We start from the raw sequence: 51101 nt of genomic DNA, 5'->3' as shown, positions 1-51101 counted from the left end.
CGGGACGGTCGGAGAGGACGACGGCCATCGACTCGGTCAGGACGTCGACGGATAGGGCGGCGCGGGAGCGGACACCTCGGGACCGAGGAGACGTTCCGCCTCACCGGGTGTGTGGACGAGTAGTGGGGCCTCCACGGCGACCAGGGGGCGGCCGACGGGCGTGCACAGCCGAACGACGGCACCGTCCTGGTCGGCGGCCAGACCCAGCTCGGGTCCGCCCGCGAAGAAGCCGGCCAGCAGGGAACGGGTGTCCGGCATCTTCGAGGTGAGGGCAATGACGTCCTTGGTCACGTGGACGGTCTCCGATGGTCGTACGGGGCGGAACGCTGCTTCCTGCGTCCTGTCACCGAGTCACGCCTCGCGGAGCGATGACGTGCAGGTCTCCGCCCCTGTCGCGGAGCCATCTCTCCAGCGCCGCTCCGGACAGCTCACAGGATGTTTGTCCTTCGACGATGACCGCCGGACCGAAAATCGTTCCCGCTGCACCTTCCAATCTGGTTTCATCGTTCAGCGTGACTTTGAACGAGTTTTCTTCGAAAACGGCGTCGCGCAGGTCGGCGCCACAGAAGTTGGTATAAATCAGCACAGATCCCATGAACTCGGTGCCGCGGCAGCTCGCCCCGGAGGCGTCGACGCCATACAGGGATGCCTTTACTAGGTCGGCCCTGTCCAGCACGGTATTCCTCAAGATGGCATCGTCCAAAGTGGCGCGCACCAGGGAGCAATCCGTCAGATCAGCTCCGTCGAGGTTTGCTCTCTGCAGATCCGAGCGGTAGAAATCCGTCCCGACGAGCTTTGCACCTACCAGCTTCGCGTCGGTGAACCACGACTCGGAGAAGTCTCCGTGAGAAAGGTCAGCTCCACTCAGGCCGAGCCCCATGACGTCGAGGCCGCCCTCTTCCCCAAGCCACTCTCGAAGCCGCTGCGCGGCAGTCTCGTCTGGCGGGAACCGTGCGGGAAGCCATTTCCTGCGGTCTGCCATCAGGTCACGCTCCGCGCGGGCTTGAGGACGCGCAGGTTTCCTCCCCTGCTGCGAATCCATTGTTCCAACGTGTCTCCGGACAGCTCACGAGGCGTTTGTCCTTCAATGATGACCGCCGGACCGAACACTGTTCCGCTCGCGCCTTCCAGTCTGGTCTCCTCGTCCAGCGTCACCTTGAACGAGTTTTCCTCGAAAACGGCGTTTCGCAGATCGGCGCTGCGGAAATTTGTGTTGATGAGGAATGTGTCCACAAATTCGGTTCCGCGGCAGCTCGCCCCGGAGGCGTCAACGTCGCACGATGACGCCTTCACGAGTTCGGCTCCGTCCAGTACCGCGTTTACCAGTATTGCGTTGTCCATGTTGACGCGTATCAGAGAGCAGCGTGTGAGGTCGGCTCCGGTGAAATCGGCGCCCTGCGTGTCGGAGCGGTAGAGGTCTGCGCCGACAAGCTTTGTATTCACCAGCTTCGCGCCGGTGAACCATGACTCCCAGAATGCGCCGTGAGAAAGGTCGGCGCCACTCAGATCGATCCCGACTGCATCGAGGCCGCCCTCTTCTTCGAGCCATTCCCGAAGCCGCTGCGCGGCAGTCTCGTCTGGTGGAAACCTGGAGGGAAGCCAACCGTTACGGGTACCAGATGACATCATCTGTCCAGCCATTCTTTTCAACGATTGATTTGATGTCGTCGATCGCCGCCTGGTTCGATTTCCTGGCGCCCGGGATGACAGCCCAGTTCTTCACTGTCTCAGTCCTCATCGGCGCGCTGATACGAAGGCGCTGTCAACGGTGTGTTCAGAGCATGTCGGTCAGGTCGGGGCCGCGACCGTCGATCAGGTCGGGCTCAGCGAGTCCGTACCCTTCTGCCTTGCCGAAGTACGTGGCATCACCTGGAACGGCGGGCGCGTCAAGAAGCTTCTCAAGAGCCTGGAGCGCCGCACTCAATCGCGGAGCGTTCCGTCTCTGCACCTCCGGGTGCGGGTTCCCGTGAAAGTCGCAGTAGTCCCAGATGTCATGGAAAACGGCGACTTCGGCAGCCAGGTGCAGTTGGTCGGGGTAGACACTCAGGACGACGAGGTCGCTCTCCTGATGCTCCTTGCCTTCGGCGTCGAACCACGTACCGGTACCCAAGACTTGGATGACACCGGGCTCGGCATCCGGAAGTCCTACAGGCTTGCTCTCCCGGACCCTTCGGGAGAGTTGCCCTTCATGCAGAGGACCCGACGTGACAAGCCTGGTGATCACGCCGGTGCCGCCGTGCCCGTGCACCGTCCACATCCACTCCAGGAACTGGGGATAAAGCAGGCGGTGGTCCCGCAGCACGGCAGACATACGGGCTGCCGTCATCAACGCGGAGTCGAGACCAGGGGGCGCGAAGTCGTCCAGTTCCCACTCCCAGCATGCCGCTTCCTGGGGAGCGCGCAGCAAGAGGGACATGCGATTCCTCACGGTAGATCCGGCCGTCGGCAGCGAGGGCGGGGGAGGGTGATGGAGCCGTCCTGGAAGCGTAGTTCAAGGTAGTTCGAACGTGGCGCCAATTTTGCGCGCGGGGTTGGGAAATGCGCGGTGTGCCGAGGTGGTCGATCCGGGTCTGCCGTGAGGTGTGTGGTCGGCGGAGGATCGGCGGTGCCGCTGCCCGGTGTTCGGCGGGACGGAGGTGTTCGGCGTGACGGACGGTGTGCAGGTGCTCGTGATCGCCGAGTCGTTCTTCGTCGGGCTGAAAGCCGAGGTGGGGATCACCCCGGTGATGCGCCTGGAGGCTGGAGGGGCTGCGGAAGGGGCGTCCCGGAGGCCCGGATGCACCGCAGGCGCACCGTAGGTGCACCACTGACGGCCGTGCCGTCGGCCGTCAGCTGAAGACGATCATTGAGCCCTGGGCCAGGCTCCGGGTCGCGGCCGCGTGCAGGCCCAGCCAGACGTGGCGTTCGCGGGCGAAGGGGCTGGGGTCGTAGGGGGCGGGGACGGCGGGTTCCTCCAGTTCCGTGGGGCCCAGGGGCGGGGCGGGGGGAGCCGGCGGGTTGGCCGGGTCGATGCCGATGACGGGGGCGACGTACTCCAGTTCGCGCAGCAGGCCCTGGGAGGAGCCCAGCGGGCCGCCGCCGGCGAGGAGTTCGTCGTCGGCCAGGGGCCGGGGGAAGTCGAGGGGGACGTAGGCGCCGGCGTGGTCGTAGTGCCACACCAGGTGGGACTGCTGTGCCGTGGACTCGAACATCTCCAGCAACTGCTCGTAGTCCCCGCCGAGTTCGTCGACCGGCGTCACCGGCAGTCCGCAGACCTGCAGCAGGTAGGCGCGGCGCAGGAAGTGCAGCGCGTCGTAGTCGAAGCCGGCCACCGGGGCGACGTCGCCGGACAGGCCCGGCATGTACTGGTACACCGGCACCGGCGGCAGGCCGTTCTCGGCGAGCACCTTGTTGTATTGCGCGAGTTCCTCGGCGAACGGGTTGTCGGGGGTGTGGCACAACACGTCGACGAGGGGTACCAGCCACAGGTCACAGGCCAAAGGAGGACTCCCGGAGCAGACGTAGGGCAAGAGGTGTCAGGAGGTGAGATGAAGGGTATCGGTGCGGTCGCCGGTCAGGTTCCCCCGTGCAGGTCCCATACCCATACTCCGCCGGTCCACTTACCGGGACGGCCCACCAGCTTCCGCACCGCCCGCCGCAGCGCGTCCTCGTGCTCCTGCGGGGGCAGGACGAGGGCGCCCGCCCGCCAGCGGGCGAGGTCGTGGCGGGCCCGGGCGCGCCAGGCCGGGCCCAGGGCCGGTACGACACCGGTGGTGCCGATCTCGCGGAAGAGGTAGCCGGTGGCGGTGGGCGTGGCGCCGTAGATGCCGATGCGGTCCTTGCCGTAGGGGCCGTTGAAGTAGCCGCCGGGCAGCGGGAAGCCGAGGTGGGCGGCGATCTGCCAGTGCAGGGCCTCCGCGTCGCCGCCGTCGGGCAGCGGGACGGTGACCAGGCTCTCGCCGGGGCGGACGTACCGCTTCCAGGTGCCGTCGGTGAAGAACGCCGGCACCTGGGCCCGGTCCTGGGCCTTCAGCGGGGCCGGCACGATCGGCAGCAGGGCGAGGCACACGGCGAGCAGGCCGCCGTAGAGCGTGCCGGCGGAGGGGGCGGCGGCGAGCCGGTCCACGGCGAGCGCGAGCAGGATGCCGAGGGCTGGGGCGCACACCATCGCGACCCGGCCCTCGATGACCGACTCGAAGAGCGGCAGGCGGCGCAGGAGCGCCCAGGGGCCGGGGAAGACGGTGTTGGTCAGCGGGAGGCGGAAGCGCGGGCCGAAGGAGAGCAGGGCCGCGCCCACCGTGGTGAAGGCCAGCGCCTTGACCAGCGGGCGTTCCCAGAGCCGTACGGTGACGCCGAAGGCCAGCAGGAGCAGGGGCCAGCCGTAGAAGGCGTTCTGCTCGGTGGGGTTGGGGGACAGGGAGTCGGCGCGGGCCGCGTCGCCGACCAGCAGGGAGCGCTCGGCGAAGGAGATCAGCGCGAGCGGGCTGTTGCCGACATCGTCGCCGTGCCGGATGCCGTGGTAGCTCTGCGGGCCCGCGAACTGCCACCACAGCGGGAACGCCACCAGCGGCAGGCACACCGCGGCGGCGACGAGCAGCCCGCGCAGCAGCGGGCGCCAGGCCGCCCGCGCCACGTCCCGCCGTACGGCCGCGTAGCCCGCGGCGAACAGCAGCATCCCCAGGGCGGCCAGCAGCAGCGGCTCCTCGCCGAGGAAGACCTGGTAGGCCGCCATCAGGCCGAGGACGGTCCCGTCGCGCACCACCCGGGTGCCGGCGGCCAGGCGCAGGGCGCGGTCGACCAGCAGCGGGATCATGAACAGGACGACGAAGTTGGGGTGCGCGTTGGCGTGGCTGACCATGGGCGGTGCGAACGCGGCCAGCGCCGCGCCGAGGAAGGCCGCCGCGCGCTGCCGCACCACCCGTTTCACGATCAGCCAGTACCAGGCCGCCGCGGTCGCCGTCAGCCCGAACGTCATGCACAGGCTGAGCGCGACGGCGGGCCCGGCCAGCAGCGTGACCGGGGCGAGGGGCGCCGACAGGCCCAGCATGACCGTGTTGGCCATGAGGTTGACGCCGTCGGGGAAGCCCTGCAGGTCGGTGAAGAGCGGGTTGCGCAGGTGGGCGACGTTGTCGGCGGTGACCGCGAAGAACCACTCCCACTGGTTCTGGTCCTGCAGGGAGTCGGTCAGGTAGCGGTGACCGGGGTCGAAGAAACGGCCGGAGTACAGGGCGAGCGCCAGCAGCAGGAAGAGGGCGGCGGCCAGCAGGTCGGCGGGCCGGGGCAGCAGGCGGGCAAGCCGGGGCAGCAAGCGGGAGGGCCGGGGCAGCAGGCGGGTGGGCCGGGGCGGCCGGGGGGTGCGGCGGGTGCGGAGCCGCAGCCGGGCCAGGTCGGCCAGCACCCGCGCGTAGTCCAGCGGGCCGATCTTGGAGCCGGGCTGGTGCGACCAGTGCACCGGCACCTCGGTGACCGGCCAGCCGGAGCGCCGGAAGTACTGCAGCACCTCCACGTCGATGCCCCAGCCGTCCAGCCGGGAGGCGGCGAACGCCGCGCGGGCCCGGTCGCCGTCGAACAGCTTGAAGCCGCACTGGGTGTCGCGGACGCCGGGCACCGCGAGCCGGCGTATCAGTAAGTTCCCGGCGCGGCCCAGCAGTTCGCGCAGCCGGTGCTGGCGGCTGCCGAACGTCGCGCCCGGCACCGAGCGGGAGCCGATCGCCGCGAGGCCGCCGTCGGCGAGGGCCTTGTCGAGCCGCTCCAGCTCCTCGATCGGCGCCGCCAGGTCGGCGTCGGTCACCAGCACCCGGCGCCCGCGCGAGACGGCGACCCCGGCGCGCAGGGCGTGCCCCTTGCCGCGGTTGCGGTCGCCGCCGACCAGCCGGACGCGGGGGTGGGCCAGGGCGGCGACCACCTCACGGGTGGCGTCGGTGGAGCCGTCGTCGGCGACGACGACCTCCCAGCTCCCCCAGTGGTCCTCGGTGGCCGCGAGGTAGCCGGTGATCGCCTCCAGGGTGGGGCCGAGCCGCTGCTCCTCGTTGTAGGCGGGGATGACGACGGTGAGGTCCACGGGGTCCTCACGGTCCGTGAGGTTTTCATGGTCCTCGCGGTCCACGGGGTCCATGGGGTCCACGAGGTTCTTGCGGTCCACGGGGTCCACGCGATCCACGGGGTCCACGGGCTCTATGAGGTCCTCGCGGTCCACGGGGTCCACGGGCTCTATGAGGTCCTCGCGGTCCACGGGGTCCATGGGGTCCACGAGGTCCTCGCGGTCCTCGGCGCGGTCGGCGCTCACCGCGCGGCCAGCCGTTCGACGAGGGACAGGAAGTGGGCGTCGTGCTCGGCGTGCAGGGCACGGGCGGTGTCGAGGTCGCCGGCCGACAGCGCGTCGACGAACCGGGTGTGGCCCGACCACAGCAGGCCGCGCAGGTCGGGCAGGCGGCGCAGGTGCTGCACGGCGCACACCCAGGACTGCAGGCGCAGCCGGTGCAGGAAGTCGGCCAGGTAGGGGTTGCCGAACAGCAGGCTCAGCTCGCGCCAGAACCGCAGGTCGTAGCCGACCAGTACGGTCAGGTCGCCGGCCGCGGCCGCGCGCTGCGCCTCCTCGCCGCGCCGCCGCACCCCGGCGAGCGCGGCCGCCGCCTGCGCTTCCCGCGGGTCCCGGTACTTCCCGCGGCCGTCGGCCATGGCCCGGAACATGCCCTCGGCCATCAGGCTCCGGGCCTCCACCATGCTCCGGAAGTCCGCCGCCGAGTACTCGCGCACCCGGAACCCGCGGTGCTGGTCCGCCTCCAGCAGGCCCTGCGCCGACAGCTCGACCAGCGCCTCGCGCACCGGCGTCGCCGAGACCCCGTACTGCTCGGCGATCTCCTTCACGGTGAACTCCTGTCCCGGCTGCAGCCGTCCGGCCAGCACCTCGTCGCGAAGCGCGTCGGCGATCTGCTGCCGCAGGGTGCTGCGCGTCACGGTGCCGGTGCCTCTGCTGCCGGGCATGCTCGGGCGTCTCCCTCTCCGTCGGGTGGCGTGCTCGCATCATCCACGTCCACGGACGTGCTCCACGGGGGTGCTCCCGTGGAGGTCCGCAGGGACGCATGGATATCTACGAGCACGCCACCTTACGCGTTCGGAAGCTGGACACCAGTTCGCTTCCGGTCGGAGAGGGACGCCGGTGAGCGGCGGCAACGGCGCAGGTGAGCGAGGGTGTGCGCCGGTGAGCGCCGGTGAGTGGTGACGGCGGTGCGCGGTGACGGAGGTGACGGCGGCGGGGGAACGGCGGTGGCGGGGGAACGGCGGTGGCGGGCGGGCGGCGGCCCTGCGCCGGGCCCTGCGCCGGGTTCTACGCCGGGCCCTGCGCCGGGTTCTACGCCGCCACGTACTCGTCCGCCACCGACAGCGCCGCGTCCAGCGCCGCCAGCCCCTCCTTCAGCTCCTCCTCGGTCACGGTGCACGGCGGCACGACGTGGGTGCGGTTCATGTTGAGGAAGGGCCACAGGCCGTAGGACTTGGCGGCGGAGGCGAAGGCGGCCATGGGGGCGTTGGCCTCGCCGGCCGCGTTGTACGGCACCAGCGGCTCCCGGGTCTCGCGGTCCTTGACCAGTTCCAGCGCCCAGAACATGCCGACGCCGCGCACGTCGCCCACCGACGGGTGCCGCTCGGCCAGCGCGCGCAGGCCGGGGCCGACGACCTGCTCGCCGAGCCGCCGGGCGTTCTCCACGACGCCCTCCTCCTCCATGGCGCGGATCGTCGCGACGGCGGCCGCGCAGGCCAGCGGGTGGCCGGAGTAGGTCAGGCCGCCGGGGTAGGGGCGCCGGGCGAAGGTCTCGGCGATCTCGGCCGAGATGGCGACGCCGCCGAGCGGCACGTACCCGGAGTTGACGCCCTTGGCGAAGGTCATCAGGTCCGGCACGACGTCGAAGTGGTCCGCCGCGAACCACCGGCCGGTCCGCCCGAACCCGGCCATCACCTCGTCCAGGATGAAGACGATGCCGTACTTGTCGCACAGCTCGCGGACCCCGGCGAGGTAGCCGGGCGGCGGCACCATGATCCCCGCGGTGCCCGGGATCGTCTCCAGGACGACCGCGGCGATCGTCGACGGCCCCTCGAAGGCGATCGTCGTCTCCAGGTGCTCCAGCGCCCGCGCGCACTCCTGCTCCTCGGTCTCGGCGTAGAAGCGGGAGCGGTACAGGAACGGCGCCCAGAAGTGGACCACGCCGGCCGCGCCGCTGTCGGAGGGCCAGCGGCGCGGGTCGCCGGTGATGTTGACGGCCTGCTGCGTGCCGCCGTGGTACGAGCGGTACGCCGAGAGCACCTTCGGGCGCCCGGTGTGCAGCCGCGCCATGCGCACCGCGTGCTCCACCGCGTCCGCGCCGCCGTTGGTGAAGAAGATCTTGTCCAGGTCACCGGGCGTCCGCTCGGCGATCAGCCGGGCCGCCTCCGAGCGCGCCTCGACGGCGAACGCGGGCGCGAACGTCGTCATCCGCGCCGCCTGCTCCTGGATCGCGGCGACGACCTTGGGGTGCTGGTAGCCGATGTTGGTGAAGACCAGCCCGCTGGTGAAGTCCAGGTAGCGCTTGCCGTCGTAGTCCCAGAAGTACGAGCCCTCGGCACCGGCGACGGCGAGCGGGTCGATGAGCTCCTGCGCGGACCAGGAGTGGAACACGTGGGCGCGGTCGGCGGCCTTGACGGCGGCCCCGGCCTCGGGGTTCGGCTGAGGGTGAGCGGTCATGCCAGGAGCGTAGGCGGGGCCCGTACGGCGGCGACATCGGCGCCCTGTCTGCGGTCGGGGGCTTTCCGCGACACGTTGTCGAGCGGGCGGCGGGCTTCTGGCCGGCGAATCGCTTCCCGGCGGGCGGCCTTCTTCCCAGCGAGTCCCTTCCCGGCGGGCGGCCTTCTTCCCAGCGAGTCCCTTCCCGGCGGGCGGCCCTCTTCCCGGCGTACAGCTTCCCGGCGTACAGCTTCCCGGCGTGCAGCTCCCTCCATTGACAGCAACCTGTCGATTTGACAGTCTGCTGTCGTAAGGGTTCGCTGCCGCGAGAACCCGCGGTCCCGGTCCGCAGGAGGAGCCATGACCAGCAGCACCGGACGCACCCCCGTGCACCTCGCCGTCTACGACACCTTCGCCGACTGGGAGACCGGCCACGCCACCGCCCACCTCGCGCGCGCCGGCTTCCCGGTGCGCACGGTCGGCCCCGGCCGGGAGCCGGTCACCAGCATCGGCGGCCTGCGCGTCCAGCCCGACCTCGCGCTGTCCGCCCTGCGCCCCGAGGACAGCTCCCTGCTGATCCTGCCCGGCGCCGACCTGTGGGACCGCGGTGACGACCTGGCCCCGTTCGCCCGCGCGGCCCGGAGGTTCCTCGACGCCGGCGTGCCCGTCGCCGCGATCTGCGGGGCCACCGCCGGGCTCGCCCGCGAGGGCCTGCTCGACGACCGCCGGCACACCAGCGGCGCCGCCGCCTACCTCGCCGCCACCGGCTACCGGGGCGCCGCCCGCTACGTGGAGACCGACGCCGTCACCGACGGCCTGCTCGTCACCGCGGGCCCCACCGAGCCCGTCGCCTTCGCCCGGGAGGTCTTCCGGCTGCTGGGCGCCTACGGCGAGGAGGTCGTCGACGCCTGGTACCGCCTCTTCCACGACTCCGACCCCGAGGCGTTCGCCGTGCTGCGGAAGGCGTTCGCCGCGTGAGCCGCGCCCGCCAGGAGCTGTTCAGCCGCAGCGCGCTGGCCGTCTTCCGGCTCAACGGGCAGTACCTGGCCGTCGCCGAGGAGCTGGCCCGCCCGGCCGGGCTGACCGCCGCCCGGTGGCAGGTGCTCGGCGCCGTCCTCGCCGAGCCGCTGCCCGTCTCCGGCATCGCCCGCGCCATGGGCATCACCCGGCAGAGCGTGCAGCGCATCGCCGACCTGCTGGTGGAGCGGGGCCTGGCCGAGTACCGGCCCAACCCGGCCCACCGCCGCGCCAAGCTCCTCGCCCCCACCGAGGAGGGCCGCGCGGCCGTGGCCCGCATCGGCCCCGGGCACGCCGCCCGCGCCGACCGGCTCGCGGACGTCCTCGGGGAACGGGAACTGGCCGAGACGGTACGGGTATTGGAGCGGCTGTCGCGGGCGCTGGAGGAGATCGGCCGGCCGGCGGACGAGGCCGACGGTGCCGGTGAGGGGCCGTGAGCGGCCGCCGCGGACGCCCGGCGCGGCCGTTGCCGAACCGGCACCGACCGTTACGGATCCGTGGACCCCGCCCCCGCTTCCTGGCCGTATCCTGTCGCTCACGCGCGTACCGGGGGTGAGTGGGGGAGGGGGCGCGGCATGGAGGAACTGAGGCCCGAGGATCCGCAGCACATCGGGGGTTACCGGCTGCTGGCGCGGCTCGGCGCCGGCGGCATGGGGCAGGTGTACCTGGCCCGGTCGGAGCGGGGCCGGACCGTCGCGGTGAAGCTGGTGCGGCGGGAGCTGGCCGAGCAGGAGGAGTTCCGCGCCCGCTTCCGGCAGGAGGTCGAGGCCGCCCGGCGGGTCGGCGGGCACTGGACGGCACCCGTCCTCGACGCCGACACCGAGGCCGCCGTGCCGTGGGTGGCCACCGGGTACGTCGCCGGGCCGAGCCTGCAGCAGGTCGTCGGGCACGACCACGGCGCGCTGCCCGAGCGGTCGGTGCGCATCCTCGCCGCCGGCCTGGCGCACGCGCTGCGGGACATCCACGCCGCCGGACTCGTGCACCGCGACCTCAAGCCGTCCAACGTGCTGGTCACCATCGACGGACCGCGCGTCATCGACTTCGGCATCGCGCGGGCCCTGGAGACCGTCGCCGACGCCGGGCTGACCCGGACGGGCGCCCTCGTCGGCTCGCCCGGCTTCATGGCCCCGGAGCAGGTGCGGGGCCTGCGCATCACCCCGGCCTGCGACGTGTTCTGCCTCGGCTCCGTGCTGGCCTACGCCGCCACCGGCCGGCTCCCGTTCGGCGGCGCGGACAGCGGGGCGCACGCCCTGATGTTCCGCATCGCCGAGGAGGAACCCGACCTGTCGGGCGTGCCCGAGGGCATCGCCGACCTGGTCCGCGCCTGCCTGCGCAAGGACCCCGCCGCCCGGCCCACGCTCGCCGAGGTGCTGCGCCGCACCGGCGCCGACGACACCGTGGCCGACGGCCGCTCCCGCGACCCGTGGCTGCCGGGCGCGCTGGTGGCCCAGCTCGGGCGGCACGCGGTGCGGCTGCTGGACGCGGAGGACCCGCAGGGGCCACAGGACCCTCAGGACTCGCAGAGTTCGCAGGAACCACAAGACTCGCAGGGCTCGCAGAGTTCGCAGGAGCCACAAGGCTCGCAGGAGCCGCCGGCGGTGACCCGGGACCGCGGGGACACTCCGGCCCCGGCCCCGGCGAAGACCTCGGCCCCGGGTGACACGCCCGCCCCGCAGGAGGCCCCGCCCCCGGGAGGCACCCCGGCGGCCTCCACCCCGCCCCCGCCCGGCCGGCCCGGCGCCGCCCCGGCCCCGGTGAACCACCTCCCCACCGTCATCGTGTCCTCCGCTCCGCCGCCGGCCCCGCAGCCGCCGTACGGCGCCCCGCAGGGGCCCGCCGCCCACGGCCACCCGCAGCCGGGCCCGTACGGCGAGTCCGGCACCACCCCGCCCCACGGCCCGACTCCTCCCTACGGGCCCCACGGCCCGACTCCGCCTCCCCACGGCTTCTACGGCGCGGCCCCCCATCCCTACGGCTCCACCCCGCCCCACGGCTCCACCCCGCCGTACGGCTCCGGCCGCCCGCCCGCGCCCCTCGCGCCGGAGCCGCCCCACCGCACCGGCCGCGCCACCGCGCTGCTGGTCCTGCTGGCCCTGGTCGTCGCGCTCACGGCGGGCGGCACGGTGTACGCGCTGCTCCGGCACGGCAGCGGCGGCACCGACGACAAGGCCGCGCCCGGCCCCACCCGCACGTCCCCCACGTCCCCCACCTCTCCCGCCCCGACCCCGGCGACCGAGCGGTCCGCCGCACCGGCGCCCGCGTCCCCGTCCGCCGGCGGCGGCGCCGTCCCGGACGCCTACCTCGGCACCTGGGCCACCACGATCGACAACGCGAGCGGCGTCCACACCCGCCAACTCACCCTCAGCCAGGGCGAGGTGGGCGACACGGTGCTCACGCTCGTCGCGGACGGCCCGCTCGGCGGCGGCACCTACCACTGCGTGTTCACCGCGCGGCTCGCCGAACAGCCCACCGCGGGCGGCCCGTTGGAGCTCGGACCGTCGACGGTGACCGGCGGGCAGCCCCGTTCGGCCTGCACCCCGGGCGCCGCCAGCGAGCTCACTCTGCTGCCGGACGGCAGCCTGCAGCGGGAGAACACCGACAGCGGCGAGCGGCTGACCTACACGAGGCAGTGACGGAGCCCCGGACTCCCTCGCGCGCCGATCGCCCGGACGCACACCGATCGCCCGAGCGAGCGCCGATCACCCGAGCGCACACCGATCACCCGGGCGAGCGCCGATCCCCCGAGCGCGCGCCGATCGCCCGGACACCTCGGGCGCCTTCGCGCGTCAGCCGACGCCTTGCGTCTCAGCCGGCGCCTTCGCGTCTCAGCCGGCGCCGGCCTCGCATGGCACGCCCTGCTTCTCGTACCGGTAGGCGGGCCCGCTGTTGTAGGCGCCGCACGCCACCACGGCCTTCGGGGTGTCCGCCACCTGCCGCAGCAGCACCAGCGTCTTGTCGGCGGGCGGGGCGTTGAAGTTCCGGTAGGCGATGTGCCCCGTGGCGCCGTCGAAGGTGATGCCCTGCTGCAACTGCTGCCGGACGGAGGACAGGGGGACGGACGCGTCGGCCCGGAAAGCCCCGGCGACCGCCTCGGACAGGGCGTGGAAGGCGTCGTAGGAGACGGCCGCGTGGCCGTCCTGGCGCCAGGGGTCGGTGCCCTTCGTGGTCTTCTTGACGAAGTCGTCGTACACGGCGGCGAATCGCTTGGTCGGGGCGCTGGCCCGCTTGTCGCCGGAGGGCATCCGGTGGTCGGTGTAGTACAGGCGCAGCCAGTCCTTGTTGGCGAAGATGCCGGTCTGCGCGACGTTGGTGAGCTCGTTGCCGCCGAGGACCGTGACGGTGCGGTCGGTGCACGCGCCGTCGCGTTCCATGGCGTTGACGAACGCGACGAAGTTCTGCGCGCGCGCCGACCAGTACACGACCGAGTCGGGCTGTGCCTTGAGCGCCGCGCAGATCTGCTGCGCCAGCAGGCCCGCGCTGGTGATCCGCTGGCCGGGCGAGTCCGCCGCGAACTTCCCCTCCTGGCTGAAGTCGAACTGCAGCTCCGTGCCGGGGAAGGCGGCGGCGAACTTGGCGGACAGGCTCCTGCTGTACAGGTCGGTGGAGGTGCGCACCACGACGGCGTGCCCGGCGGGGACGCACTGCGTGGCGGAGCCGTCGCGGGCCACGATGTTCTCCTTGCGGGCGAACTCCGCCTCGATCCGGGCCTCCGTGGAGTTGTTCGGGGTGAACGGCCAGTAGTTGGTGCCCGCGCCGTTCTGCATCTCGTCGGCGGTGGCGGTGGTGCCGACGACGGGGATGCCGGCCCGGTCGAGCACCGCGAGCGCGTCCCGCGTCTGCGGGCGGCTCTGCGCGTAGCCGAGGACGCCGACGACACGGTCCACGGGGTCCTGGTCCTTGGCGCCGGACTGGGCACGGACCTGGTCGGCGAGCTTGGTGGCTTCCGGCACCGCGTCGCGGAACGTCTCGCCGGTCTCCCGGACCTCGACGACGAGCGGCACCAGGGTGGTGTTGGCGGTCGCGTCGTCGTTGAGCTGCCGCTGCCACAGGGCGATGCCGCGCAGTTCCGGGATGATCCCGTCGAAGCGGGTCTGGTCCTCGTCGGCGGGCGGGGCGGAGACGAAGACGACGACGGTGCGCACGACGCGCTTGCCGCGAGCGGCGTACTGGCGGGCGCGCTTGTTCTGCTTCTCGATCTCGTTCCGGGCCGCGTCGTACCAGGCCCTGGCCGACACGGGGATCTTCTCCTCGCGGGCGTCCTCGGCCACGGACTGGGCGCCGCCGACGCAGGCGTACGACGGCGGCGTGGCGACGCGCAGCTCGTACGCCCCGACGCCGAGCAGGACCGCGCCCAGAGTGGCGCCGGTCGTCACCGTGGTGGCGACGGTGCGCCCGCCGAGCCGGTACCGGCGCGGGGAGCAGGACCGCACGACCAGCCCGTCCCGTGCGAAGGACCCCTCCCGCAGCCGCACCAGGACCGGGCCGGACGAGACCTGCTGCAGCCGGCGGCTCGCCTGCCGCAGATCGCACGGCTCCGGCCGGTGCAGGTCGGCCCGCAGCCGCTCGGAGGGGTGGCCGACGGCGACGACCAGCGGGCCGGGCCGGTGCGCGGTGTGCGGCTGCTCCTCGTGGAAGGCCCGCAGGAACCGTTCGGCGGCCCGGGCCTCCGGCCGGTCCGGGCGGGGCAGCGGGACCAGGAGCAGGGGCCGGGCGGTCCGGCGGCGCCGCAGCGGCAGCAGGCGGCCGACCGGCGGCCGGGTGAGGTCCTCCAGCAGGGCCCGGGTGAGCAGCCTCTCGAAGGCCAGCAGGGACTCCCGGTGGAGTTCGTAGTCCTCGTGGTCCGGGGGCAGGACGAGCCGGTTCAGGTGGCGGTCGGCCGCCTCGTCCAGCACCTCGAACACGCTCTCGGAGCCCTTGGACAGGCCGAGCTCCCTGCCGAGCCAGCCGCGGTACCGGCGGTGCGCGAGGCGGCCGGACCGCACCAGCAGCGCGGTCTTGCGCCGCTCCCAGCACCAGCGGGGAAAGGTCCGGGTCAGCCCGTGCCAGACCGAGCCGAGCAGCCAGCCGCGCAGTCCGCCGGCCGGTGGCGCGGCGCCGCCGCCCAGCGCCCACAGGAACACCTGCCGGTGTCCCTCGCGCCGCTGTCTGCGGTGCAGGCGCAGCTGCTCGTGGGCGTGGTCGCGCAGCACGTTCGCCCCGGGGGCGTGGCGCTCGTCGGCGTGCCGGCGGATGTAGTCCACCGAGTCCCACAGCGGCCAGAAGCCGGGCAGCCGGTCCGGCGTCATGTTCTTCGGCAGGCCGAACAGGAGCGACCGGGCGGCGGTGCCGCTGAGCAGTTCGTCGTCGCGCCCCGCGGTGACCCGCGCGTACGGCGCCGCCTTCGCGTCCCCCGTGCCCCGCGGGTCCCACACGGACTGCTCCAGCGCCTCGACCACCCGGCGCACCCGGGCCTCGTACCCCGCCTCCTCCGCCCCGACGTCGAGGACGATCAGCGGCGGGGTGTGCGCCAGCGACTCCCGCTCGACGGGCGCCACGGCCTGCCGGAACTCCCGTACGAAGTCGTCGGCGCCCTCGTCGTCCGGAAAGCCGCCGGGCACGGGCCGTGGTGAAGCCATGGAAGCCATGGAAGATCCCCCCTTGTTCTTCCCGGGCGCCTCCGGCACCCGTCGTGCCCCGCGCGCACGGGGACAGCATCCCCGCACCGGAGCCTGTTGATGTGTGTACGGCTGTCAGCCGACTGTCAGCCGACTTCAGCCGACTGTCAGCGGCGGGTCACCGCGGCTCCGGCGGCCGTTGCCGGGGCATGTTCGGCCGGGCCGCGCTCCCCGGCGGCAGCGGGAAGCGCCCCATGGCACTCCCCGTCTCCGGCCGTCCCCCGAGGGGCGTCGCGGACTGGATGCCGAGCGGCGCGGGTCCGGTGCGGAACTCCACCATCCAGTCGGTGGTCTCCGCCCGCACCAGCTCGGTCACGTCCTCCGCGAAGCGCCGCAGCACCCCCAGGCACCGCTCGGCGGCCTCGGCGGCCGTCCCCTCCGCCGGGCCCAGCACCTCGCGCACGCTCTCCGCCGCCCAGTCGAACTGCAGCGCCTGCAGCCGTCGTTGCACGGCCTGCGCGGTCGCCACGTCCCGCATCCAGCCCGAGGTCACCCCGAAGAACCGGTCCCCGGCGACGCACGCGGCCCCCAGCAGCAGCGCGAGATACCCCCAGGCGGCCAGCCCGTCGGCCACGCCGGTCAGGTCCAGCAGCGGCAGCGCCGCCCCGGCCAGCGCACCCGCCGCGGCCCCGCCGCGCAGCGCCCGTGCGGCCCGCCGCTTCCACACCCGGTCGGCGAGGTACCAGGCCGCGGTCTGCAGCGCGCCGCGCTCCGCCCACCGGTACAGCTCGTGCAGCCGCTGCGCGGGCTCGCCCCAGTCGCCGAGCGGGAACGCCCGTCCGGCCAGGTCGCCCGGCCGCAGCCCGGCCGCGCCCTCGCCCCGCCCGTCCTGCGGCGGACCCTCGGGCCGCATCTCCGGCTGACCCACCCGGCACCCCCTACTGATCCCTGCCGACCCACCGACCCACCGACCCACCGACCCGCCGACCTGCTGGTCCTTGCCGACCCGCCGACCCGCCGGTCCGCCGGTCCACCGAATCCACCGGTCCGCCGGCCCCTGCCGACCCGCTGATCGCGCTGCCGGACCCTTCTGATCGCGCTGCCGGACCCTTCCTACCGCCCAATGGGTGGCGGAGAGGCGGGTTTCGGGGCTTTTCCCCCCGGAAGGGGGCCTTGATCAGGTATAGAGCCGGGCCGGACTCACTCGAAAGAGTGGTGCGCCGGTGGTGGCGTGGACGACGTAGGCTCATGCCAGGAGACAACGAGCCCACGAGACGAACAACGAGCCCACGAGTCCACGAGCCCAGAGCAGTCGGAGAGCAGGAGCTGATCGTGATTCCCGGTGGTGGCCAGCCCAACATGCAGCAGCTGCTCCAGCAGGCCCAGAAGATGCAGCAGGACCTGCAGCGGGCCCAGGAGGAGCTGGCGGCGACCGAGGTCGACGGCCAGGCGGGCGGCGGCCTGGTGAAGGCGACCGTGACCGGCGCCGGCGAGCTGCGGGCGCTGAAGATCGACCCGAAGGCGGTGGACCCGGAGGACACCGAGACCCTCGCCGACCTGATCGTCGCCGCCGTGCAGGCGGCCAACCAGAACGCGCAGCAGCTGCAGGCGCAGAAGCTCGGCCCGCTCGCCCAGGGCCTGGGCGGCGGCGGCATCCCGGGCCTGCCGCTGTGAGACCGCGGCCGCGGCGCACGCGGTTCGTGTGTTCGTGACCCGCACGACCCGCACACCGCCTTCCTCCCGGCGGCGGCGGTCACCTACCGTACGTACTGAAGTCGGGTGCGTACCGACCGAGTGAAGCGAAGGGCAGTCCGTTGTACGAAGGCGTGGTCCAGGACCTCATCGACGAGCTGGGGCGGCTGCCCGGCGTCGGTCCCAAGAGCGCGCAGCGGATCGCCTTCCACATCCTGCAGGCGGAACCGACGGACGTGCGGCGTCTGGCGAACGCGCTGATGGAGGTCAAGGCGAAGGTCCGGTTCTGCGCGGTCTGCGGCAACGTCGCACAGGAGGAGAACTGCGCGATCTGCCGCGACACCCGCCGCGACCCGTCGGTCATCTGCGTGGTCGAGGAGCCCAAGGACGTCGTGGCCATCGAGCGCACGCGCGAGTTCCGCGGCCGCTACCACGTCCTCGGCGGCGCGATCAGCCCCATCGAGGGCGTGGGCCCCGACGACCTGCGCATACGGGAACTCCTCGCCCGCCTGGCGGACGGAACGGTCACCGAGCTGATCCTGGCCACCGACCCGAACCTCGAGGGCGAGGCGACCGCCACCTACCTCGCCCGGATGATCAAGCCCATGGGCCTCAAGGTCACCCGCCTGGCCAGCGGCCTCCCGGTGGGTGGCGACCTGGAGTACGCGGACGAGGTCACCCTCGGCCGCGCCTTCGAGGGGAGACGACTGCTCGATGTCTGACGCCACGCTGCCCGCCACGACCCCGGCCCCGGACGACTTCGCCGTCCAGATCGCGGACCAGGTCGAGAGCTTCCTGGTGGCCGTCACGGAGGTCGCCAAGGGCGACGAACCGGAGTCGGCGATCCCGTTCCTGCTGCTGGAGGTCTCCCAGCTCATGCTGGCCGGCGGCCGGCTCGGCGCGCACGAGGACTTCGTCCCCGAGGAGCGCTACGAGCCCGACGTCGGCCCCGACGACGACGTCGACGGACTCCGCGAGAACCTCGCCCGCCTGCTGGAGCCGGTCGACGTCTACTCGGAGGTCTTCGACCCCTACGAGCCCCGCAAGGCCCCGGTCCCGGCCCGGCTCTCCGACGACCTCGCCGACGTCGTCGCCGACCTGCGCCACGGCATGGCCCACTACCGCGCCGGCCGTGTCACCGAGGCACTGTGGTGGTGGCAGTTCTCCTACTTCTCCAACTGGGGCGCCACGGCCTCCGCCGTGCTGCGGGCCCTGCAGTCCGTGGTCACCCACATCCGCCTCGACCAGCCCCTCCAGGAACTCGACGGCCTCGACACCGACCAGGCCCTCACCGACGAGACCCTGGAGGCGGAGGCCGGCCGCGTCATGGTGGAGGAGATCGGCGAGACGCTGGGACTGAAACAGCGCTGACCCGCACAGCGGAGCAGACGAAAACAGGCAGAAGCAGACGGAAGGGGCGGAGCGGCGGCCCGGCGTTCCCGTACGGCGCGTCCGGCGCCGGCCCGCGGTGCCGGCGCGGCGACGCTCTGCCCTGCACTCCCGCCCGGGGCTTGAGCCCCGGGCTTCGAGCTCTTTCCCCTGGTTTCTGGGCTGGTGAGAACCAACCAACCCACCAAGCTTTGGCCTGAGTTGAGGCTCCTACCTCGAAAGAGTGACGTTCCGTGATCGGCTTGCGCCGGAACGTGAAGCGCCTCTAGGTTCGCGGCAAATGAATCGGCCCCGGTCGGTGCACGAACACCGGCTCCGGGGCCTGACCTACGGATCGAATCGAGGTTTCGATCGTGGCTTGCGCCCACCCTAGTCCTGTCCTGCCGTCCCCGTCCCACCCCATGGCCAAAACGGGGTACGGGAAGCGTTCCGCGGGTGACGAAGACCCGCACGCCGACCCGGACTTCGCACACCTGAACCTCCGCGACCGCGAGATCGCCGTCTTCGTGGACCACCTGCGGGAGGGCCACGCGATGGGCTACAAGGCGATCGCCGCCGTGCACCCCCGCTACGGGCAGCAGGCCGTGCGCGTCTCGCTGGGCCGCATCGTGCTCGCCGGCCACCTGCGCTGGATCCGGGAGCACATCACCGTCGAGGACGACTCGATGCGCTGGGTGACGCGGACGTACTGGTCGCGCACCCCCAGGTCGGAGGAGTGGTGGGCCGGCTTCGTACGGGACCGCGAGGGCAAGGACGTGACCGACCGGTACATGTCGGGCCTGGTCCGGGTCGAGACGGCCGACGCACCCGAAGCGGCCGACGCACCCGGAGCGGCCGATGCGCTCGAAGCGCCTGAAGCAGCCGCCGAGCCCGGACCGGCCGCCGAGCCGGAGGAGCAGCCCGGCACCGCGTACGAAACCCTCGCCGAGGTGCGGGCCGCCGACCCCCGCATGTCCCTCTCGGACGGCGACTGCCGCGCCCTCGTTCCCCTCGCCGCGGAGTGGCTGTCCCGCGGCGCCACGCGCCACGACATCACCAGGGCCCTGACCGACGGTCTCCCGGCCGTCGTCACCAACCCGGGCGGCTTCGCCCGCAAACGACTGGAGAGCAAGATGCCCCCGAAGACACCGAGGACGCCGAAGAAGGCGAAGATCCGGCAGCAGGCGGCCGCACGCCGTGCCCGGGTGTCCCGCGTGCTGATGGTCTGCGGCCTGTGCGACGCGGATGAGCGGACGACCCGGATCGAGGGCGGTCTGTGCCGCGAGTGCCGGGAGGCGATCGAGGCGGAGGGGCCGGTGTACGGGTACGTCCCGGACACCTTCCTCCCCGGCCCGCGCGCCGCCGACGGCCCCCCGCCCGGCGCGGACGAGGTCGTCGACGTCACCGAGAGGGTCAACGCCCTGCGCCGCGCGGCGGGTCTGCTGTGAGCGTGCGGGAGGTGCCGGTCCGGGCACCATGGAGTCGAGGAGGCGACGCCATGACCCCCAGGACCGAGCAGTACCGGCCGCAGATGTCCGTCGAGGAGTTCGAGGAGCTGGCACGCCACGCCCCGGAGACCGTGCGGCTGGAGTTCATCAACGGAAGGGTCCAGGTCAAGGCCGTGACCGAGGGCAACCACGACCAGATCATCGCCTGGTTGCAGCGCCTGTGCATGCAGCACCGTCCGGAGCGCTGGCTGTACGGGGACCGTGGAATGAAGGTCGAGAGCTACCGCAAGGGGCGGGCGCGCCCGGACGGCGTCCTCGCACCGTTCGGCTTCACGAAGGGGCACGGCGACTGGTCGGAGGCCACGGGAGTGCTCATGGCGGTCGAGGTCACGTCGTACGACTCCGACACCCACCGGCGGGACCGCGTCGAGAAGCCCGACGCCTACGCGGCCGCCGGCATCCCCGTGTACCTCCTCATCGACCGGGACGACCGCTCGGTCGGCGTGTTCAACCAGCCGGAGGACGGCCGCTACCGCCACGCGGAGAAGCTCCCCTTCGGCGCGGCCGTCGAGCTCCCCGACCCCGTGGGGATCACCCTGGGCACCGAGCCGCTGAAGGACCTCGCCGACTGAGCCGCACATCACACCATCACCGCGGGTGAGCTGGGCAGGATCCCGTCCGGCGGGTGCCCGGTGTCTCACCATGCGATATCGCGGGGGTGGATTTCGGACGCTCGTTAGACTGAACCGACCGCACCGCCCTGCGTCGCGCAGGCGCGGAGAAACGGACCGAGCGAGGAGCGCACGTGGGCCTTGTCGTGCAGAAGTACGGAGGCTCCTCCGTAGCCGATGCCGAGGGCATCAAGCGCGTCGCCAAGCGGATCGTGGAAGCGAAGAAGAACGGCAACCAGGTGGTGGCCGTGGTTTCCGCGATGGGCGACACGACGGACGAGCTGATCGATCTCGCCGAGCAGGTATCCCCCATGCCTGCCGGGCGCGAGCTCGACATGCTGCTGACCGCCGGAGAGCGGATCTCCATGGCCCTGCTGGCGATGGCGATCAAAAACCTGGGCCACGAGGCCCAGTCGTTCACCGGCAGCCAGGCAGGTGTCATCACCGACTCGGTCCACAACAAAGCCCGGATCATCGACGTCACGCCGGGCCGCATCCGGACGGCTCTCGACGAGGGCAACATCGCCATCGTCGCCGGGTTCCAGGGCGTCAGCCAGGACACGAAGGACATCACCACGCTGGGCCGCGGCGGCTCCGACACCACCGCCGTCGCGCTGGCGGCCGCGCTCGACGCCGAGGTGTGCGAGATCTACACCGACGTCGACGGCGTGTTCACCGCCGACCCGCGCGTGGTGAAGAAGGCCCGGAAGATCGACTGGATCTCCTTCGAGGACATGCTGGAGCTGGCCTCGTCCGGGTCCAAGGTGCTGCTCCACCGGTGCGTGGAGTACGCCCGCCGCTACAACATCCCGATCCACGTCCGCTCGTCCTTCAGCAGTCTTCCGGGCACGTGGGTCAGCAGCGAGCCGATCGAGCAAGGGGACAAGCAGGTGGAGCAGGCCATCATCTCCGGTGTCGCGCACGACACCTCCGAGGCCAAGATCACGGTCGTCGGCGTGCCGGACAAGCCGGGCGAGGCCGCCTCGATCTTCCGCACGATCGCCGACGCCGAGATCAACATCGACATGGTCGTGCAGAACGTGTCCGCCGCCTCCACCGGTCTGACGGACATCTCCTTCACGCTGCCGAAGACCGACGGCCGCAAGGCCATCGACGCGCTGGAGAAGAATAAGGACCGCATCGGCTTCGACTCCCTGCGCTACGACGACCAGATCGGCAAGATCTCCCTGGTCGGCGCGGGCATGAAGACCAACCCGGGCGTCACTGCCGACTTCTTCACCGCGCTGTCCGAGGCCGGGGTGAACATCGAGCTGATCTCGACCTCCGAGATCCGCATCTCCGTCGTCACCCGCGCCGACGACGTCCCCGAGGCCGTCCGCGCCGTGCACACCGCCTTCGGCCTCGACTCCGAGACCGACGAGGCCGTCGTCTACGGCGGCACGGGCCGCTGACGGCGCCCGGGCGCCGGTACCGACGTGAGGGTTCGTACGACAATGAGGCGGCGATGAGGCGGCGATGAGGTCGCTACGGCTCCGTACCACGGCGAAGGCCGGACGACGATGACACCGCCGCGGGCCGCGCGCCCGACGCTCGCGGTCGTCGGCGCGACCGGCGCCGTCGGCACGGTGGTGCTCCAGATCGTGTCCCACCACGCGGACATCTGGGGCGAGATCCGCCTGCTCGCCTCCCCGCGCTCGGCCGGCCGCAAGCTGGCCGTGCGCGGCGAGGAGGTCGAGGTGGTGGCCCTGGACGAGACGGCGCTGGCCGGCGTCGACGTCGCCCTGTTCGCCGTGCCCGACCGGGTCGCGGCGCAGTGGGCGCCGCTCGCCGCGGCCGCCGGCGCGGTGGTCGTGGACACCTCGGGCGTGTTCCGGACCGACCCGGAGGTGCCCCTCGTCGTTCCGGAGGTCAACCCGCACGCCGTGCGGATGCGGCCGCACGGCATCGTCGCCAGCCCGCACTGCACGACGCTCTCCATGATCGTCGCCCTCGGCCCGCTGCACGCCGAGTTCGGCCTGCGCGAGCTGGTCCTCTCCTCCTACCAGGCCGTCAGCTCCGCCGGCCGTGAGGGCGTGCGGACCCTGCGCCGGCAGCTCTCCCTCGTCGCCGGCACCGAACTGGGCACCAGCCCCGGCGACCTGCGCCGGGCGGTCGGCGACGACACCGGCCCGTTCCCGGAGCCGGTCGCGCTGAACGTCGTGCCCTGGGCCGGGACGGCCGACCGGGACGGCTGGTCCTCGGAGGAGACCGCGCTGCGCCGCGAGACCCGCAGGATCCTCGGCCTGCCCGCCCTGCCGGTCGCGGTGACCTGCGTCCGCGTCCCGGTCGTCACCGGGCACGCCCTCACCGTCCACGCCCGCTTCGAGAACGACGTCACCGTCGACAGGGCCCGCGAGATCCTCGCCACCGCCCCGGGCGTCGTCCTCTGCGACGACCCCGAAGCGGGCGAGTTCCCCACCCCCGCCGACGTCGTGGGCACCGACCCCGCCTGGGTCGGCCGCGTCCGCCGCGCCCTGGACGACCCGACCGCCCTGGACTTCTTCGTCTGCGCCGACAACCTGCGCAAGGGCGCCGCCCTGAACGCGACCCAGATCGCGGAGCTGGTGGTGGGCGACCGGGGCGGGGGCGGGGGAGCGCGGGGCGCGTGACCGGGGCTCCGGTGGTGCCCCGGTGGTGCCCCGGCGGTGTCCCGAGGGTGTTCCGGTGGTGCTCCGGTGGCGTCCCAGTGGTGAGGAGGTGGGGGATGTCACGTGGGATAGATGCCATGGGCACGTGTTACTTCCGGAAACACCATGGCCGAAAGACAGGGGATTTGTAAGATCGGCGTATGACAGGGGCCGGGTAGTGGTCCGGACCACTTGATGCGCGTCACTTCGGCGTCCGATGATTTCCCTCCCCGTCCTCCGCAACCGCGCGGAGGGCGGGGAGCGTCTTTGCGGACGTTTTTCCGGGGCGCGACGCCGACCGGGCGTGGGGACGCCGGGACGGCAGGCCGGGGCGTGGGGACGCCCCGTGGTTTCTGACATAGGGGATGAGCGGGACGCATGAGGGCATTTCTGGCACTTTCCTTCGTGCCGCCTGACGCGGGAACGTCGTCGGCGGCACCATCCGGCGTGAGACCCTCCCGCGGAGGGCGCCGCAACAGCCTCCCCGAGGCGTACAACCCTCACGGGGGGACGTGCGTCCAACAGGCGTGGCAGAGGTACTCGACTTTTCCGTGGCGACCCGCGGCACGGCCCTGCGGCCGCCCCGACCGGCGCTCCGCTCCCGCACGCCCGTCGCGCTCGGCGGCATGCCGGTGATCGCGCCCATGCCCGCAGCGCGGCCCGCCCGCATCCCGCAACAGCGCGACGGCGCCGACGAGACCGCGGCCGTGGGCACCACCGTCGACCACCTCACCGAGACCTACCGGGCGCACTACCGCTCCCTGCTGGGACTGGCCGCCCTCCTCCTCGACGACACCGCCTCCTGCGAGGACGTCGTCCAGGAGGCCTTCATCCGCGTCCACTCGGCGCGCAAACGGGTCCGCGATCCGGAGAAGACGCTCGCCTACCTCCGCCAGACCGTCGTCAACCTCTCCCGCTCCACGCTGCGCCGCCGCATCCTCGGCCTGAAGCTGCTGTCCAAGCCGATGCCGGACATGGCCAGCGCCGAGGAGGGCGCCTACGACCAGATGGAGCGCGACTCCCTCATCCAGGCGATGAAGGGCCTGCAGCGCCGCCAGCGCGAGGTCCTCGTGCTGCGCTACTTCGCCGACATGACCGAGGCCCAGGTCGCCGAGACGCTCGGCATATCGCTGGGCTCGGTCAAGGCGTACGGCTCCCGCGGCATCGCCGCCCTCCGGGTCGCCATGGGGACGCCGGCATGAGCGAGAACGGCAGGCCGGCCGGCGGACCGGCCGAGGAAGCGGGCGCCGAGCGCCACGAACGCCACGAGCCGTACGAGTGGCGCGAGCCGGGGAAGCTGGGGAAGCCGGAGAAACCGGGGGAGCCGGGGGAGCCGGGGCCCGCACGGCCGGCGACGGAGGAGCCGGAGGCCGAGCAGCCGGCGGCCGAGCAGCCGGCGTCGGAGGATCCGGCGGCCGAGCAGCCGGCGTCGGAGGACCCGGCGGCCGAGCGACCGGCGCCGGGGGAGCCCGCCGACGGGCCGGGGGTAGGGGAACCCACCGGCCGACGGCAGGCGCACGGGGAGTCGTACACCGGGCAAGAGCACACGCAATCGCACGCTGGGAACGGAACTGTGAACCACGGCCCCGACGACCAGGGCCCCGCCGACGGGCTCGAATCGGACGAGCTGGCACTGCGCAGGCTGCTGCACCAGGCGGTCGACGACCTCGAACCGCGCGACGGCACGCTGGATTACCTGCGGCGCGCGGTCCCGGCCCGCCGGGCGCGCAAGCGGCAGGCCGCCGTCGGCATGGCGGCCGCCGCCCTCTTCATCGGCACCGCCGTCCCGGCCCTCGTCCACGTCTCCCACTCCACCGGCTCCGACGCCAACCCCTCCATCGCCGGGCAGGCATCCCAGGCCAAGGGCGGCGACGACCGGGGCAAGAACCCCGGCGGAGGCGAGTCGGCCACCGGCGGCGCCCCCGGAAAGACCCCCGGCAAGGGCAAGGGCGGCACCAAGAACGGCGGCAAGGGCAAGGGCTCCACCGCCGCCGGCGGCGCGAGCAGCGGCCAGTCCTCCGGCACCGGCGCCTCCACCAGCGCCTGCACCGCCGCCCAGCTCGGCTCCGCCACCGCCGCCGTCGGCGGCCCCGACTCCTCCGGCGTCGTCTACGGCACCTTCCGGGTGACGAACACCTCCTCCGCCGGCTGCACCGTCGGCGGCCCCGGCGCGGTGGGCGCGATCGCCCAGGGAGCCGCCGACCAGGCGAAGATCACCGTCGTCACCCACACCTCCGGTGACGCGGCCGCCTCCCTGCCCGACCCCTCCCTCTACGTCCCACAGCTCGTCCTGGCGCCCGGCGCGGCCTACGAGGTGAAGTTCGCCTTCGTGCCCTCCGAGACCTGCCCCACCACGGGCGGCGGCTCCGGCACGGGAGGCGGTTCCGGCACGGGCGGCGACTCCGGGGACGGCGGCTCCGGGACGGGCGGCTCCACCCCCGAGCCGACGCCCAGCACCGGCGCCACCGAGGGCGCCACGGCCACCACCGGCGAGACCGGCGCCACAACCCAGCTCCTCACCGAGGGCGGCACCGCCGACGGCAGCGTCCTCGTCACCTACGCGGCCGAGGGCGGCTCCCCGAGCACCTCGGCCACCGTGCCGAACGCGTGCGCCGGAACGGTGTACTGGACGGGGGTGCTGGCGGGGTCGTAGGCAGCCGGGTCGTAGGGCAGCCGGGGCGTGGGCAGCGGGGTCGTAGGCCGTAGGCGGGCGCAGGCCCGGGGCCCCTCCCCGGGCCCTGGAGTCCGGAGCGCTCGCTACTTGCCGACGCCCTGCACCTCGGTGCCGACGGACCGCGCGCTCCCGGAGGAGTCCGGGCTCTCGGAGGATTCCGCGCTTCCGGAGGATTCCGCGCTTCCGACGGGCCGGGTGCTTTCGGCGGGCCGCGCGCTCCCGGCGGGCGTCTGCGCGGCCGTGGCCTCCCCGGCCACCAGCCCCAGCTCCGCGTCCCGCCGGAACTCGGCCTCCCGTCGCACCAGGCGGAACCACATGAACACCACGAACCCGGCGAAGACGAACCACTCGCCGGTGTAGCCGAGGTTCTGGAACGCCTTCAGGTCCAGCCCGGTGTTCCCGGGGGCCGTCGGCGGCACGGTCCTCATGCCGGCGTCGGCCTTCTCGAGCGTGACCCACGCGTCGTACAGGCGGTAGGGCACGAGGTTGACGAGGGAGGCCGCGCTGATGGCGGCCACCTGCCCGGACGGCAGGCCCCCGCGGGCGCTGACGCCGTTGTCCCCGGGCGTCTCGGACGCCTGCAGCGCCCCGGTGACGGTGACCCGCCCGTGCGGCGGCGCCGGCGCCTTCGCGGCGCCCCCGTCCCCGGGGTTCCCCGGCAGCCAGCCCCGCACGACCGGCAGCGCCCTGCCGGAGTCGGTGCGCAGCAGCGTCAGCACGTAGAAGCCGCGCCTGCCGTCCAGCTCCCGGTCGGGCACGAGGAGCTGCCGGCCGTACTGCCCGGTCGCGGTGACCCGCTTGCCGGCGGTCCGCTGCGTCACCGGCAGCAGCTCGGCGAGCGGCCGCGGGGCCTGGCGCCGGTCCGCGGCGGCCCGCGCGTGCGCGCTCCGGTGCTCGTGCACCCGGTCCTCGAACCGGCCCAGCTGCCAGGAGCCCATGTACACGCAGAAGGGGAGGGCGAGCAGCGCGAGCAGGTTGATCGCCCACCAGCGGGGGGTCAGCAGAAACCGGTACACGCCTTCCACGGTACGGGGAGACGGGGGCGGCCGGGCCGCGGGGTCCGCCGGCCGGCGGGGCGGGTGCCGGCGGGGGCGGGGTGAGGACATGGTGGGAAGTTATCCACAGGCCGGGAACCTCCCCGGCGAATTGTCGGCGGGTGCGGGCAGTATGGGGCCATGACTGAGAGCAACGGGTCGAGTGCGCGGGACCAGCGGGTCGGACAGCAGCGTGACGGGGAGATGCCGGACTGGGAGAAGCGCTTCCGGGCGCCCCGGGTGTCCCTGCCGGAGTGGGCGGAGGACGCACCGGACAGGGCCCTGTTCGTGTCCAACGCGACGGGGACGTACGAGCTGTACGCCTGGGACCGCGCCACGGGCGAGCAACGCCAGGTGACCAGCCGGCCGAACGGCACGACGGACGGCGTGCTGTCCCCGGACGGCGAGTGGATCTGGTGGTTCGACGACAAGGACGGCGACGAGTTCGGCGTCTGGCGCCGCCAGCACTTCCACGGCGGCGAGGACGAGATCGCCGTGCCCGGCCTGGACCCCTCCTACCCGGCGGGCCTCGCCCTCGGCCGCGACGGCCGCACCGCCGTCGTGGGCCGCTCCACCGACGAGGACGGTACGACCATCCACCTCGCCCGCACCGGCGAGGCCCCCGTGGAGATCTACCGCCACCGCGAGTCGGCCGGCGTCGGCGACCTTTCCCACGACGGCACGCTCATCGCCATCGAGCACACCGAGCACGGCGACGCCATGCACTCGGCCGTGCGCGTCCTGCGCCCCGACGGCACACCGGTCGCCGAACTGGACGACACCAAGGGCGGCACGCGGGAACTCGGCCTGGAGGTACTGGGCTTCGCCCCGGTCGCCGGGGACACGCGGCTGCTGGTGGGCCACCAGCGGCGCGGCCGGTGGGAGCCCATGGTGTGGGACGTGGCGACCGGCGAGGAGATCGACCTGGCCCTCGAACTGCCCGGCGACGTCAGCGCCGAGTGGTACCCGGACGGCTCCGCCCTGCTCGTCGTCCACGGCTTCGAGGCCCGCAGCGAACTGTTCCGCTACGACCTGGCCCGCCGCAAGCTGGTGGAGATCCCCACCCCGCGCGGCACGGTGTCCGCGGCCACGGCCCGCCCCGACGGCACCGTCGAGTACCTGTGGTCGTCGGCCGCCGTCCCCCCGGCGGTCCGCTCCACCTCCGGCCGGGTCGTCCTGGACCCGCCGGGCCTGAAGTGCCCCGGCTCCGTCCCCGTGGAGGACGTGTGGGTGGACGGCCCCGGCGGCCGCATCCACGCCCTGGTCCAGAAGCCCGCCGGCGCCACGGGCCCGTTCCCGACGGTCTTCGACATCCACGGCGGCCCCACCTGGCACGACAGCGACGCCTTCGCCGCCGCCCCGGCCGCCTGGGTCGACCACGGCTACGCGGTGATCCGCGTCAACTACCGCGGCTCCACCGGCTACGGCCGCGCCTGGACGGACGCCCTGAAGCACCGCGTGGGCCTGATCGAGCTGGAGGACATCGCGGCGGTGCGGGAGTGGGCGATCGCCTCCGGCCTCGCCGACCCCGACCGTCTGATCCTCACCGGCGGCTCCTGGGGCGGCTACCTCACCCTCCTCGGCCTCGGCACCCAGCCCGACGCCTGGACCCTCGGCATCGCCGCCGTCCCCGTCGCCGACTACGTCACGGCCTACCACGACGAGATGGAGGCCCTGAAGGCCATGGACCGCACGCTGCTGGGCGGCACCCCGGAGGAGGTCCCCGAACGCTTCGAGGCATCCTCCCCGCTGACCTACGTCGACCAGGTCAAGGCCCCCGTCTTCATCTCCGCCGGCGTCAACGACCCCCGCTGCCCCATCCGCCAGATCGAGAACTACGTCAAGCGCCTCGAATCCCGCGGCGCCGTCCACGAGGTCTACCGCTATGACGCCGGCCACGGCTCCCTGGTCGTCGACGAACGGATCAAACAGGTCCGCCTGGAACTGGACTTCGCCGCACGGCACTTGGAAGCCGCCGCAAATCCGTCGCACCGCCAGCACGCGTAACGCGGGGGCTGCGGGCGGCACGTGACGCGGGGTGGGGTGCGGGCGGGACGCGGGCGCGGAGAGCGCGAGTAATCCGCGGGCATTCGTGCCTCCCCCAGTGCCTGAACGGCCTGGGGGCACCCCCAGGGCGGCACGGGTGGGCGCTGGGGGTGCCCCCTGCTCGAAGAGCTTGGGGGAGGCACCCCGTCAGCGCCGGGCTGCGCGCCCCACCCCCCGGGCCGCAGCCCACGCCCACTTGCCAGTCGCCTTGCCAGGCGCGGCAAGGAAACCCACCCCGCCGGGCAGACGGCCGGCAGGCCTACGCCCGCGTCCGCCGCCCCAGCAACTCCGCCAGCCCCCGCCGCGTGGCCGCCAGCACCACCCGGTCCTCCGCCCGCAGCACATACGTGTCCGGTAGATCCCACAGCAGCCCGGACGGCAACCGCGAGTCCGCCCCGACGCCCCCCTCCACCTGCTCCCGACGCGCCCCCGCAGCCCCGGTCCCGGCGCCGGCACCGACCCTGCTCCCGGTCCCGCCCCCGGCCCTCGCCGCCCCCGACGCCGTTCCCGAACTCGCCCCCGTCCCGGCCGTGTCCAACGCCAGCACCCGCCAGGCCCCCGCCCGGAAGGCCTCACCGACCGTCTTCCCCTCGAGCTGCGGCAGCCCGCCCACCCGCACGGCCGCGAACAGCAGCACCCGCCGCTCCACGGGAATCGCCCCGAGGATCTGCCGTCCGAACATCGCCCCGGCGAACGCGGGAGCCGCGAGATGGGACACGCTCCGGCTCCGGGTCAGCGCCTGCGGATGCGCCGCCCGCAGCGTCCGGTACACCGCGGTCGCGAAGTCGTCGTCGTACAGCCGCAGCACCACCCGCAGGTCGGGCCGCACGCTCCGCGCGTACAGCACGGCCTCCAGGTTCGTCGTGTCCGAGCTGGTCACGGCGAGCAGCGCGTGCGCGCGGTGGATCTTGGCCGCCTCGAGCACGCCCTCCTGCGTCACGTCCCCCAGCACCACCGGCACTCGCAGCCGCCGCGCCGTGGCCAGCCCCCGCGCCTCGGGGCCGGCCTCGACGCACACCACCGGGATCCCCAGCTCCCGCAGCCGCGTCAGCACCCGCGTACCGATCTTGCCCAGCCCCAGCAGCACCACGTGCCCGCTCAGCCCGCGCGGCGGCTTGCGCAGCGCCGACACCGACCGGAACGTGCCGAGCGCCTCCAGCACCGCCGCCAGCAGCACCGGCAGGAGCAGCAACCCGACCAGCCCGGACAGCAGTTGGAGCACCTGCCGTCCGGTGGAGGCGCCCAGGGCGGGATCGTCGATGGCGAACAGGTCCAGCAGCGTCAGGTACAGCGCCCGCAGCGGATGCATCCCTGTCACCAGACACAGCGCGACCGCGAGCGCGAGCACGCACCCCACCAGCCCGGCCAGCGACCACCGCAGCCGCGGCGAGAACAGCGACGCGAACGGCAGCGCACCCGCGACGGTCCCGCGCCCGGTCCCGCCCGACACCCCGGCGCTGTACGACACCTGCTCCAGCACGACCGTGCCGCGCCCGGTGGCGGAACGGATCGCCGCCTCGTCGGGCAGCAGCCGCGGCCCGTGCTCCCCGCTGCCCTCCGACCCGTCCGCGCCGGCCGGGTCGGAGCTGGTCGCCGACAGCAGCGCCAGTGTGCACAGCCCGGGGTCGGCGACCTCGCCGGGCGCGGGCGGCGGCCGTTCCACCGCGCGCAGCAGCAGCCCGTCGGTCTGCACGACCTTGCTGGTGCCGGCGACGGCGGTGGCGGCCAGCGCGGGCGCGGCGGTGTCGGCGTCGGACAGCACGGTGACCGAGTTGTCCACGGCGTCGGCGGCCGCGTCGGTGTCACCGGTGGCCAGCGCGGCGGCCTGGTCGAGGAGGGCCTCGATGTGCTGGCCGAGCCGGCGGTTGTACAGCCGCAGCACCAGCCGCAGCCGCGGGTTGAGGCGGCGGGCGGTGAGGGCGGCGCGGATGTTGGTCTCGTCGTCCTCGTACACCAGCGCCAGCGCGGCGGCCCGCTGCACCCCCGCCTCGGCGAGCACGGCCTCGGTGGCCTCGGCGGCCTCCACCACCCGGTCGGCGCCGGAGAGCGAGGCGCCGTTGCCGCCGCCCCCGTTCCCGGCGCTGCCGCCGCCGCGGTTCACGGCGACGCCGACCATCCGGTCCAGCAGCGCCGCGGACGCCGCCCGGGCGCGTCCGACGACCGGCGGTCGCACCGAGCGCTGCGCCGGCGGCACGACGAGCGTCACCTGCTCCCCGTACACGCCGCGCAGTTCGGCCGCCAGCCGGTGCGCGAGCCCGTCGTCGCCGCACACGATCATGTGCGACACGCCGCCGCCCGGCCCGCCCGGCCCGCTCTGATACGGAACGCTCCCCACGTGCTGAAGGACATCACACCGCCGACGACCGGTTCCCGCCGCCCGCGCCCCGGACGGCACCCCGGCTGAACACCGGGACCCGGCCGCCCGTAGGGGAGGGGAGGGAAGCCAGCGCCCTGCCGCACCGGAGGTACCGCACCGTGTCCACCGCCCACACAGCCCCGCCGGAGCGGGCCGACGGCACCGCGCCGCCCGCCTCCGCACCTCCGACGTCCGCACCGCCCGCGCCCGTACCCCAGTCGTCCGTACCTCCGGCGTCCGTACCTCAGTCGCCCGTACCTCCGGCGCCCGTACCTCCGGCGCCCGCGCCGCCTTCCTCCGCGTCCGAGCCACCCGACCCGGAGCAGCGGGCCCCGCTCACCTCCTCTCTCCTCCTCACGGTGGTGCTCCTGCTGGCCGTCGTCGCCCAGGGCCCGCTCCGCCGGGCACTGGGCGCGCCGGTGATGCAGACCTGGATGACGGTGTTCACGGCGGTGGTGGTGCAGGCGCTGCCGTTCCTGGTGCTGGGCGTGCTGCTGTCGGCGGCGATCGCCGTGTTCGTGCCGCCGTCGTTCTTCGCGCGCGCCCTGCCCCGCCACCCCGCGCTGGCGGTCCCGGTCGCCGGCGCGGCGGGGGCTGTCCTGCCCGGCTGCGAGTGCGCGTCGGTCCCGGTGGCCGGCGCCCTGGTCCGCCGGGGCGTGACGCCCGCCGCGGCCCTGGCCTTCCTCCTCTCGGCGCCCGCCATCAACCCGATCGTGCTCACGGCCACGGCGGTCGCCTTCCCCCGCGACCCGCGGATGGTCGTGGCCCGGCTGGTGGCGAGCCTGCTGGTGGCGTGCGCGATGGGCTGGCTGTGGCAGCGGCTGGGCCGCCCCGACTGGCTGCGCCCCGCGGACCGCGCCGTCCACCACGGCGAGGGAAAGGGGGCCGCCTTCTGGGGCTCGGTACGGCACGACGTGATGCACGCCGGCGGTTTCCTGGTACTGGGCGCCATGGCGGCGGCGACGCTGAAGGCGGTCGCGCCGGCGAGCTGGCTGGAGCGGGCGGCCGCCCATCCGTTCCTCGCCGTCCTCGCCCTGGCCGTCCTCGCCGTGGTGCTGTCGATCTGCTCGGAGGCGGACGCGTTCGTGGCGGCGTCGCTGTCCCAGTTCTCGCTCACGGCGCGGCTGGCGTTCCTCGTCGTGGGCCCGATGATCGACCTCAAGCTGTTCGCGATGCAGGCCGGCACCTTCGGCCGCGGCTTCGCCCTGCGCTTCGCGCCCGCCACGTTCGTCCTGGCGGTTCTGGTGTCCCTGCTGACCGGGGCGGTGCTGCTGTGACCCTCAACCGCCACGCCCAGGCCGCGCTCCTCTTCCTCACCGGCGCCGCCCTGCTGCACGCCGGCACCACCGACCTCTACCTCCGCTACGTCAAACCCGGCCTGCAACCCCTCCTGCTGGCCTCCGGCGCGGTCCTGATCGCCACGGCCGCGGCGACCCTCTGGTACGAACGCAAGCAGACCCGCGGAAAAACCCCCGACCCACACCCGCACCCGCACCCACAACCGTCCCCACACCCACACCCGCAGCCGTCCCCGCACCCACACCCGCACCACGAGCCCGGCATCTCCTGGCTCCTCGTCCTCCCCCTCCTCGCCCTGATCCTCGTCGCCCCGCCCGCCCTCGGCTCCTACTCGGCGATGCGCACGGGCACGGCCCTGCAGCAGCCGTACGGCACCACGCCCCTGCCGCCCGGCCGCACCCCCCTGCACCTCACGGTCGTCGACTACGCCACCCGCGCCGTCTACGACCACGGCCGTTCCCTCACCGGCCGCCCCCTCACCGTCACCGGCTTCGTCGCCCTGGACGCCCGGGGCCGCCCCTACCTGGTCCGCATGGCCCTGACCTGCTGCGCCGCCGACGCCCAGCCCGTCAAGATCGCCCTGACCGGCCACGTGCCGCCGATCCTGCAGCCGGACACCTGGCTCGCGGTCACCGGCACCTACACCTCGCGGCGCACCACCGACCCCGTCAACCACCGCCCGATCCCCTACCTGCGGGTGACCGGCGCCCACCCGGTCCCGACGCCGCACGACCCGTACGACGAGACCTGGAACACCTGAACACACCGCGGGCGGACGGAGCCGGCATGCGGAGCCGGCATGCCGTGACAGCCGACCACCGGCGAGATCCGGGAGGAGGACCTCGCCGCCACCGCCTCCACGGAACCCCACTCGACGCGGGGGATCGCAACATCGCGCACCGGACGGCCAATTACCGCACCCGCCCCCGGGCCTGACACGATGGGCCCATGCGTGCGCGATACGGAGTACCCCTGGGCATCACGGCGGTGGCGGCCGCCGGTCTCCTCTACTCGGCGGGCTTCGAGGTCCGCTCCTTCCGGCTGCGGCGGGTCACCGTCCCCGTCCTGCCCGCCGGCATGCGCCCGCTGCGCATCCTCCAGGTCTCCGACATCCACATGGTCAGCGGCCAGCGCAAGAAGCAGCGCTGGCTGCGCTCGCTCGCGGGCCTGCGCCCCGACTTCGTCATCAACACCGGTGACAACCTGTCCGACCCCGAGGGCGTGCCGGAGACGCTGGACGCCCTGGGCCCGCTGATGGAGTTCCCGGGCGCGTACGTCTTCGGCTCCAACGACTACTACGGCCCCAAACTGCGCAACCCCGCCCGCTACCTCGTCGAGAAGGTCCAGGGCCGCCACGGCCTCAACGGCAACCCGCCCGTCGTCGGCGCCGTCCACAACCCGTGGGAGGAACTGCGCGACGGCTTCGACTCCGCCGGCTGGCTCAACCTCACCAACACCCGCGGCACACTGAAGGTCGACGGCGTGTCGGTCGAGCTGACCGGCCTGGACGACCCGCACATCAAGCGCGACCGCTACGACCGGGTGGCCGGCGGCCCGTCCGGGTCCGCCGACTTCTCGATGGGCGTCGTCCACGCCCCGTACCTGCGCGCCCTGGACGCCTTCACCGCGGACGGCTACCCCCTGATCCTGGCCGGCCACACCCACGGCGGCCAGCTCTGCATCCCCTTCTACGGCGCCCTCGTCACCAACTGCGACCTCGACACCGACCGCGTGAAGGGCCTCTCCACCCACACGGCGGACGGCCGCACCGCCTACCTCCACGTCTCCGCGGGCTGCGGCACCAACCGCTACACCCCCGTCCGCTTCGCCTGCCCACCGGAGGCGACGCTGCTGACGCTGGTGGAACGGGACTGAACAGCCGGCCGCAGGCCCGGCCCCGACACCCGGGCCTGCCCCTGCCCCTGTCCCTGCCCCTGCCTCTGCTCAGACCACCCACCCCACTCGCCCCCTCCACCCCACCGGCCCCACTCAACCCCCACCAGGGCACACCCGGATTCACCGATCCCCACCCGGGCCCCTCCGAACCCACCGATCCCCACCCACCCTCATCCGCCCTCACCCGCCCCCATCCGCCCTCACCCACACAGCCCACCCGCATCGCCCGTTTCCTCCCGCTTTCCTAGCGTGAGGACATGACTGCCCCGATACCCAGGGACATCCCGGACCTCCCCGCCCTCCCGGGCATGCCCTCCCTGCCGCATGCCCCCGTCCCCGCCGCGGCCGTGGTCCCCGTGACCCGCCGCCCCCTGGCCGCCGCCGTTCGCCTGCTGATCGCCCTCATGGCGGCCGGGGCGGTCGCGGTCGAAGTGCTCTCCGGCCCGTCGGTCCTCCGCGTGCTGAGCCACTTCGCCGTCCAGAGCACCCTCCTGCTGGCCGCGGTCCAGGTCCTCTCGGCCCGCCGCGCCAGAACGGCCCGCCGCCCCCTGCCGTCCGGAGTGACCGGCGCCGCGCTCCTCTACGTCACGATCACGGCGCTGGTCCACCACCTGCTCCTGACCCGCACCACCCCTCCGTTCGCGATCACCCCCACCCCCGCCACCCCGCCCCTCCTCCACCACGCGGCGAACGTCACCCTCTACACACTCGTCCCCGCGGCCGCCCTCCTGGAGTGGCTCCTCCTGACCACCCCCGGCCGCCTCCACCTGCGCCAGGCCACGCCGTGGCTCCTCTACCCCCTGGCCTACCTGGCCTTCACCCTCACCCGCGGCGAACTCATCCCCCCGGGCAAGCCCGGCCGCTACCTCTACCCCTTCCTCGACGTCGCCCGGCACGGCTACCGCCACGTCCTGGGCAACGCCCTCCTCCTCGGCCTCTCCTTCTACGCCCTCGCCCTCCTCCTCATCGCCCTCGATCACGCCCGCCCCAACCCCGTCCGCCGCCGCCGCAAAACCGGATTTCGTCTCCAGCCGCCGGTGGGCTAAAGTAAACGTCGTCGCCGCGACGAGCAGCGACACCGGGGTGTAGCGCAGCTTGGCAGCGCGCTTCGTTCGGGACGAAGAGGTCGTGGGTTCAAATCCCGCCACCCCGACAGAGAAACACCAGGTGAGGCACCTACTGAATTCAGTAGGTGCCTCACCTGTTTCGTCTGCGTGTCTATCTGCGTGACTACCGCTCCGGACCCCGCTTGAAGATGCCGTCCATGACCACGGCACCAGTCTGGATCACGGGGCGGATCTGCTTGCGGTAGACCTCCTCGGTCACAGCCGTTCCGGAGTGGCCGACGAGCCGGGAGATCTCCTCCAGCGGGACGCCACGGTCAGAGAGCAGGGACACGAAGCTGTGCCGGAGCTCCCGAGGTGTCCACTCGTCGGCATTGATCCCTTCGGCGTTCTTGAGCGCCTGGCGGAAGGCGCGCCGCACGTTGGTCGCGTCGAGCGGCTTGCCCACGGCGGACGAGAAGACGAGACCGTGTTCCTCCCACTTGTCACCAGCGGCGAGCCGGTCCCAGCCCTGTTCCTCGAAGTGCTGCCAAAGGACCTCCACGCACCGCGCCGGCAAAGCGAGCGTGCGCCGGGACTTCCGGGTCTTTGTGTCCCCGTCGCGCCGGACCGAGCGCCACACGGCGATGTGCGGAGGCTGCGGCGGATCGGCGTCAGGCTTGCCCTTGAGGAAGACGTGATCCCAAGTGAGCGCCCGCAGCTCCTCGGTACGCGCTCCGGTCAGCAGAGCGACAACGATGTACGCGTGCATCGACGTCCCTTCGGCCGCTTTGAGTACCGCCTCGGCCTGGGCGAGGGTAAGGGCCTTGGACGGACGTCCCGGCTGGCCTTGGGGTACCGAACACAGTTCGACCACATTGCGCTTCACCTTGTCCCGCGCCATAGCGCGCTTGACTGAGCGGTTCAGGCAGGAGTGGATCGCCTGGAGGGTGCGCGTGCTAAGGGTCTTGGCCTTGGTGGCCAGCCAGCGGTCGACGTCTTCGGCACTCAGGTCCCGCAGCTTGCGAGCACCGAGAGCCGGGATGACATGCGTTCGGCACAGGTTCGTGCAGTTCTCTACCGTGCTCGGATCACGACCCGCCAGGCCGTACGCCAGCCAGTCGTTCACGGCATCAGCGACGGTGTAGCCGGTCGGCGCGATGGCGAGTCCGTCCTCGTAATCCCGCAGAACCTCCTTCAACTTCTCCTTGGCGGCCGTCTTGGTCTTGCCGCTGGCCCGCTTCACGATCCTCTTGCCGGTCGGGTCGTAGCCCAGGCTCGCCGTTGCGATCCAGCGTTGACGCTTGTCGTCCCAGTGAAGGCCGCCGTCGCCTCGGCTGCGTCGCTTGGCCATCAGGCGGCCTCCTCGAGCTCGCGGTTGATGAAGTCGCGCAGGGCGTCGGCGGGTATGCGGCGGGAGCGGCCGACGGTGATGGAGACCAGCCGACGGGAGCGGATCAGGTCGTAGACCGTGGAGCGGCCGAGCCTGAGCCGCGCCATGACCTCGGGGACGGTCAGCAGTTCGGGGGTGGCGGTGGTCATGCGGCGGCTCCTTCCTGACTGAGTTGGTCCTGTAGGGCTTCGCGGGCGGTTTCGCGGTTGCGGTGCAGGTTGCGGGCGATGGTGGCGGCGAGGACGGACTCGCCGGGGGTGTGGCCGTGGCCGGCGTACTGCCAGTCGGCCAGGACCAGGACGGTGTCGGGCTCGGCGTCGTCCAGGCCGAGGGCGGCGCGTTCCTGGGCGGCGCGGTAGTCGGCGCGCGCCTGGCGCAGGGCGCCCAGGGTGGTGGAGTAGCGGCGGGACTTGGAGGAGAAGTGGCCGCGGAAGCCGAGCATGTGCGCCCAGCGGGCGAGGTGGCGGTCGGGGTAGAGCGGCTGCAGTTGGACGCAGGCGGCCATGAGGCGCCGGGCGTGCTCGGGGACGTCCAGCCGGGCGAGGTCTTCGCCCAGGCCGGTGCCGCGGCAGGGGGTGCACCGGCCGAGGGCCGAGTCGGCGCGGTCGTAGCGGCGGGAGCGGCCCGTTCCCCGGCACGAGCGGCAGTAGACGGCCGTGTCCGGGGTGCCGGTGGTCTCGGCCGCCTTGGTGGCGTACTTGGCCACGTAGGAGGCCACCGCCTGCTCGGTGATCTGTGAGCCGTCGCCGAAGGCCCGCACCGGCCGGACGTCGAGCTGTCGGCCCCACTGGAAGGTGCGGGCGGGTTGGTCTCCGGCGGCGGGCACGGTGACGCTGCTGTACCGGTGTGCGGCGGCGGCGCGGATGGCGTCGGTGAGCAGGTCGACCGTCGCCCAGGACGGCGGCGGGGTGTCCGGGCCGTCGGGGCCGTCGAGGCGGATGACCGCGTGGAAGTGCACGGCGCCGCGCTTTTGGAACTCAGCGACCTTGCCGTACGACAGCCGCGCGCACTCCTTGAGCTGTCGCTGGGTGAGGCCGGCGCGGGCGGCGATCTCGCGGCGGAGCCGGTTGGTGAAGCGCATCCACAGCTCTCCGGCGTGGTTGTTGAACAGCACCGCGCCCGCGTAGTCGTACGTCGCCGGGTCCAGGGCGGTGCCGAGGGCGGGATCGTCGGCGCGGTGGCGGGTGCCGCAGCGGCAGACGCCGCGGTCGGGCCGGTTGTGGACCGGGCCGAAGGAGGGGGCGGTGAGGGTGGCGAAGACGCGGGGGTGGTCGCGGACGGTGGTGGGGATGTCCTTGTCCTCGTCTCCGGCCAGGCCGACGCGGATGAGGTGGTAGGTGTCGCCTGCGTAGGTCCAGGCGCAGGCCGGGCAGCGGGAGGCACGGCGGTTGCCGCAGGCCACGCGCAGCCGCCCGCCCGGCTCGGTCTGGGTGGAGTAGTGGTGCAGCATCTCGCCGGTGGTCTTGTCCTTGTGGACCACCCAGCCGCGCAGGTGGATGGGGTCGGCGCAGCCGCCGGTGCGGCGGATCTGGTCCTCCCACCGGTGGTAGTCGGAGGCCGCGGCCACCCTCAGCACATCGCCGAGGGTGGCCGCATCAAGCAGGTCAGGCACGGGCGCCCTCCCGGTCACGGCGGGCGGGGGCGGTGCCAATGCCGTGGCAGGCCGGGCAGTGGGCGGTGATGGTGCGCAGGTGGCCGCGGGCATCGCGGCCGCCGAGGGTGACGGCGACGGAGGCGAAGCCGTCGCAGGCCGGGCAGATCCGCGGCGCGGGCGAGGTGTGCTGGGCCATGATGGTGGTTCCTTTCGATTGCGGTTGGAAGGAACGGCCCCGGGTGGCGGCGTGCTTGGCGGCTTGTGCGCCACCCGGCGGCCGGTCAGCCAGAGGCGCGGGAGCCCCGGCGGCCACGGCCCTTGGCCGCGTACATGGCCGCGTCGGCGGCGGCGAGCGCGTCGGTCAGGCACGGCGTCGGCAGCTCGGCGACGCGGCAGACGCCGACCGAGGCGGCCAGCGGCAGCGACGTCCCGGCGTAGGGCAGCGGCCGGTGCAGTGCGGCGGTGAGCGCGTCCAGGTCGGCGGCGGCCAGGTCGCGGACGACGGCCACGAACTCATCCCCGCCCAGGCGCCCGGCGGTGCCGTTCCGGCCGCACCAGGTACGGAGCCGGTCGGCGGTGGCGACCAGGGCGGCGTCCCCGGCGGCGTGGCCGTGGGTGTCGTTGAGGGCCTTGAAGTGGTCGAGGTCGACCAGGAGGACGGCCGCGGCCGGGTGCCGGCGGATGCAGTGCTCGGCGCGGGCGGTCCATCCGGCGCGGGTGTGCAGGCCGGTGAGCGGGTCGCGGCGGGCGGAGGCCAGACGGCGGGTGAGGACGCTCCCGTGCACGGCCCAGCCCAGTAACGGCACCAGAGCCGCGGCTATGTGCGGGTCCATAGGTGTTTCTCCTTGGCGATGGCGGTTGGCTGGCGGTACGCGGTCCCGGAAGGCGGCGGCGTGCTTGGCGGCTTGTGCGTCCGCCTCCGGGACCGGTCAGCGACGCTTGGCGTCGGTGTTGACGAGCGAGCGGACGACCAGGGCGCAGACGGCGACCGAGGCGGCGGTGACGGCGACGGCCAGGAGCATGGAGACCAGGACGGCGCCGACGACCAGGACCACGGCGGTGCCGCCGCCGACGAGGGCGAGCGCGGTGCCGGGGGTGAGCTGGATGGTGGGCCGGGACGGTGCCGGGGCCGGGGTCGGCGGGTGCTGCTCGATGGTGGTCGGCTCGGCGGCGGTGGGCGGCGAGCCGGGCCGGGCCGGGAGGGGCATGGTGGGGAGCTTGGGGCGGAGCATCAGCGGACTCCCTTACTTGAGGAGGCTGTCGATGGCGGGGGCCAGGACGCTGTCGGCGAGGAGGAAGCCGCCGAGCAGCAGGACGGCGATGAGCCAGGCGGGCGGGCGGATGAGCTTGACGCCGAGGTAGCCGACGACGAGCAGGGCGAGCCAGAGCGGGACCTGCATGGGTGGCCTCCTAGCGGACCTTGCAGCGGTGGGTGCGGGCGGCGAGCTGGGCGGCGGAGGTGCTGGAGTAGTCGGCGGACCAGCCGCAGCCGTCGTTGGTGCACACCGCGGCGTGCTTGGTCTGGCCGTGGCGGTCGCGGTGGGTGCCGATCTGCACCGGGCCGATCCGCATCACGGAGTGGAAGAAGTCGCGGGCGGGCATGTCAGTCGGTCTCCTGTCGGGTCGTGGCCGGGTCGGGGAAGCGGGCGCGGATGGCGGCGGCGGTGGCCGCATCGGAGGTGCGCCGGGCGGCTTCCTCGGCGAGCAGGTGGGCGAGGTAGGGCCGGTGGGCGGCGGCCATCTCGCGGGCGCCGTCGAGGTAGTCGGCGGCGGTCAGGTCGGCCGGGTCACGCGTCATGGCGACGGTTTCCTTCCGCGTCAGGCGAGTTGGGCGGCGATGGCGTCGGCGAGCTGGGGCGGCACGCCGAGGCGGACGCGCAGCGTGTCGGTGTCGATCGGTGATCCGGTGCGGGTGCGGTGGTCGGCAGCGACCTTGCGGGCGTGGTCGACCAGCGCGGCCGGAACCGGGATGGAAGCGGGCGGGGACACGGGCAGCGCTTGGGCAGGTTCCGGAGCTTTGACCGCTTCCGGCTCCGGCTCGGACGCGGGTTCGGGTTCCGGGTCGGCAGCGGGATCGTGCTCGGGGTCGGCCGCCTCAGCCGGTTCGGCAGCCGCGGTTTCCTGCGGTTCCTCCGCCTGAGCGGGGAGGTGGACGAGGAGGGTGCCGCCGAGGAAGGCGAGGGCGGGCCACCCGGCGACGAGGATGCGCAGCCAGGCGGGTACGGAGCCGAGGTCGAGAAGGCCGGCGGTAGCGACGTTCGCGCCGAGGGACGCGGCCAGCGCGACGGCGAACCAGAACCACGCGGCCCTGACCGGTTGGCCGGACGGACGCAGCGCCCGCAGCCGTCGCCAGGCGGCGACGAGGAGCAGGTCGACGCTGATCGGGTAGGCCCACGCCTTCCACCCGTCCTGTCCGGCAGCGGCGGCCAGGTCATGCAGGTGGGCGAAGGACAGGGCACCGGCGATCACGGCCTGTACGAGCACGGCGTCGACCCGGAGTGCGGCACGCATCGTCGGTCTCCTTTCTGGTCTGGGTCAGGCCACGGCGGGGGCGGTTTCGGTGGCTGGTTCGGGGACCGGGGCCAAGGACGGCAGGACCGGCCGGAAGGCCGCGAGTTCGGGCAGTTCCGGGGTCAGCTCGGCGTGCCGGTTGCAGGCGTCGACGGCCTTGCGCAGCGAGGTGTGCGGGGCACGGATGCGGGACCACCCGCCGGTGGAGTCACCGGCCACGGCGACGCCGGGGGTGTCGGGTGATATCTGGATGGCGGCGAGGACGGCGTCCGGGGCGATGTCGCCGAAGGCCATGTTCGCGCTGGATTCGTCGTTGACGCGGTGGGCGGTGCGGCCGGTGAGCTGGGCGCGGAGCATGGTGATGCCCTTGCCGAGTTCGGAGCCGAAGCGCTGCCCGCAGATCTCCAGGTAGATGCCGGCGGCGCGGCCGAGCTGGGCGAGACGCGCGAGAGCGGTGATGATCCGGTCCCGGCGCTTCTCCTCTTCCCTGGTGTTGAACAGGGCGAGTTCGGCGACCTCGTCGACGAGGAGCACGATCGGGACCGGGCGCAGGTGCTCGGGCAGGTCCCAGATGTCGGCGGCGATCTCCGCGTCCGGCACGTCGGCGGTGATGCGCTGCTCGGCGCGGATGAGCTGGTAGACGGCCTCCATGCGGGACACCAGGGCGTCGAGGAGTTCGGCGGCGGTGTCCGCGTTGTCCGCCAGGGCGGAGAAGCGGCGGGCCAGCGGGTACAGCTCGACGCCCTGCTTGCAGTCGATACCGACCAGGGCGACCGGCTGGGCGGCCAGCTCGGTGACCAGGTTGCGCTGGTAGACGGACTTGCCTGACTTCGTCGCGCCCAGGGTCAGCGCGTGCGGGACGGTGCGGTAGTCGCGGTAGTGCACCGCGCCGTCCTCCCGCAGGGCGACGGGAACGCGCGTCGGTGTGCGCTCCAGCTTGGCCGGCATCTGCACCCGCTTGAGTACGTCGTAGCCGGTCATTCGCAGCTCGACGACGCCCGAGCGCAGCTCACGCGAGGTCACGCCGTACATGCCGAAGGAGTGCCGCAGGCGGTCGCACGAGGCTGCCACGTCGAAGGCGTCCTGTCCGGGCCGCAGGCCAAGCCGCAGGACCAGGCCGGTGCGGGTAGGGCGCAACCGCAGGATGCGCGGAGCCCGCGGGCCGGGGACGGGTCGGTTCGCGGCCCGTGCCAGGGCCAGCCGCCAGCGGGACGGCGGGACCGTCAGCCCGCAGGCGTCCATCACCGAGCGGTAGCGGACGGCGACCCGCAGCACGGCGAGGGTGACCCCGAAGGTCAGCCAGTACCAGGCGGGGCGCCGCCACCGCAGAAGACCAGCGGTGACGGCGACCAGCAGCAGCGCGACGGTGAAGCCGGTCACGGTCAGGCCGCCTTCGGCTGTGCGGTGCTGTCGACGATGGGCGTGACGGCGATCGCGCGGAAGCTGATGCCGTGCCGGCGCTGTCCGTTGAACTCGTTCTCCCATGGCCGCGCGATCAGACCGGTCAGCGCCACCGGGGTCCCCATGGCCAGCTCACCGGAGATGCCCGGCTCGGGGACGGCGACGGAAAGGATCTCGACCTCGCCGTTCGCGGCGAACATCACGTCGACGGTCATCATCGAGGCGCCGGTCTCGGGGTCCGTGGCGATCTCGCCGGTACGGCGGTCACGGATCTTCGGCTGCGGGGGCCGGGCAACCATCACGGTGGCGCCGGAGGTGTCCACAGGAATCTGACGCATCGTCTTGTCTCCTGAGTGGGTGAGTTGTTGACCGACATCCCGTCGGTGATCTCAGGAGACCGTGAGAGGGGGTGGACACATCACCGTCCGCATGGACGTTTAGGGACGTCTGATGTACCGTCAAAACGTCCCCAGCGGTCCTAGTGAAGGGCACGTCATGGCGAACGAGCGTCTGCGCGCGGCGATTTCAGCGAAGGGCGAGACGATCCAGTCCGTCGCGGAGCACGTCGGGGTGGACCCCAAGAGCGTCGAACGGTGGATCACCACCGGCCGGACGCCGCACCGCGGGCACCGCTGGAAGGCGGCGAGCTTCCTCGGAGTCGACGAGGTCTATCTCTGGCCGTCAGTGGAGAAGCAGGCGGAGAAGGCCAGCGCGTCCGAGCTGATCACGTACTACCCGCACCGGGGCGCGGTGCCCGCCCCGCTCTGGACGTCCCTGTTCGAGAAGGCGACGGACCAGGTCGACATCCTCGTCTACGCGGGGCTGTTCCTCTTCGACAATCACCCGGACCTGCCCGACCAGCTCGCCGAGAAGGCGAAGGCCGGCGCCCAGGTCCGCATCCTGCTCGGTGACCCCGACTCCGAGGCGGTCCGTCGGCGCGGCGAGGAGGAGGGCATCGGCGACGATCTGGCCGCACGTGCCCGGATAACCCGCCGCTACCTGGAGCCCGCCATGTCGACGCCCGGCGTCGAGGTCCGGCTGCACGACACGATCCTCTACAACTCGATCTACCGGTTCGACGAGGACGTTCTGGTGAATCCGCACGTCCTTGGAGCCCCCGCCGGGCAGAACCCGGTGCTGCACTTCCGGTACCTCCCCGGAGCCCGCACCTTCCGGCACTACATGCGGAGCTTCGACTACGCATGGGAGCGGGGCCGGGCGGCATAGCACGGCTCGGACGTGCAACGCTGAACACATGGCCCGTGTCGACTACTTCAACGATCCGAACGCCCCGAAGGCGAACAGCCTCGTCCCCTCCGTGACCGTCGTCGCTCGCAACGAGGCCGGAGAGGTCCTGTTGATCCACAAGACCGACAACGACCTCTGGGCCCTGCCCGGTGGCGGCGTCGACCTGGGCGAGTCGGCCCCCGACGCAGCCGTACGCGAGACGAAGGAAGAGACAGGCTTCGACGTGGAGGTGACCGGCCTCGTCGGCATCTACACCAACCCCGGGCACGTCATGGCGTACGACGACGGCGAAGTCCGCCAGCAGTTCTCCATCTGCTTCCACGCCCGCATCACCGGCGGCCGGCTGCGGACGAGCAGCGAGAGCAAGGAAGTCGCCTTCGTCGACCCGAGCAAGCTGGACGAGCTGAACATCCACCCGTCGATGCGCATGCGGATCGACCACGGCCTGGCCGACCGCTCGGAGCCCTACATCGGCTGATGGGCCATGCGGCCGAGAGCCCGCTCAACCGCGCCTTTGAGGTACGGCCGCGCCTTGCTGATCGCGTTGTGAACCACACTGCCCGGCTCGTAGCGGACCAGGATTTCGTCGATCCGGGTGTCGAAGTCGAAAGACTGCCCGGCGGGGCCGGTCGTCATGTCCGCGAAGATCAGGGCATCGAGGACCGGGGAGTCTTCCCGCTCGTAGACGGCCAGCTCCGCCGACAGCCCGCGCTGTTCCGCCTCGTACACGGCCCCGGAGTGGTGGGCAACCAGCCGCACCAGGCGCGCCGGCGCGCCCAGCGATTCGAGGTGGCGAGCCCCGTCGAGCGGATGGAACCCGGTGTCACGCAGCTCGGGTGCGTAGCCGATGTCATGCAGCCACGCGGCAGCGACGAGGAGATCCCGGTCCGCCTCCGGCACAGCCGCGGCAGCCTCGCGAGCCCGAGCGGCCACGGCCTGGGTGTGCAGCCAGCGGTTCCCGAGCGGAGGAAGCAGGGACTCAGCGAGTTGGGCCGCTCCCTGGGGCGTGTCCAGTGCAGAAGGCATGGATGGAACGGTAGCCGAGTCGAGCAGCGAGCCGACAGGCCACGATCGGGCGGTTGCCGATCATAGGTGCGGTAAAACTTTCCCTACGTTCATCAAGGCCCGCGCACGGCGCGGGCGCGCGCCGCCTCTGCGGCGCGGCCTGCCTCCTGTCTGCGCCCCGGCTGGCCGCGCCCGGCGGCGCGCTGTGTGCATGCGGACGAAGGTAGAAAAACCCTCTGTGGCTGAGGCCGGTCGGCTCCACGGCTTTAGGCAGCCAATTTGGCGCGAGCCTCGCAGATCATGGCCCAAGATCGGGCACTAACGGGCAGGCTCACAAACCTGCCCGATCCGCGGGCCAGCGTAATGGGCCATGATCACTCGCGCCAAATCAGCTCCAGCCCAAAGCCGCTCCACCGACCTGGTGCCAATCTGCAGCCATCAGCTGACCAGGAGCTTCAAGCGCTCATGCAAAAGAGGATAGGTCTCTACGCGAGGGGGGATAACTGGCTCGTCAGGCGGCGGAAAAGGGGGCACCCAGTTGAGTGCCGCCACCACGTCATCAACGAGTTTCGACATGTCCTCGTCGTCGAGCGCGACGACGAACCCGCGATGATCGAGGGCTGTATCACGACACCTCTTCAGGAACCGCTCCTTATCCTCGAAAGACCGACAGGCCAGAATCCCAAATCGCCCTCTCAGAGGAGAGAATCGAGATGAGATTTGATCGAGTTCCGGATTCCCCACCTCTCGCCCATAGTTCTTGCACTCCACGAAGACATATTGGGCGGGAATTTTGTGTCGCGTCAGGAAGGCGAAGAACCCATCCTTCGCGTTGTTGGTGTAGGTGATATCAACCCTTTTTCGCCCCTCATGAATCTCATGCTCCATTTCCGGCATGATGAGCGACGGATAGAACAGGGCTGTGAGCAACGCCTCGACGCGAGCGTGATAGTTGTTCGCTTCCGCGTTCCCGACCGGAGTACTTACTACAGCCTGAAGAAGCTTTCGATAGTCCGGCGCTGGAGTGCCACTTGCTTCACTCAGCTCCGCGTGCGAAATCACGTCGGGAGCGATTTGCGCCTTGACCTCCTTGTAGTGCCGATAGACAGACGGACGTTCTAGAGTCTCTCGCCTCACGTCTGGCTTAGTGGATCCGTACTTTACCTCGACATCCTTCCTGTAGACCTTCCTCTTGCCACTCTTCAAGACCCGCACCAATTTACTGCGAGGATCAGCCTCTTCTTCGGCCTGCAATGTCGGCACAAGATGATTCCGGTAGTACTCCGACCGCGACAAGTGCAGATCTCGGCGTACGATCACCTTCGGAACAAGCAGGAGCTTTTCTCCGTCAGCGATAGGCAGCTGGGTTAGCCCGTTCTCCCACTCCAAGGTCTGAGCATTCCAGACCGGCCCGCTATCGACGCCCTCCTCAAGCGGGATACCGACAGCGGTGGCCATTTGGCGTGTATAAGTGATCAACGGGCCACGAATTATGTTAGTAGTAACATCGGATATTATGTCTTTGTCGACTTTATCGATAAAGAAGGCCGTGTCTTCCAGATCTTCAATGAGACCTGTTTTGGCGGCCTGACTCTGCGCCAATTTAGAGGCGAACTCCTCCCGCATCCACTTACCAAACCCCCTCCCAGCGCTCTTTCCCTTAGAAATCCCAAGATGGGTTTCGTTTGGCTCCCCAAGATTACCAAGAAGGTAATCGGCTCGCGCCTTATCGCCGTGCCGTACGGCGTCAAGGACACTGTCGAAGAAAGTCGTGAGCATGTGAATGCATTCTTTCCCCCAGTCATCGGAGAGGTGACGGATCGTGCTTGGGTCAATGTAGACAGGGACATCCATGACCGTGTCTACGTCGACAAAATCAAGGGCCCCCTGTCCGCGGTTGAGGTTGTAGTACTCCGAAACTCGCATGGTCCCCCCCGGGATCGAATGCCAAGATAAGGACTGCCGTACCCACTCAATCACTCCCCGTAAACCAGGTCCCATGCAGTCCAGTCAGTGATCTTCAGGAGACCAAGCGGCAGCCGGTCCTAAGCGCGTCATGCATGAGCGCCCTCCCGGGCCGTCTTGGGGCCGTGGGTGGGCGTTCAACGATGACCAACGTCGACAGCTCAGCAGCAGGTCAGGGCGTTGATCGATAAGGCGACCGCGGGTCATGACCGCCGATGATCAGTTGTGGCTGTACAGCGCTTGGGGCACAGTCGCAGGGCCTGCGGTGAACGGTGGCGAGGTCAGTCGAACCACGTAGACAGCAGACCCGCGATAGTTGCGCACATCAGGCCGATGGAAGCCAGGACGGCGGGAGCTGTGACCTCTGGGGCTTGCTCAAGACCGACAAGCTCGATGCGCTCTCGGATGTGCAGAAGGTCGCCCATGGTGCTCTCGCTGGGTACCTCTCGTTTCAGCCTGCTCCTACGCTCTTCCTCCGAGAGTCCAGGATCTCCCATGATCTCTTCGTATCTACGGAGCTTCCGCCTGAGGTGATCTCGTCGGCCGCCAATCCGCCGCCACAGCAGCCAGACGCCAAGTGCCGGCAGTACGCCGCTGGCTACAGTCAGGATGGTGATCACCAGTTTCACCCCTGCACTATGCGGTTAACACGAGGCGCCAGGGAAGCCTTGGTCCTCGGCGTCGGCGCAGCAGTGAGTGCCTAACTGCGTGACAACGCCGACGAACAGCGGCGGACGAGCACGGACGCCTGCGGACCATCGGTGCAGGTGAGAGGCACAGCGGCCCAAGGTCAGGCACCCGCACAAGTTGCTTCGGGACGAAGAGGTCGTGGGTTCAAATCCCGCCACCCCGACAGAGAAACACCAGGTCAGGGGCCTGATCCGCGGCGCGGGTCGGGCCCCTGATCGGTTCCGGGGCCGATCGGGGAGCCAATTGGGAGCCGAGTTCGGGATCCCTCCCGGGCGTCCCCCCCCCATCCCGCCTCTGCACGCGAGCATCAGCCCTATTACCGAGCAAATGGATCCCGCGTCGGCGAGGCGCGCCAGCCGGCGGGCGGCGCACGAGCGAAGCCGGGTGGTCTGCTGCTCGATGAGCCACCTCGATCTCCTTGTACGCAGAGTGCGGGTGAGTGTCCAAGAGCCGGCGGAACGCATTCCGCGCAGGACTCCCGATACAGCCGGCATCGACCGTGGACGATGTTGTTGTCAGTGCCCTGCTGCACCATGGGAAGGCGTTCTCCGTCCCGAAGTGCCGCGGCTCCCGTTTCGATCAAGAGGCGGGCAGTCATCCAGACGGGGACTCGGACGAGCGCTCAGACGACTCCTCGGACATGGATCGGAGCCTCATGGACAGCGGTGGAGCCGCCCCCGGTCTTCCTTTGAACTTCCTGCGCGCGCTCGCTGCGGACAGCGGGGCGGATGACCCGCCCGCGCGGATGGCCGCCGAGCAAGCCCGGTCGATGGAGGAGGGGCTGGAGCGGCGGGAGTTGCTGGAAGCGCTGTTGCGCGGCCCCTACGGCGACTCTGCCCCGTTGTGGTTGCTGGAAGCCGCGATCGACAGTGACCTGGCACGGAAGCCGCCGCAGTCGGATCCGCCCTACGGACCGCCCATGGATCTGGCGCTGCTGGCTCTTTCGCACCCCTCCTGTACACCGCAGTTGCGGCACGAGTCGCTGGGGCGCTGCACCGCCGTCCAGCTCGGCCGTCTCGGCTCGGCGCAGGCGAGCGACGTCCTGGCCGGCGCCGTAGCCGAGGCACTGCGCGAACGGAGCCCGCACCAGCGACGCATGACGGTCGATCTCCTCGACACGCCGACGGATGCCCAACTGGTGCTGCGACAGCACCGACTGCACAGCACCGTCATCACCACTGCTGTCGATCTACTACCGTCCTATCCTCTCGTCGACGAGGAAGACGGTGAGGACACGTCGACATGGCTGGAGAGGCAGGAAGCCGCCGAACAGGCCTGGCGCACCATGTGGAAGCAGGTCCTGACCGCGCATCCCGAACACCACCGGCTCCTCGTCGACTGGTCCGACGACAAAGATGCCGGACACGTCATCCGAGAGCATTTGCTGGGCACCATCCCCTGGGACGTTGAGCCGGAACTGCTTGAGGAAATCGCCCAGGAGGACCTCGCGTCCTTCCCGATCTCCGTACTCACCACCCGAATGTGCCGCATGCGCCGGGACGGGGCAACGCAGCAAGAGGTGCGCGAGCACTTCGCAAATGACCTGGCGGAACTCACGCCCCAGCAGTACAAGCGCATCGACCAGCTCCTGGCGAATGACGAGTACGGTCTGCACTACGGCTGCCGGGCTGCCATATCCCGCACTGCGCGGGCAGCGGACAGTAGGTGGCGGTACATCCTCAACCCCGACCAGGCACGGCAGTACGGGGAGCCTCGGACTTGGCGAGCCTCTGCAGACCAGTTGGCCTCCCTGGCCCAGAAGTTCGCCGGGCACGCGGCCGTGGCGCTGGAGCTGTGGGAACCCGACCCGAAGTCGCCGGTCCGCTCGGCGAGGGATCTTCGCTGGGTGCACGACCTCTTGCAGCATCTGCCGGTGGTCACCCCGCAGGTGAAGGAGAAGGTGCGCCTGATCTGCCGGGAGGCGAAACGAGGGCTGGCCGGGCGTCGGGACTACGGCGGGTACGGGCCGGACTCGGACGCCCAGCAGGCTCGTGAACTCCTTGACGTCATCGAGCGGATGACCGCCGAACCGTTTCCGGCTCCCGGCCCGGCGCGCGCAGCGTCCCTCGGCAAGCCGGACCAGGTCACTGTGCGGGGCCTCGCGGGCGCTCCGGACGCTGTCCTCGACGACTACTTGCGACGGCATCAAGGCGACGACGCCCTCGTGGAAAAGGCCCTGCTGTCCTTTGCCTTCCATGCCTACCGCCGTGACCTGTCCTTCGCCGACGTGCTGAAGCGCCACTCAGACCCGCAGAGCGCACTGCTGGACCTCACGCGGAACCTCCGCCGACGCCTGGGCGGTGGCCCACGCCTCCGGGAGGCGTGGGTAGACGCTGTGCTGAGCCTGCCCACCGACGATCCCGAACTGATCCGCGCCCTGCCCGCCTGGACCGCCCTCAAAGCCAGAGGACCCCGCGGCCAGGCAGCGCACCCAGCGGTCACCTCGGTCGTACGCACCGCCCTTGGCGACGACGCCGAAGCATGGCAGCGGTTTGCGACAAGTCCGGCCAGCTACGCGGGGCACACGGCCTGGCTCCGCCTCGGCGATCTCCTTGACGCCGCCGCGAACGGAACACCCTGGCCCACACCTCCGCACAAGTAGCCAAACCTGCGATCAGCGCCGACGGACCTGACCAGCCCTGGGCGCGTATCCGCGGCAGCAGGAAGTGGCAGGCGGCTTCCGTGTCCCCCGGCCGTCAGGAGGATGCGGTTGTCGCCTCCGCACGGCCCGGGAGCATTTACCGCAACACACCGACGACGATCGGGCACTCCGCGTAACCTCGCAGGCATGGAGCCACCCGTACCCGGCGCGTCGCCGGCCACCGGCGACGACGAGGCGCGGAGGCGGCTGGACGCGTACACGTACCTCAGCGTGCCCGAGCGGCTGGGGCACGTCGCGATCATGCGGGTCTTCTGCGGGACCCTGCTGGCGGACCTGGCCGTCCCGGACGTCATGGCGAAGCTGCGCCAGGCCGGTGGCCCCGACGCCGGGCTCGACGCCGACACGCTCACCGTCCGGCTGGAGCAGCTGGTGCGGTGGGGCAACCTGCTGCGCAGCAGCCACACGGTGAAGGCGTCCAGCATCAGCGAGTACCAGCGGTCCCGCTCGCGCTACCAGCTGTCGAAGCTGGGTGAGCGGATCCAGCGGGACGCCGACGGGGTCCTGGCCGAGGCCGATGCCGCCCGCGAGGTGAGCAACGAGCTGCTCGCCCTGGTGGAGCGCGGGCTCGGGGAACTGGCCGAGCTCGTGACCGCGCCCGGCGGCATCGAACCGCAGGACGGACTGGAGCGGGTCAGCACGCTGTTCGTGCAGTTCACCGAGTTCGCCGACTCCATCCGGGACTTCTACGCCTACCTCGGCCAGGTGCTGGCCCGGTACGACTTGGACAGCGCCGAGTACCAGGGCTTCAAGGAGCTGCTCCTCGACTACGTCGAGGCGATCACGGAGGACGTGTCGTTCCGCGCACCCCGGATCTCGGGGGCGCTGGACACGCTGTGGCCGCACGTTCCGGGCTTGCTGGCCCGGCTGGACGCCCACGCGCAGGGCCTCGTCGGGCTGTCACCGCAGGGTGACGGCCGCCCGGAGACGCGGGTGCAGCGCAGCCGTGGGCGCGAGGTGGCGGACTGGGAGGGTCTGCGCGGCTGGTTCGACGACACCGACGGCCACGGCAGCCAGGTCGACCAACTGCGGGATGCCACGCTGCGCGCGTTGCAGTCGCTGCTCGTCAACGCCAAGCGGATGCTGCGGTCGGCCACCGGGGAGATGTCCCGGCGCAGAGATCTGCTGCGGCTGGCCCGGTGGTTCGACGAAGCCGCGCCGCAGGACGCGCACGACATCGCCGTCGCCGCCTTCGG

At 72.0% G+C, this 51101-nt stretch carries 47 protein-coding genes, 1 tRNA gene and 1 pseudogene (1 of these 49 cut by a window edge); 22 read left to right on the top strand and 27 right to left on the bottom strand.

The genetic code is table 11. The features are described 5' to 3' along the window. Positions 1–63 precede the first annotated feature (63 nt). The 8 genes and pseudogenes from IE225_RS12620 to IE225_RS12585 all read right to left on the bottom strand — a co-directional run. Positions 64–291: pseudogene (locus tag IE225_RS12620) on the bottom strand (DUF6177 family protein); the annotation flags it as partial. Between the two features lie 52 nt (positions 292–343). Further along, positions 344–982, bottom strand: a complete 639-nt coding sequence (locus tag IE225_RS12615) for a pentapeptide repeat-containing protein (RefSeq protein ID WP_190057530.1) — start codon at positions 980–982, stop codon at positions 344–346. After that, complete coding sequence (locus IE225_RS12610) at positions 982–1641, bottom strand: pentapeptide repeat-containing protein (protein ID WP_190057529.1); 660 nt, start codon at positions 1639–1641, stop codon at positions 982–984. Before IE225_RS12610 ends, IE225_RS12615 begins: the two co-directional genes overlap by 1 nt. Positions 1642–1774: 133 nt before the next feature. After that, a complete protein-coding gene (locus tag IE225_RS12605; protein WP_190057528.1) occupies positions 1775–2416 on the bottom strand; it encodes a hypothetical protein in 642 nt (213 codons plus the stop codon). A gap of 412 nt (positions 2417–2828) precedes the next feature. Next, positions 2829–3479 carry a putative DNA-mimic protein gene (locus tag IE225_RS12600; protein ID WP_190057527.1) on the bottom strand — a complete coding sequence of 217 codons (651 nt, stop codon included), beginning with the start codon at positions 3477–3479 and terminating at the stop codon, positions 2829–2831. 74 nt (positions 3480–3553) lie between these two features. Then, positions 3554–6094 carry a dolichyl-phosphate beta-glucosyltransferase gene (locus tag IE225_RS12595; RefSeq protein WP_190057549.1) on the bottom strand — a complete coding sequence of 847 codons (2541 nt, stop codon included), beginning with the start codon at positions 6092–6094 and terminating at the stop codon, positions 3554–3556. A gap of 167 nt (positions 6095–6261) precedes the next feature. Then, entirely contained in the window at positions 6262–6963 is a 702-nt protein-coding gene (locus IE225_RS12590; protein ID WP_190057526.1) for a GntR family transcriptional regulator, read from the bottom strand. A gap of 367 nt (positions 6964–7330) precedes the next feature. After that, on the bottom strand, positions 7331–8695 hold the full coding sequence (locus IE225_RS12585) for an aspartate aminotransferase family protein (protein ID WP_190057525.1): 1365 nt from the start codon (positions 8693–8695) through the stop codon (positions 7331–7333). A 339-nt stretch (positions 8696–9034) separates the two neighbouring features. Between IE225_RS12585 and IE225_RS12580 the strand changes: the two genes are divergently transcribed. The 3 genes from IE225_RS12580 to IE225_RS12570 all read left to right on the top strand — a co-directional run bounded on the left by IE225_RS12580 (position 9035) and on the right by IE225_RS12570 (position 12324). Next, a complete protein-coding gene (locus IE225_RS12580; RefSeq protein WP_190057524.1) occupies positions 9035–9652 on the top strand; it encodes a type 1 glutamine amidotransferase family protein in 618 nt (205 codons plus the stop codon). Continuing rightward, positions 9649–10128, top strand: coding sequence for a MarR family winged helix-turn-helix transcriptional regulator (locus IE225_RS12575; RefSeq protein ID WP_190057523.1), 480 nt, complete (start codon positions 9649–9651; stop codon positions 10126–10128). The genes IE225_RS12580 and IE225_RS12575 overlap by 4 nt, the downstream gene beginning before the upstream one ends. Positions 10129–10266: 138 nt before the next feature. Further along, positions 10267–12324 carry a serine/threonine-protein kinase gene (locus IE225_RS12570; RefSeq protein WP_190057522.1) on the top strand — a complete coding sequence of 686 codons (2058 nt, stop codon included), beginning with the start codon at positions 10267–10269 and terminating at the stop codon, positions 12322–12324. Positions 12325–12516: 192 nt separating this feature from the next. Here IE225_RS12570 and IE225_RS12565 read toward each other — a convergent pair whose 3' ends face one another. Next, positions 12517–15306: a type 1 periplasmic-binding domain-containing protein gene (locus IE225_RS12565; RefSeq protein WP_190057521.1), complete on the bottom strand. Its 2790-nt coding sequence runs from the start codon at positions 15304–15306 to the stop codon at positions 12517–12519. Between the two features lie 157 nt (positions 15307–15463). Then, a complete protein-coding gene (locus IE225_RS12560; RefSeq protein ID WP_190057520.1) occupies positions 15464–16213 on the bottom strand; it encodes an SLATT domain-containing protein in 750 nt (249 codons plus the stop codon). Between the two features lie 404 nt (positions 16214–16617). Here IE225_RS12560 and IE225_RS12555 point away from each other — a divergent pair, with 404 nt between their 5' ends. From IE225_RS12555 to IE225_RS12515, 9 genes are all read left to right on the top strand, one after another. Beyond that, positions 16618–16959: a YbaB/EbfC family nucleoid-associated protein gene (locus tag IE225_RS12555; protein WP_190057519.1), complete on the top strand. Its 342-nt coding sequence runs from the start codon at positions 16618–16620 to the stop codon at positions 16957–16959. A 140-nt stretch (positions 16960–17099) separates the two neighbouring features. Beyond that, the gene (recR, locus tag IE225_RS12550; RefSeq protein ID WP_190057518.1) at positions 17100–17699 is read left to right on the top strand and encodes a recombination mediator RecR; all 600 of its coding nucleotides are present in this window, start codon (positions 17100–17102) and stop codon (positions 17697–17699) included. Beyond that, positions 17692–18348, top strand: coding sequence for a DUF5063 domain-containing protein (locus IE225_RS12545; RefSeq protein ID WP_190057517.1), 657 nt, complete (start codon positions 17692–17694; stop codon positions 18346–18348). The genes recR and IE225_RS12545 overlap by 8 nt, the downstream gene beginning before the upstream one ends. A gap of 419 nt (positions 18349–18767) precedes the next feature. Beyond that, on the top strand, positions 18768–19793 hold the full coding sequence (locus IE225_RS12540; RefSeq protein WP_190057516.1) for a hypothetical protein: 1026 nt from the start codon (positions 18768–18770) through the stop codon (positions 19791–19793). Positions 19794–19843: 50 nt separating this feature from the next. Continuing rightward, positions 19844–20425, top strand: a complete 582-nt coding sequence (locus IE225_RS12535; RefSeq protein WP_190057515.1) for a Uma2 family endonuclease — start codon at positions 19844–19846, stop codon at positions 20423–20425. A gap of 173 nt (positions 20426–20598) precedes the next feature. Then, a complete protein-coding gene (locus IE225_RS12530) occupies positions 20599–21876 on the top strand; it encodes an aspartate kinase (protein WP_190057514.1) in 1278 nt (425 codons plus the stop codon). 108 nt (positions 21877–21984) lie between these two features. Beyond that, positions 21985–23073, top strand: a complete 1089-nt coding sequence (locus IE225_RS12525) for an aspartate-semialdehyde dehydrogenase (RefSeq protein ID WP_190057513.1) — start codon at positions 21985–21987, stop codon at positions 23071–23073. A gap of 644 nt (positions 23074–23717) precedes the next feature. Beyond that, positions 23718–24293, top strand: coding sequence for a SigE family RNA polymerase sigma factor (locus tag IE225_RS12520; protein ID WP_190057547.1), 576 nt, complete (start codon positions 23718–23720; stop codon positions 24291–24293). Continuing rightward, a complete protein-coding gene (locus tag IE225_RS12515; RefSeq protein WP_229879479.1) occupies positions 24290–25744 on the top strand; it encodes a hypothetical protein in 1455 nt (484 codons plus the stop codon). The genes IE225_RS12520 and IE225_RS12515 overlap by 4 nt, the downstream gene beginning before the upstream one ends. A gap of 104 nt (positions 25745–25848) precedes the next feature. Here IE225_RS12515 and IE225_RS12510 read toward each other — a convergent pair whose 3' ends face one another. Continuing rightward, positions 25849–26781: an SURF1 family protein gene (locus IE225_RS12510; protein ID WP_190057512.1), complete on the bottom strand. Its 933-nt coding sequence runs from the start codon at positions 26779–26781 to the stop codon at positions 25849–25851. 159 nt (positions 26782–26940) lie between these two features. Between IE225_RS12510 and IE225_RS12505 the strand changes: the two genes are divergently transcribed. After that, positions 26941–28806, top strand: coding sequence for a S9 family peptidase (locus tag IE225_RS12505; RefSeq protein WP_190057511.1), 1866 nt, complete (start codon positions 26941–26943; stop codon positions 28804–28806). Between the two features lie 298 nt (positions 28807–29104). On the opposite strand, the gene IE225_RS12500 is transcribed toward IE225_RS12505, so the two are convergent. After that, a complete protein-coding gene (locus IE225_RS12500) occupies positions 29105–31123 on the bottom strand; it encodes an NAD-binding protein (RefSeq protein ID WP_190057546.1) in 2019 nt (672 codons plus the stop codon). Between the two features lie 197 nt (positions 31124–31320). On the opposite strand from IE225_RS12500, the gene IE225_RS12495 reads away from it, so the two are divergent. From IE225_RS12495 to IE225_RS12475, 5 genes are all read left to right on the top strand, one after another. After that, positions 31321–32478 (top strand): permease, encoded by a 1158-nt coding sequence (locus IE225_RS12495; protein ID WP_373303178.1) that lies wholly within the window; start codon positions 31321–31323, stop codon positions 32476–32478. Continuing rightward, entirely contained in the window at positions 32475–33260 is a 786-nt protein-coding gene (locus tag IE225_RS12490) for a TIGR03943 family putative permease subunit (RefSeq protein ID WP_190057509.1), read from the top strand. The genes IE225_RS12495 and IE225_RS12490 overlap by 4 nt, the downstream gene beginning before the upstream one ends. 188 nt (positions 33261–33448) lie before the next feature. Next, positions 33449–34375, top strand: a complete 927-nt coding sequence (locus IE225_RS12485) for a metallophosphoesterase (protein WP_190057508.1) — start codon at positions 33449–33451, stop codon at positions 34373–34375. A 278-nt stretch (positions 34376–34653) separates the two neighbouring features. Beyond that, positions 34654–35442 (top strand): Pr6Pr family membrane protein, encoded by a 789-nt coding sequence (locus tag IE225_RS12480; RefSeq protein ID WP_190057507.1) that lies wholly within the window; start codon positions 34654–34656, stop codon positions 35440–35442. Between the two features lie 33 nt (positions 35443–35475). Next, positions 35476–35549, top strand: a tRNA-Pro gene (locus IE225_RS12475). 77 nt (positions 35550–35626) lie between these two features. Here the strand turns inward: IE225_RS12475 and IE225_RS12470 are convergent. The 12 genes from IE225_RS12470 to IE225_RS12415 all read right to left on the bottom strand — a co-directional run bounded on the left by IE225_RS12470 (position 35627) and on the right by IE225_RS12415 (position 42676). Beyond that, the gene (locus IE225_RS12470) at positions 35627–36793 is read right to left on the bottom strand and encodes a site-specific integrase (RefSeq protein WP_190057506.1); all 1167 of its coding nucleotides are present in this window, start codon (positions 36791–36793) and stop codon (positions 35627–35629) included. Continuing rightward, on the bottom strand, positions 36793–36981 hold the full coding sequence (locus IE225_RS12465) for a helix-turn-helix domain-containing protein (RefSeq protein ID WP_190057505.1): 189 nt from the start codon (positions 36979–36981) through the stop codon (positions 36793–36795). Before IE225_RS12465 ends, IE225_RS12470 begins: the two co-directional genes overlap by 1 nt. Next, a complete protein-coding gene (locus IE225_RS12460) occupies positions 36978–38462 on the bottom strand; it encodes a replication initiator (RefSeq protein WP_373303176.1) in 1485 nt (494 codons plus the stop codon). The genes IE225_RS12465 and IE225_RS12460 overlap by 4 nt, the downstream gene beginning before the upstream one ends. Next, positions 38437–38622, bottom strand: a complete 186-nt coding sequence (locus IE225_RS12455) for a hypothetical protein (RefSeq protein WP_190057503.1) — start codon at positions 38620–38622, stop codon at positions 38437–38439. The genes IE225_RS12460 and IE225_RS12455 overlap by 26 nt, the downstream gene beginning before the upstream one ends. An 85-nt stretch (positions 38623–38707) precedes the next feature. Beyond that, positions 38708–39259, bottom strand: coding sequence for a GGDEF domain-containing protein (locus IE225_RS12450; protein WP_190057502.1), 552 nt, complete (start codon positions 39257–39259; stop codon positions 38708–38710). A 96-nt stretch (positions 39260–39355) separates the two neighbouring features. Next, a complete protein-coding gene (locus tag IE225_RS12445) occupies positions 39356–39658 on the bottom strand; it encodes a SpdD-like protein (RefSeq protein WP_190057501.1) in 303 nt (100 codons plus the stop codon). Positions 39659–39670: 12 nt separating this feature from the next. Then, positions 39671–39826, bottom strand: coding sequence for a hypothetical protein (locus IE225_RS12440; RefSeq protein WP_190057500.1), 156 nt, complete (start codon positions 39824–39826; stop codon positions 39671–39673). 10 nt (positions 39827–39836) lie between these two features. Further along, positions 39837–40028 (bottom strand): mobile element transfer protein, encoded by a 192-nt coding sequence (locus IE225_RS12435; RefSeq protein ID WP_190057499.1) that lies wholly within the window; start codon positions 40026–40028, stop codon positions 39837–39839. A gap of 1 nt (position 40029) precedes the next feature. Continuing rightward, positions 40030–40224, bottom strand: a complete 195-nt coding sequence (locus IE225_RS12430; protein WP_190057498.1) for a hypothetical protein — start codon at positions 40222–40224, stop codon at positions 40030–40032. A gap of 20 nt (positions 40225–40244) precedes the next feature. After that, complete coding sequence (locus IE225_RS12425) at positions 40245–40937, bottom strand: DUF2637 domain-containing protein (protein ID WP_190057497.1); 693 nt, start codon at positions 40935–40937, stop codon at positions 40245–40247. A gap of 24 nt (positions 40938–40961) precedes the next feature. Continuing rightward, positions 40962–42317 (bottom strand): FtsK/SpoIIIE domain-containing protein, encoded by a 1356-nt coding sequence (locus tag IE225_RS12420; protein WP_190057496.1) that lies wholly within the window; start codon positions 42315–42317, stop codon positions 40962–40964. Between the two features lie 2 nt (positions 42318–42319). Continuing rightward, on the bottom strand, positions 42320–42676 hold the full coding sequence (locus tag IE225_RS12415) for an SCO3933 family regulatory protein (RefSeq protein ID WP_190057495.1): 357 nt from the start codon (positions 42674–42676) through the stop codon (positions 42320–42322). A gap of 157 nt (positions 42677–42833) precedes the next feature. Here IE225_RS12415 and IE225_RS12410 point away from each other — a divergent pair, with 157 nt between their 5' ends. Both IE225_RS12410 and IE225_RS12405 read left to right on the top strand, forming a co-directional pair. Next, a complete protein-coding gene (locus IE225_RS12410; RefSeq protein ID WP_190057494.1) occupies positions 42834–43565 on the top strand; it encodes an XRE family transcriptional regulator in 732 nt (243 codons plus the stop codon). Positions 43566–43593: 28 nt separating this feature from the next. Then, positions 43594–44064 (top strand): NUDIX hydrolase, encoded by a 471-nt coding sequence (locus IE225_RS12405; RefSeq protein ID WP_190057493.1) that lies wholly within the window; start codon positions 43594–43596, stop codon positions 44062–44064. Here IE225_RS12405 and IE225_RS12400 read toward each other — a convergent pair. From IE225_RS12400 to IE225_RS12390, 3 genes are all read right to left on the bottom strand, one after another. Then, positions 44052–44612, bottom strand: a complete 561-nt coding sequence (locus tag IE225_RS12400; RefSeq protein WP_190057492.1) for an HDIG domain-containing metalloprotein — start codon at positions 44610–44612, stop codon at positions 44052–44054. The genes IE225_RS12405 and IE225_RS12400 overlap by 13 nt on opposite strands. A gap of 417 nt (positions 44613–45029) precedes the next feature. Further along, positions 45030–46517, bottom strand: coding sequence for a DUF8370 family protein (locus IE225_RS12395; protein WP_229879476.1), 1488 nt, complete (start codon positions 46515–46517; stop codon positions 45030–45032). A gap of 320 nt (positions 46518–46837) precedes the next feature. Beyond that, positions 46838–47185, bottom strand: a complete 348-nt coding sequence (locus IE225_RS12390; RefSeq protein ID WP_190057491.1) for a hypothetical protein — start codon at positions 47183–47185, stop codon at positions 46838–46840. A 716-nt stretch (positions 47186–47901) separates the two neighbouring features. Here IE225_RS12390 and IE225_RS12385 point away from each other — a divergent pair. Together IE225_RS12385 and IE225_RS12380 are read left to right on the top strand one after the other, a co-directional pair. After that, on the top strand, positions 47902–49848 hold the full coding sequence (locus IE225_RS12385; RefSeq protein ID WP_190057490.1) for a hypothetical protein: 1947 nt from the start codon (positions 47902–47904) through the stop codon (positions 49846–49848). 186 nt (positions 49849–50034) lie between these two features. After that, a protein-coding gene (locus IE225_RS12380; protein ID WP_190057489.1) for a TIGR02677 family protein crosses the window boundary here: on the top strand, positions 50035–51101 show its 5' portion. 562 nt of this gene lie beyond the right edge of the window; the window shows 1067 of its 1629 coding nt (coding positions 1–1067); its start codon is at positions 50035–50037; its stop codon lies off the right edge, out of view.

The organism is Streptomyces echinoruber (assembly GCF_014651135.1).
Taxonomy (GTDB): domain Bacteria; phylum Actinomycetota; class Actinomycetes; order Streptomycetales; family Streptomycetaceae; genus Streptomyces; species Streptomyces echinoruber.
Note: the sequence above shows the minus strand (reverse complement) of the source record. Positions and strands in the feature narration are given on the sequence as shown.

Excerpts from the sequence above, each read along its gene's own strand:
- IE225_RS12615 (WP_190057530.1), bottom strand. The coding sequence starts at position 982 with ATGGCAGACCGCAGGAAATGGCTTCCCGCACGGTTCCCGCCAGACGAG.
- IE225_RS12610 (WP_190057529.1), bottom strand. The coding sequence starts at position 1,641 with ATGGCTGGACAGATGATGTCATCTGGTACCCGTAACGGTTGGCTTCCC.
- IE225_RS12605 (WP_190057528.1), bottom strand. The coding sequence starts at position 2,416 with ATGTCCCTCTTGCTGCGCGCTCCCCAGGAAGCGGCATGCTGGGAGTGG.
- IE225_RS12595 (WP_190057549.1), bottom strand. The coding sequence starts at position 6,094 with ATGGACCCCGTGGACCGCGAGGACCATGAAAACCTCACGGACCGTGAG.
- IE225_RS12590 (WP_190057526.1), bottom strand. The coding sequence starts at position 6,963 with ATGCCCGGCAGCAGAGGCACCGGCACCGTGACGCGCAGCACCCTGCGG.
- IE225_RS12585 (WP_190057525.1), bottom strand. The coding sequence starts at position 8,695 with ATGACCGCTCACCCTCAGCCGAACCCCGAGGCCGGGGCCGCCGTCAAG.
- IE225_RS12580 (WP_190057524.1), top strand. The coding sequence starts at position 9,035 with ATGACCAGCAGCACCGGACGCACCCCCGTGCACCTCGCCGTCTACGAC.
- IE225_RS12570 (WP_190057522.1), top strand. The coding sequence starts at position 10,267 with ATGGAGGAACTGAGGCCCGAGGATCCGCAGCACATCGGGGGTTACCGG.
- IE225_RS12565 (WP_190057521.1), bottom strand. The coding sequence starts at position 15,306 with ATGGCTTCACCACGGCCCGTGCCCGGCGGCTTTCCGGACGACGAGGGC.
- IE225_RS12545 (WP_190057517.1), top strand. The coding sequence starts at position 17,692 with ATGTCTGACGCCACGCTGCCCGCCACGACCCCGGCCCCGGACGACTTC.
- IE225_RS12540 (WP_190057516.1), top strand. The coding sequence starts at position 18,768 with ATGGCCAAAACGGGGTACGGGAAGCGTTCCGCGGGTGACGAAGACCCG.
- IE225_RS12535 (WP_190057515.1), top strand. The coding sequence starts at position 19,844 with ATGACCCCCAGGACCGAGCAGTACCGGCCGCAGATGTCCGTCGAGGAG.
- IE225_RS12525 (WP_190057513.1), top strand. The coding sequence starts at position 21,985 with ATGACACCGCCGCGGGCCGCGCGCCCGACGCTCGCGGTCGTCGGCGCG.
- IE225_RS12520 (WP_190057547.1), top strand. The coding sequence starts at position 23,718 with ATGCCGGTGATCGCGCCCATGCCCGCAGCGCGGCCCGCCCGCATCCCG.
- IE225_RS12515 (WP_229879479.1), top strand. The coding sequence starts at position 24,290 with ATGAGCGAGAACGGCAGGCCGGCCGGCGGACCGGCCGAGGAAGCGGGC.
- IE225_RS12505 (WP_190057511.1), top strand. The coding sequence starts at position 26,941 with ATGACTGAGAGCAACGGGTCGAGTGCGCGGGACCAGCGGGTCGGACAG.
- IE225_RS12500 (WP_190057546.1), bottom strand. The coding sequence starts at position 31,123 with ATGATCGTGTGCGGCGACGACGGGCTCGCGCACCGGCTGGCGGCCGAA.
- IE225_RS12485 (WP_190057508.1), top strand. The coding sequence starts at position 33,449 with ATGCGTGCGCGATACGGAGTACCCCTGGGCATCACGGCGGTGGCGGCC.
- IE225_RS12480 (WP_190057507.1), top strand. The coding sequence starts at position 34,654 with ATGACTGCCCCGATACCCAGGGACATCCCGGACCTCCCCGCCCTCCCG.
- IE225_RS12470 (WP_190057506.1), bottom strand. The coding sequence starts at position 36,793 with ATGGCCAAGCGACGCAGCCGAGGCGACGGCGGCCTTCACTGGGACGAC.
- IE225_RS12465 (WP_190057505.1), bottom strand. The coding sequence starts at position 36,981 with ATGACCACCGCCACCCCCGAACTGCTGACCGTCCCCGAGGTCATGGCG.
- IE225_RS12455 (WP_190057503.1), bottom strand. The coding sequence starts at position 38,622 with ATGGCCCAGCACACCTCGCCCGCGCCGCGGATCTGCCCGGCCTGCGAC.
- IE225_RS12450 (WP_190057502.1), bottom strand. The coding sequence starts at position 39,259 with ATGGACCCGCACATAGCCGCGGCTCTGGTGCCGTTACTGGGCTGGGCC.
- IE225_RS12445 (WP_190057501.1), bottom strand. The coding sequence starts at position 39,658 with ATGCTCCGCCCCAAGCTCCCCACCATGCCCCTCCCGGCCCGGCCCGGC.
- IE225_RS12440 (WP_190057500.1), bottom strand. The coding sequence starts at position 39,826 with ATGCAGGTCCCGCTCTGGCTCGCCCTGCTCGTCGTCGGCTACCTCGGC.
- IE225_RS12435 (WP_190057499.1), bottom strand. The coding sequence starts at position 40,028 with ATGCCCGCCCGCGACTTCTTCCACTCCGTGATGCGGATCGGCCCGGTG.
- IE225_RS12430 (WP_190057498.1), bottom strand. The coding sequence starts at position 40,224 with ATGACGCGTGACCCGGCCGACCTGACCGCCGCCGACTACCTCGACGGC.
- IE225_RS12425 (WP_190057497.1), bottom strand. The coding sequence starts at position 40,937 with ATGCGTGCCGCACTCCGGGTCGACGCCGTGCTCGTACAGGCCGTGATC.
- IE225_RS12415 (WP_190057495.1), bottom strand. The coding sequence starts at position 42,676 with ATGCGTCAGATTCCTGTGGACACCTCCGGCGCCACCGTGATGGTTGCC.
- IE225_RS12410 (WP_190057494.1), top strand. The coding sequence starts at position 42,834 with ATGGCGAACGAGCGTCTGCGCGCGGCGATTTCAGCGAAGGGCGAGACG.
- IE225_RS12405 (WP_190057493.1), top strand. The coding sequence starts at position 43,594 with ATGGCCCGTGTCGACTACTTCAACGATCCGAACGCCCCGAAGGCGAAC.
- IE225_RS12400 (WP_190057492.1), bottom strand. The coding sequence starts at position 44,612 with ATGCCTTCTGCACTGGACACGCCCCAGGGAGCGGCCCAACTCGCTGAG.
- IE225_RS12395 (WP_229879476.1), bottom strand. The coding sequence starts at position 46,517 with ATGCGAGTTTCGGAGTACTACAACCTCAACCGCGGACAGGGGGCCCTT.
- IE225_RS12385 (WP_190057490.1), top strand. The coding sequence starts at position 47,902 with ATGGACAGCGGTGGAGCCGCCCCCGGTCTTCCTTTGAACTTCCTGCGC.